A 57,671-nucleotide genomic window follows, 5' to 3' on the forward strand; every position below is an offset into this window, starting at 1 on the left:
GGCGACTTATTCAGCGCCTGCTGTTTGTTTCAGGGGGGCTAAAGGCGCCCCCCTCAGGCGCACGCACATGTCGTGCGCCTTCACCCCCGACCTCGGCGGCTTTCGCCGCCGCCACGCCCCACGGGCTCGGGAACTCTCGAGGACCAAAGATGCGCCGAGTCAAGACTTTTTCAGCAGCCTGCTAGACCGCCGCCGTCAGCACGATGCGCTCCCGGCTCGAAACCACCACGCCGCCAGGCGGCTCGACGGTGATGGCGAACAGGAAGGGCTCGTTGACCTGCAGCTTGGAAGCGATCGGGATCACCACTTCGGAGGCACCGGCGGGGATGTCGAAGACTCCTCCATCCACCGGATAACGCTCGTCTCGGGTCTTGTCGAAGATCCACAGCTGGTACTGAACCTGGCCGGGATCGTTGACCTCGAGGCCGCGAATGCGCATGAACCCTTGCTGCAGCGCCGAGCTCCAGACGACGTCGCCCTCGGCACCGCGAGCGGCGAGGTCCTCGGTAGCGGTCCAGGCGATCTGCTGTGCGTCCGGCGAATCGCGGAGCAGGTTGCTGCGGATCTCCGCCGTGGTGGGCGAGGGGACCACCGGAGCGGTCCGCGGCCACCAGCCGAGGATCGCCAGCAGCAGACCCGCCGCCGCCACCAGCCAAGGTCCCCAGGAGACCCGCGTCGCGGGCGGATCTTCGACGGCCGGCCGTGGCCGCTCGGCGAAGAAGGACTGGGAGTCGTTGCGCACCTTGGCGGCGAGCTGCGCCGGCATCTCTTGGATCGGGCCGGCCATGGCTTCGTCGATCGCCGCCGCCGCCAGCTCGAACTCCTCGGGACGAATCTCGGAGTGGTCCTCGAGGAGCCGGGCCAGCTCGCTGCTCTCGGCGAGGCCCAGTCCTTCGGTGGCTTGGGTCGCCATCAGCTCGAAGAGGCGATCTTGGGCCTGGTGGCTCATGACAGCACCTCCCGATTGGACAGACCACCACTCGATGCCAGCGCCTGTCGCACCAGGGTCAGGCCTCGCGCGATATGCGATTTGACCGTGCCGAGGGGGGTCTCGGTGCGATCGGCGATCTCGCGGTGGGACATGCCGTAGTAGATCGACAGCTCCAGCGCCCGGCGCTGCTCCGGCTTGAGCTGCTCCAGGGCGCGCGCCGCCATCGCCGCTTCGGCACTGTTCTCGATCGCGCGATGCTGGGAGCCGGCGACTTCACCGGCGGCGGGCATCGGCCGCAGGTCCGGCTGACGCTGGGTGCGGCGATTGCGGTCGATCAGGCGGCGGCGGGCGATCATGGTGATGAAAGTCTTTTCGGATGCCTTGCTGGCGTCGAACTTGGCGGCGTTCTTCCACAACGAAAGGAAGATCTCCTGGACTGCGTCTTCGGCATCGCTGGTGGACGGCGAGAGCCGTCGTGCCAAGCTCCAGACCAACCCGCCGTAGTGCTGGATGCACTCGTCGACGGCGTCCTGTTCGCCACGGGCGATGCGGCCGAGGAGGCTCATCGGAGTTCGGGGATCTTGTTCAGCATCTCGCTCATCGTATGCAAACTGCCACGGAGAGGGAAGCCTCTCCGTGACTTCGGCTACTGTCATGGTCAGTTGGGCAGCAGCACCGTGTCGATCACGTGGATGACGCCGTTGCTGGCCGTGACGTCCGCCTGAACCACCGTGGCGCCGCCGATTTTGACCGAGGAGCCATCGACCTCGAAGGAGACCGGCTTACCGCTGAGGGTCTGGGCGCCGCTGCGCGAAATCACCTTGGAGGCGGGCAGGCGACCGGAGACCACATGGTAGGTGAGGATCTCTTTGAGCTGATGGCGGTTCTCGGGCTTGAGGAGGTTTTCCACGGTGCCCTTCGGGAGCTTCGCGAAGGCTTCGTCCGTGGGTGCGAAGACGGTGAACGGTCCGTCACCCTTGAGGGCGTCGACCAGATCGGCGGCGCCGAGGGCGGCGGCGAGGGTGTTGAAGCTGCCGGCGGCGACCGCCGTATCGACGATGTCCGGGCTGCTGGACTTGGTGTGGTGGCCGGCGAAGGCGGGCAGGCTGCAGAGGGCCAGAACGGCAAAGCTCAGGATCAGGGTGGTGGTCTTTTTCATGGTCATTCTCCTCGGGTCTCGGGTCGGGTGTTGTTTTTCTTTGTCGAGACGCCGGGCGGCCGCTCCGGTCTTCGTCAATTGCCTTACAACCCATCTCTTCGACCACCTCTTGGAAACGGATGCGGCAGGGCTGGGGGGAGGTCCTTCAAACAGCGAAGGGGTGCCCCGCTGGGGGCACCCCTGGTGACGAAAACGAGCTGTCGGCGGATCGCGAATCTGGTGAGAAGCGATCCGGTGACGAAGTCGGGTTGACCCGACTTCGGTCGGACTAGGGTTCGTCCTGGCGACGTTGCTCGGCATCGAGCCGCTCGGCTTCCTCGCGGATGCGCTGTCGCTCGAGCTCGAGGGCCTGCTGTCGCTCTTCGAGCCGGCGGCGCCGCTCGTCGAGGACCTTGCGTCGCGCATCGAGGTGCTTCTCACGGCTCAGCTCGCGGTGCTCGTGGCTGCGTTCGAGATGCTCCTCGTGCTGTCGGTGGAGCTCCTCGCGATGGCTGCGGCGAGTCTCTTTCAGGCGAGCCCGCGACTCCTCGACCTGGGCCCGAGATTCGCGCCGCAGTCGCTCGACTTCCTGGCGGTCGGGACGATGGCGTTCGGCGAGCTCGCGGGCCTCTCGGCGCAGTCGCTGGACTGCCTCGCGATCGGGGCGCTGTCGCTCGGCGAGCTCTCGGGCTTGGCGCTGCAGGCGCTCGATGGCTTCGCGGTTGGGGCGCTGCCGTTCCATCAGCTCGCGGGCTTGGCGTTGCAGTTGCTCGATGGCCTCGCGGTCGGGGCGGTTCTGCTCGGCGATCTGCCGGGCCTGCTCTCGGATGCGCGCGAGCTCTTCTTCGCTCGGACGATGCCGCTGCGCCAACTCGCGAGCCTGGCGTTGCAACCGCTGGATCTCTTCGCGATCGGGGCGCTGTCGCTCGGCGATCTCGCGGGCTTGGCGCTGGATTCGCTCGATCGCCTCCGGATCCGGCTGCGCGTGGAGCGCGATCTCGCGGGCCCGGCGCGAGATCTCTTCGATGGCCGCCGAGTCGAAGCGGACGGCTTCGGCGACCAGCTCGTTGAGATGCGCCACCATCTCGTCGTCGATCGCTTCTCCGGCGATCGCTTCGGCCTCGATGGCCCGTGCCACGGCCTCGATCTCTTCACCGAGCTCCGGGAGGTGCTCGAGCTGGAGCGTCAGTTCCTCGGTGAGGTTCTCCAGCTCGGCGAGCTCGAAGGGTTCGAAGTCGAGCTCGATCGCCACCATCTCCCCGAGGGCTTCGAAGGCGGCGAGGTCTTCGATGCCCGCAAAGCTCATCTCCTCGAGTCCTTCGAAGGCCTCGTACTCGCCGAGGATTGCGAGCTCCTGGAGGCCGGCGAGGGCCTCGAACCCTTCCAGCGCTTCCAGCGCCTCGAGTCCTTCGAGGGCTTCGAGTCCTTCCAGGGCCTCGAGGGCTTCCATGCCTTCAAAGTCGCCGATCTCCAGGTGGAAGTCGTGCTCGTGCTCGGCCTCGCGGGCTGCTTGCCGCGCCATCCAGTCGTCGCTCGATGACTCTTCGTCGGGGTTGTCGATCGACCAGCCACCGTTGCGGTCCTGGGACTCTCCGGACGGGCTGGTGGTGGTGACGGTGGCCGTTGGACGATCGCTCTCGGTCGCTTCCGAGCCGGCTTCGAGGCGGACGCTCGGGGCCAGGGTCGCGGTGAGAAGGAGCCCGGCGACCGCGGCCACGACCAGCATTCGGCCGGCCGAAGAATCATCGGTGGAAGGCGACAGCAGACGCTCGACCCGTTGGGCGAGACCGGAGCGCCGGCCGACCATGCCGGGGGCGAGCACCGGCGAAGTCTCGCCGACGGTCCAGCCGGCGACTTCCGTCAAGCAGCGGGCGAGGGCCGATGGGCGACCGGTCTGCTGGCGCGCCCAGTCGTCACAGCGGAACTCGGCAATGGTCTCGAGGCGCCGCCGGGCCACCCGCAGCAAGGGCTGAAAGAAGAACAGCGCTTCGAGGAGCCGCAAAGCGAGCAGCCACCAGGGATCGCGACGCACCAGGTGGGCCATCTCGTGAGCCACCAGGGACTCCTGCTGTGGCGCCGCCAGGCTGGTGGCGCGAGCCGGCAGGCAGATCTCCGGTCGGCCCAGGCCGAGGGCGATGGGCACGCTCAGGCTTTCGGTCGCGGTCAAGCGAGTTCGTCGCGGTGTCTGGCGGCGGCGGGAAAGGCGCGCCAGGGTTTCCGCCGCCGGTCCCCGGGAGAGAGCGTGGCGGAAGCGCAAGCGCCGCGAAAGGCTGATCAGGGCGAGCCCTAAAGGCAGGCTGCAGAGCAGCGCTCCACAGGCCCACAGCCAGACCACCGGAACACTCCAATGGAGGGTTGACGTGCTCCCTTGGCCGGCGCTCTCGTGGCTGGCGCTTTCGCGAGCCGCCATCGCTAGGGCCGGCGGAGTCGCCGGCGGGGTCGCAGTCGCGGTCGCTTCCTCGGTCGACCGGGACGGGGCTTGGCTGAGGAGCGGCAGGGCTTTTTCCAAAGGGCGGTCCTGTCCTGCGATCAGACTGGCAGATCGCTCCGGGGACGCCGGGGATCGCAGGGCGAGCTCGCCGGCGATCGGTTTGATGGCGCTGGTGGTCTGGAGGGTCGCGGTCACCAGGGCACCGACCACGGCGAGTCGCCAAAGCCCTTCTTCGAGAGCGAGCCGCCGGCCGCGCAGGGCTCGCGATGCACCCCAGGCGGCGGCCAGCAGAACAGTGCTGTGCAGGGCGTAGGTCAGCAGCCAGCCGGCGAGGGCGCGGGCCAGCGGAGCGCTCACCAGGTCGTAAAGAAAGAGCTCGCTCCCGGTCATGACGACTCCTCGTTCTCGTAGTCTTCGATCATGCGGCGTAGCTCCGAGAGCTCTCGCGGATCGACTTCGTTCTCGGCCAGCAAGTGGCTGACGACGGCGGTGACATCGCCGGCGAAGAGACGCTCCGTGAGGTCTCCGAGCATCGCCCGGCGGATCTCGCGCTCGCTCACCAGCGGGCGGTAGACGAAGCGCCGGCCTTCGGTTCGGTGATCCACCACGCCCTTGGTTTCCATCTTGGTCAGCATGGTGGCGATGGTGGTCGGGGCCAGCCCTCGCTCCTCGGCGAGGGCGCGGTGAACATCAGAGACGGTGGCTTCCCGGCGGCCCCACAGGACTCGCATGATGGCGAGCTGGAGGTCCCCGAGGCGAAAGGTCTTGGTCATGGTTGAAGTCTCCTCGTGGCGTCCTTGACTACCGAAATAGTACTACCTGGGTAGTTGATGCGTCAAGGCGGGGCTGCGGAGGCTGCCTATAATGACGTGATCAGAGGTCGAGGGTTTCGTCGATGGAGGGAGTCAGGCCGTGAGAGAGATTCTGTGGATCGCCCTGGGAGGCAGCCTGGGAGCGCTTTGTCGTTTCTTTCTCACCGGCTGGGTGCAGCGCTCCGTCGTCTCCGGCTTCCCTTGGGGGACGACGGTGGTCAATCTCCTCGGCTGCTTGGCGATCGGTGGCCTGGTGGGCTGGTCGAGCCTGCGCGGCGACTTCTCCGATTCCGCCCGTCTGTTCGCCCTGATCGGCTTTCTCGGTAGCTTCACCACCTTCTCGACCTTCGCCCTCGAGACCCTTGCCCTGATGCGCGCCGGCTCCCTGGCTCCGGGGCTGAGCAATCTCCTGCTGCAGACCGGCGGAGGACTGCTGGCGGTGATCGTCGGTGATCGTCTCGGCCGCTGGCTGGGATGATCGCGGCCTCCTAGTACAATCGAGGGCCTCTCAACGTCGGGTAAAACCGACGGGCGGGGGCGGTCGAACCAAGGCACGATGGTGAAGAAACGACATCTCTCGACCAGAATCCCGCGCCTGGGGTGGATTCTCGCCTTTGGCCTGATGTTTCCGGGAACCCTCCAAGGGCTCGATCTGCCGTCCGAGCTGTCGACCCTGACCCATAGCGCCGAGCAGGTCTTCCAGGGCACTTGTGTGGCTGTTCGGGAAGCGACCGTCGAGGTCGGCGGGGCGCGATTGGCCGCCACCACCTATGTCTTTGAGGTCCACGACCACCTCAAGGGGACGGCGAGCCGTCGGGTCGAGTTTCGCCAAGTCGGGCGTCCCGAGGGCGGGCCCGGTGACCTCGGCTTCGAGGTCGGCTTGCCGACCTACCGGGTGGGCACCGACTACCTCTTGTTCCTGCTGCCGGCGAGTCGTGTCGGCTTGACTTCGCCGGCCGGCGCCGCGGAAGGGGCCTTCCGGCTGGTCGGCGACCGCGTCCAACCTCTGGCCACCGGCCATGGCCTGCGGCTGCCGCCGACCGAGTCCTTTTCCTATGACGCGCTGCGCGCTGCGGTGCGGCGAGAGATGGCGCCGTGAAGAGGCTGTGCTGGATTGCCGCTGGGGCTTGGATTCTCGCTTCGGCAGCGTGGGCCGGGGAGGCGACCTGGACCGATCGGGACGGTGAGCCGGTGCTTTGGCCCGGTGAGCAACCGGTCTCCTATTTCACCGACCGCAGCGGCCTCGGGGTGCTTTCCGCGGCCGAGGCCCGGCTTCTGATCGCCCGCTTGATGGAGCCCTGGCAGGCGGTCGCCGACTCGTCCTTTCGGTTCGAGCACCGAGGTACCCTCGACCAGGATGTCGACGAGAGCAACTTCGGGCTCTTCCTCGGCGCCGCCGGCGGTCAGAGTGCGCCGCGCGGGCAGAATGTCGTCGCTTTCGATGCCGATGGCCAGATCTTCGACACCCTGTTCGGCCAGGGGACCGGCATCGTCGGATTCGTGGCGACCACCTTCGTCGACGATGGCAGCGGCGCCGTACCGCCCTCGGCGGAGATCGCCGAGGGCTCCCAGATCGTCGAGGCGACGGTGTTTCTGAATGGTCGCTTCATCGATGGCGTCCATGCGCCGGCGGAGGGCAATTTCGAGATTCCCTTTCCCGCCTTCGAGGCCGCGATCGTGCACGAGATCGGCCACTTCGCCGGCCTCGGCCACACCCAGATCCACGGCCTCGGCTTCGCCCCTGAATCCGATCTTCCAGGGCTGACCACGCCGGTCGAGACGATGTTCCCTTTCATCCAGTCGAACGGTGATCAACGGACCCTCGAACGGGACGACCAGGTGACCCTGGCCCGGCTCTATCCCAGCCCCGCCTTCGAGGCCACCCAGGCCTGTGTGGCTGGCCGGGTCGTCGACCTCGATGGCAGCTCCGTGGCCGGTATCAACGTCGTCGCTCGAGCCGTTGGCGATGGCAGCGATGCCCTGTCCGGCGTGACCCGCGGAGGCGGCTACCGCCTCTGCGGCCTGCGTCCGGCCACCGAGTACCGGTTGCGGGTCGAGGAGATCGATGCCTTCCACACGCGGGGGAGTCGGGTCGGGCCCTTCTCGCCGCCGCGCGTGCTGCCGGGTCCGGCGGAGTACTGGAGCGGTGAGCAGGAAGGTCACCGCGAAGCTTCGGACCTCGCGGCGTCCTTCGTCCTTTCCGCCGGCGAGCTGCGAAGCGGCCTCGACATCTATCTCGAAGCGCAGTCCTTCGAAGTGCTCAATCAGCCGTTGCCGGGGCAGATCGGTCCCCTCGATCTGGTGATCGAGGATTTCGACGGCGACAGCCGCCGCGACCTGGTCGGAGCGCGCAGCGGCGCCCTCGGGGGAGAGCCGGGCAACGACCTGGTCTTCTATCGCGGCCTCGGCAGCGGTCTCTTCGCAGCACCGCGCCGGCTCGACCAGGTGCCGGGGATCTCGCAGGTCGAGCGTTTGCAACTCAATCCCGAGGAGGATCCGTTTCCGGATCTCGCCGTGGCCAGCGATGGCCTGACCCAGGTGCTCGGGTATCTGGGCGATGGCCAAGGCGGTTTCTCGGCCCCGCGGGTACTCTTCCAGGCGCCTCTCGGAGCCGGCGAGAACCTGGTTTCCCTCGCCGCCGGCCGCTTCGACGACGACCCCCGCGACGATTTGCTCTTCCTGGTGCAGCGCCTCGACGAGTTCGGCCGGGCGGTCGATGCCACCGCCTACTCGTTGCTTGGCGACGGCCGCGGCAGTGTGTCGGTGGTGACCTCCCCCTTGCCCTTCGGCTGGACCCTCCAGCCGCAGCGCCACCGGCGGTTGGTCTTCGGGGCCTTCGCCGGCGACGCGGCTCTCGATGCCGCCTTCGTGGCGCGCAGCAGTCCCACCCTCGACCGGCCGCCGGCGCTGTGGCTGCTGGTGGGCGATGGGGACGGCGGTTTCGCGCCGCGCGAAGTCTCCTTCGAGGACTACAGCTTCAGCCTTGGCCAGGGCTTGGCGGCGGCGGATTTCGATGGCGATGGTGCCGGCGATCTGGCGGTGGTCAACCTGTCACCGGTCGACGGTAGTCCCAACTACACCCGTAGCTGGATCGAGCTGATGCGCGGCGACGGCCAAGGGGACTTCCAGCCGGTGTCTCGCTACTGGGTCCCGGAGAGCCTGCAGGACGCCCTGGTGAGCGCCGATTTCGATGGCGATGGCGATGCCGATCTGGCGAGCGCCGGGCCCTTCTTCGGCCGGGGCCGTCCCGGGGCTCGCCTGACCATCGCCTACGGTGACGGCCAGGGAGGGATTCGCTCACGGGAGGTGATCAGCGGTCTCGCCGAGTTTCCCGGCGCCACGCCGGCTTCCCTCGCGGTCACCGAGCTCGATGGCGATGGAGCCCTCGATCTGGTGGTCAGCTCCGCGGCCCTGGTGGGATTGAGCGATGACTTCGTGCCTCATCTCTCGGTTCTGATGCGACGTCCGACCGGCTGCCTGCCGTCGGCTCGGCACCTGTGCCTGGCCGGAGGGCGCTTTCGCGCCGAGGTGGTGTGGCGCGATCACGCGGGTCGGAGCGGCTCAGGCCGAGCCATGGCGATGACTCACAACACCGGTGCCTTTTGGTTCTTCGATGCCGCCAATCCGGAGCTGATGGTCAAGGTGCTCGATGGCGCCGAGGCGAATCAGCGGTTCTGGGTCTTCTTCGGCTCTCTGACGGACGTCGCCTTCAGCCTGGTGGTGACCGACCTCGAGACCGGAGAGGTCCGTCGCTACGACAATCCTCGGGGCCGCCTGCAGGGCAGGGGCGATGCGGCGGCGTTCCGTGCCAGCGGCACTTTTCCGCCTCCGGCGCCGGCCGAGGCCGGGCCGGGGCCGAGGCCGGAGCTCTCCCTGCTGGGGGGGCGTTTCGAGGTGACGGCGGAGTTCGACCTGCCGGGTGAGGGATTGCGGCGCGCTTCGGCGAGCCCCTTGACGGACCAAGCCGGCACCTTCTGGGTATTCGACGACAGCAACCTGGAGCTGATGGTCAAGCTGCTCGATGGACGCCCCGTCAATGGACACTTTTGGTTCTTCTATGGCTCCCTTTCGGGTCTCGACTTCAACCTGCGAGTCCGCGACACCCTGACCGGGGAGGTGCGCCTGTACGAAAGCCGGGCCGGCCAGCTGGTCAGCCGAGGGGACACCGTTGCCTTCTGAGCTACCACCCGCCGGCACTGGCCGTCGCGTACGGCCACGGCCGTGCTGCGGCGGCACGGCTCCCGAAAGTGTCGGGAGCCTTTGCCCAATGCGAACCCTCTCGGCGGATTGGTTGCCGGGCGGCGAAGCCCATAGCTGTAGCCTTCGAGTGCTTCTCGGTGACCCTGGAGAGTGAGGCGAAGGGGTTGCCGCCGGTTGTTGCGATTGGTCCTGATCGTCGCCATCGAGCCTGAGAAGTGAGCCTCGGGCGGTGAGCTCCGGGACACCCCTGCGGAGGGGGTGATCCCGCGGCCTGCCGTCCTCTTCCACCGGAGCCCCTTCCGCTACGGTGCGGGCCCTTCGCCCGACCCCCATCTCCAAATCCTTCGAGCAGATTTTTCGCAATCAGCGAATCACTGAGATCCGCTGTACTTTTCGAGTTTTGAACCACGGTTCGGACCGCGGCACCGAGGGGGTGCCGTCGGGGTCGACCTTGATTGGAGGATGAGATGAAGAGAATCGCCCATGGAAGCCTCGCTGCCCTTCTGACTTTGACCGTCGTCACGCCCTGTTTCGCCAGCTCGCCGAGCAGCTTCTCGCAGTCCATCGGTGCCTGGCTCGCGGACTTGTTCGCGCGCTTCGATCGCCCGGCGGCCGGGAAGGTGTTCGAGGAGCGCAGCGAGCACGGCCCGCGCATCGACCCCAATGGCCGCTCAGCGGCCATCGAGCACGGTCCGCGCATCGATCCCAACGGCGAGCACCTGGCCGGAGATCACGGTCCGCGCATCGATCCCAATGGGGTCGCGGCGCATAGTGAGCATGGCCCGCGGGTGGATCCCAATGGCATTTACCGGTTCGATGGTCACGGGCCTCGGGTCGATCCCAACGGTCTCTCGGCGACCAGCGAGCACGGTCCCCGCATCGATCCGAATGGCCGCTTTCTGATCGGAGATCACGGTCCGCGAGTCGATCCCAATGGTCTCTCGGCGGCAAGTGAGCATGGACCTCGGATCGATCCCAACGGCCAGTCTCTGGCCGATGACCACGGTCCGCGGGTCGACCCCAACGGCCGTCAGCGTCGCAAGTAGGTCACCGTCGGCGACTCGAGGCGTCCTTGCTGGGCGCCTCGAGCTCGGCGCGGTCAGGTTCTCCGGTGGTTGAGGAGCTGGGCCCTGGTGATCGCTACGGCGATCTGCCGTCGATCTGGCGTGCCTTCTCGAGAGCCGTCGCCAGCAGGGCCGTGCTCGCGGTGACCTCTTGCAGCTCGGCCTGGGACCACAGCTTGGCGGCCGCCAGGCTTTCGCGCTCGACGCCGAGCTGGGTCAGGAGCTGGGTGGTTTCGGCGGCTTCCCGGCGGAGTTGGGAACGATCACCGAGGGCGGCCCAGCAGACCGCCAGATCGAGCCCGACGAGGGCGACCTCGTAGGGCAGGTCGGCGGCGAGGAACTCCTGCTTGAGATCCTGCAGGGTAGTGGCCGCCGCGCGGTGGTCTTCGACCTCGACCTGGAAGCGCGCCACGGTCCAGATCATGCGCAGGTGATCGAGGGCCGGCGCGCCGAGGCGGTACACCGGCAGGGCGCGCTGAGCGAGGCTCAGGGCTTCCTGGGTCCTGCCCATCTGAGCGGTGTAGTAGATCAAGCCTTCGAGGGCGATGAACTTGAGCCGTCGATCGCCGAGGTCTTCGCTGAGATCGAGGGCGGCGACGCTCGAACGGAAGGCGCGGTCGATATCTCCCTGCTCCGAGTACAGGGCGGCGAGCTGGAGCAGCGCCCGTGCAGTGCCTTCGAGGTTGGCGAAGCGGGCCTGCACCCGCACCGCTCGCTCGAGCAGCTCGATGGCGCGCTCGGGGCGGTCTTCGCAACGCTCGAAGGAGGCCACCAGGGAGTCGATCTCGGCGCCGGTCAAGGGATCGCTGCCTTCGCGGTCGAAGATCCGGCGGGCCTTGCCGAGGGCACGGCGGGCCTCGACGTGGTCGCCGCAGATGCGCCAGAGATTGCCCAGGTCGGCCCAGGCGCGCGCTCGCGTCTCGCCGCAGGTGGCCGGGTCGAGGCGCTCGGCGACCAGCGTGGCGAGCTTGGCCAGACGCAGTGCTTCGTGGGGATCGTCGTGGCGCCGCTCGCGGCTGTGGCTGAGAAGAAGATCGCAGACGGCTCGCTGATGGGCGCGTCGCAGATTCGAAATCTTGAGCTCTTGATGGGCCGAAGGCAGGGCGAGGAGCTGGGCGACGAAGTCGGCGGCCTCGTCCTTCTGCTGACGCCAATGGGTCACCAGGTGGCGACTCTGGCCGATTGCTTTGGCCACCACGTCCTCCATCGACTGGAGGTTGTCTTCGCAGGGCGGCTGAAGCAACTCTTGCAGGCGCTGAGAGCAGGCCGTGCAGCCGTTGATCAGGTGTCGAATGGCGAGCCGGCGGTCGTCACGGCTAGCTTCTCCGGCAGCGAGCCGAGCGAGCTCGGCAAGAGGGTGTTGTGCAGCCAAAAGGGTCAAGTCTCCCCACGCAACGGCGAAAAAATAACAAGCTTTCCCGCAGAGCCCGCCGGACTACGGCGTCCGCACAGCGCTCCTTGCGAAAGCAAAACAGCAATTGCCTTCCGGGGAACTTTCTTAGGGACGTTCGACCGGAACACACTGAAACTATACCGGAAGGCGGTGCCGGTACCCAACCCGTGAGGGCCGAGAGGCAGAAAATTCGCGGTTCGACCGACCTCAGGCGAGCCAGCGGCGGTAGAGCTCCGGTCGCCGGTCGCGCAGGAAGAGACGACGCCCGGGCGACTCGGCACACTGGGAGAGCTCGCAATCGACCATCAAGAGGTCCTCCGCGCCGGCCTTGCCGCGGGCGAGAACCTGGCCCGTCGCGTCGACGGCGAAGGACTCGCCGGCGAAGGTCAGCCGGTCTTCGGCCCCGACGCGGTTGGCGAGGGCGGCGAAGTAGCCATTCTGAAAGGCCGCCGTGCGGACCTCGGCCTCGAACAGCCCTTCCGGCCACTCGCCGGCGGCACCGGCCTGGGGAATGACCACCAGCTCGGCCCCCGCCAGGGCGAGGGCGCGCATGTACTCGGGATAGTGGCGGTCGTAGCAGATCGCCACGCCGATGCGCCCGGCGCGCGTTTCGTAGACCGGCGCATCGCCATCGCCGGGGTGGTAGTAGTCCTGCTCGTGGAAGCCCTCGTAGTCGGTGATGTGGGCCATTCGCGTGGTGCCCAGGTGGCGGCCGTCGGCGTCGAAGACCGGCGAGCTGTCGAAGGTGCGGCCCGCCGAGTCCACTTCGTAGAGGTTGAAGACCGTCACCAGCGAGAGCTCGCCGGCGCGCCGAGCGATCTGCTCCGTCGAGGGCCCGGGAATCGGCTCGGCGAGCTGCCGCGCGCCGGCGTCGCCACGACATTGCGGAAAGAAGCGGTCGAGAACCAGCTCCGGGAACACGATCAGGTCGGCGCCGCCGGCCTTGGCCTCCTCCATGGTGGCGAGAGCCTTGCGGAGGTTGGCGGCACGGTCGGGGCTGGCGGCGAGTTGGGCGAGGGCGAGGCGCATGGTCTCTAGTCTCCGTGGCGGTGGTCCGCGAGGCGGTGAGGTCGCGAGGGGGCGTCGAGGTCGAGGCCTTCGAGGCCGCCGAGAATCGCCCGGACCGGCGCGATCGAAAGGCTGTTCCCGACCAGTTTCCAGGCTTTGCGGATGGCGAGCTCCTCGGGCAGGACGTAATCCGGTGGAAACCCCAGCAGGCTGAGGATCTCGCGCGGGGAGAAGCGTCGAACCCGCTCTCTCCGCCGCAGGTACGAGCCCGAGCGTACCGGGGATCGACCGTAGGCGGCGGTGAAGCAGGCGGTGATGGCCGAGGGATCCTCCTGGTCGACGATGTCGAGGGCCCCGGAGTAGTCCCGCAGCAGGCTCTCGGCGACGGCGAGCTCGGCGGAGTCGCCGTTGGACTGCAGGTGATCGGCGAGAACCGACGGCGTCGGGATGAGCCGAGGAGGATTCAAGTCCTGGCCGCGAGCCGCCACCAAGTAGAACCGGGGGCGCCGATTGGGAACCCCCAGGCGGCTGGGGCAGAGGGTGGTTTGGAAGACTTCGTAGCCCGCCCGTTCGAGGGCGGCGAGGAGCCGCTGGCAGGCCCGAGATTCGGCGAACGGAGTGACGTTTTCGAGACCGATGGCGGGTGGCAGCTCGCGCTCGATGAGCCCGATCAGGTGCAGCAGAGACTGACAGCGAGGGTCGTCGACGTCGCGGCCTCGGCCGCGCCGGGTGAAGGGCTGGCAGGGGGGCGAAAGCCACCACAGATCGGCGCGCCAGCGACGCAGATCGCGGGATCCGAGGGTCTCGAGATTGCGGGCGAGCGTCCGGTGGCGGGGGAAGTTGTGCTGGTAGACGGCGAGGGCCGGGCGGCTGAGGTCGACGGCCGCCACGATCTGGCCCTGCCGTCCCAGGGCGACGGCGGCGCCGCCGATGCCGCAATAGAGCTCGAGAACACGCACAGGAGTTGGCAGTGGTCGGTTCGGAAGTGGTTGGCACTGCGCCCGCCGCCATCGGCGCTGCGCAACGCAAATTCGAGTATATCGAGGCTTCCCTGGCGGTCGGCGGCGGGATACCCTTACCTGCGTTGAGGTTTCGACGATGATTTGGGCAATGCGACAGATCCGCGACCTGCGCCCCAAGGCTCGACTGGGGCTGCTCGTGCTGCTGGCGGCACTGGCCTTGCCGGTGGCTGCTCTCGATTCCGCTTCCCTCGAGCGGGCGGTGCGTTCCGGACGCCAGCTCAGTCCCCAGCTTGGCGTTCACGTGGTGGATCTCGAGAGCGGCCGGACGGTCTACGACTACCGCGCCGACGATCTCCATATCGTGGCCTCGAATACCAAGCTGGTGACCACCGCTGCGGCCCTCGACCGGTTGGGGCCGGGCTACCTCTTCGAGACCCGCTTCCTGATGCGCGGCGCGGTCCGTGAAGGCGCCCTCGAAGGTGATTTGGCGGTGATCGGCGGCGGCGACCCCAATATCTCCGGGCGCCACTTCGGGGGTGATTCCTACGCCGTCTTCCGGAGCTGGGCTGCGGCTCTGCGGGAGCGCGGAGTGCGCCGGGTGAGTGGCGACATTTTCCTCGACCATGGCTTGTTCGTCGGCCCCGAGGTGCATCCGGACTGGCCCGACCGGGGACGTGACAAGTGGTACCAGGCGCCGGTCTCGGCCCTGTCCTTCAGCGACAACTGCGTCTTGGTGAAGGTCACGCCGTCGCGTCGAGTCGGGGCGCCGGCGAAGGTCGATCTGGTTCCCGACCTCGATCTCTTCGACGTCGAGAACCGAGCGCGAACCTCGGCCAAACGTTCCCGTCACCAGGCCCGCGTGCGGCGTCGCGCCGGCGGTGACGAGCTGACCGTGCAGGGCACCTTGGCGCCCGGCGCCGGTCGCCTCGATACCTGGATTTCGGTCGCCGATCCGGTGGAGTACTTCGGCTCCGCGCTGCGCGACGCCCTCGCCGAGGAGGGCATCGCCGTCGCCGGTGAGCTTCACCCGGTGGCCCACCTGCCGGGTCTCCTGTGGGAGGGGCTGGCGGTCTATCGCAGCGACTTGCTGACCAGCGTTCACGTCACCAACAAGCGAAGCCAGAACTTCTACGCCGAGAGCATTCTCAAGACCCTGGGGGCGGTGGGCTGTGGCCGCGGCTCCTGGTCCGCCGGCATCCGGGTGGCGCGGGAGTTTCTCGCCGAGATGGGGGTGTCCGGTGACTACTCGATGGCCGATGGCTCGGGCATGTCGCGGCGCAACCGCTTCACCCCCCGCCAGCTCACCACCCTGCTGCGCTCGATGTATTTCCATCGCTGGGGGCGGGAGTTCTTGCGCTCGCTGCCCTTCAGTGGCGAAGAGGAGCTGAGCTGGAATGAGCGCCTGGCCGATGAGCCCTACCGCGGCAACGTCTTCGCCAAGACCGGAACCCTCTCCGGCGTTTCCACCCTGTCCGGCTACGTCAAAGCGCGTTCCGGCAAGATCTACGCCTTCTCCGTTTTGTGCAACGGGGTGCGCGGCAGCGTCGACGGTCGGCGGATCCAGGACCGCATCGTGCGCGCCCTGGTGGATGCCGGCTAGGAGGTGAAGCGATGAGCTCCCTCGATGCGACCCGAGTCGACTATCGGCGCTTGATGAAAAAGGTCGAGCAGGTGGCCGGCGCCATCGACCGCCTCGACGACAGCTGCGCCACGGTGCATACCCTGACCGACAAGGTGCTGCACGGTTTCCACGCCGAGCTCGGGTTGCGCGGCGGCCGCCTCTACCGCCGCGACGGCGATCGCTACGTCCTCGACTCGACCTTCGGGGATGCGCCGAAGGTGGTGGAGACGGTCGAGGTGCCGCTCTCCTATGCTCCGCTGGCGAAGGTCTTGAGTGAGCACACGGTGGCGATGAAGCCGCAGGACCCAAGCATCGATCCGGCCCTCGAGGGGCGTCTCGGAGCCGGAGAGTTCGTCGCCCTCGAGGTCGGCGACGGCGAGTACGTCCTGGCCTTCGACATCGAGCCCGGTGCCGACCATGGGGACATCCTGTTCTCCCTCGGCATCCTGCGTCACGCCATCAATCAGAAGCTGCGCCAGGAGCGCATGGCCGGCATTCTTCTCGAGGCGAGCAAGATCCAGCGCTCGATCCTCCCCAAACGCTCGCCGAGCTATGGCGAGTTCGATATCTGTGGCCTTTCGGAGCCCCTCGAGACGGTTGGCGGCGACTATTTCGACTACATCCCGATCTCGAACAAGATCCTCGGCCTCGCCATCGCCGATGTCTCGGGCCACGGTCTTCCGGCGGCGCTGCAGGTGCGGGACATCTACATGGGGCTGCGCATGGGGTTGGCGCGCGACTACAAGATCGTGCGCACCGTCGAGCGCCTCAACGGCATCATCCATCAGAGCACCCTGACCAGCCGGTTCGTCTCGATGTTCTACGGTGAGCTCGAGCTCGGCGGGACCTTCATCTATGTCAATGCCGGTCATCCGCGGCCGTTCCATCTCGCGGCGTCCGGAGCGGTGCGCTTTCTGAGTGAAGGCGGGCCGGTCCTGGGGCCGCTCCCCGAGACCCGCTACGAGCGCGGCTTCGTGGTGCTCGAGCCGGGAGATCTGCTGGTCTTCTTCACCGACGGCATCACCGAGACGGTGTGTGCCGATGGCGACTGCGTCGACGACGGCGAGGACGAAGAGTTCGGCAGCGATCGGCTGGTCGAGCTCTGCCGCTCATTGCGCCAGTCTTCGGCCCAAGAGATCGCCGAGGCGGTGCTGCGCGAGGTCAAGCAGTTCAGCGGCCGGCGGCCGGTCAATGACGACCGCACCGTGGTGGTGGTGCGGCGGCCGCCGCTGTCAGCGAGCTGACGGATCTTCGGCTGCCACCATCTCCAGTTGCTGCCGAAGCTTGATGCGATGGTCGGCCGGATAGACCCCTGAGCGTAGCTGGACCCCGGGATAGAGTTGGGTACCTCGGCCCACCACGGTGCCGGGATGCAGAACGCAATTGCAGCCGGTCAGCACGCCGTCTCCGAGCACCGCCCCGAGCTTGCGTCTTGCGCTGACGATGCGGCGGTCTTGGTCGGGAATGGCGATCTCCAGGCCATCGTGGCGAAAGTTCGATAGCACCGTGCCGGCGCCCAGATTGACCCCCGACCCCAGGATCGAGTCGCCGACGTAGTTGAGGTGTGGTGCCTTGGCGCCCGGCAGAAAAATGCCGCGCTTGACCTCGCTGTTGGCGCCGACGATGGCGCCATCGCCGATCCAGCAGCCGCCCCGGATGTAGGCGCCGGGTCGGATCAGGACCTGGCGGCCGATGAACACCGGACCTTCGATCACCGCGCCGGAGAGGATGCGGGTGCCCTGGCCGATGACCAGACGATCGCCGTAGAGATGAGCCCCCGGGGCCGGTCGACACTCCAGGCGTTCGCTGGGTAGGGCGCCGAGGAGGTCGTCCAGGGGCTTTCCCAGGAGAGCCCACGGCGCCGCCTCGGAGAAGGCGGCGCGGAAGGGCTCCGGTAGCTCGGCGAAGAGCGGTGGTAGGCTCACGGCTCGCCAGTATAACGACCCGAGGTGCCCTCTCCGGGGCGTTGCCATGTCCCCTTCCTCGAGACCTTCGCAACCCGCCGTCCGGCCATCGCCGGCGACCGCCGCCAGGATCGATCGGCGCCGGTTCGAGCCGCTGCCGGTGGACTTCTACCGCCGCTCGACGGCGGACGTCGCGAGAGATCTCCTGGGGCGCTACCTGGTGCGCCGCCAGGGGAGCCGCCGGCTGGTCGCTCGGCTGGTCGAGACGGAGGCCTACCTCGGCACGCCGGATCGCGCCAGCCACGCCTGGAACGAGCGTCGCACGGCCCGCACCGCAAGCCTCTATCGGCGCGGTGGCTACGCCTATGTCTACTTCATCTACGGCATGTACTTCTGCCTCAACGCCGTCACCGAAGGGGCCGACAACGGCTGCGCCGTCCTGATCCGCGCCGCCGAGCCGGTGAGCGGGGAGAGCGAGATGACGGCGCGGCGCGGCCTGTCGCGACCGCCTCGACCGGGTGACTTGCTGGGCGGTCCCGGCAAGCTCTGCCAGGCCCTCGACATCGACCGCCGCCACGATGGCGTCGCTCTTTACCGCGGTGAGCTCCTGCTGACCGCCGGCGAGCCGGTGGGTGACGAAGAGATCGCCCGCGGCCCGCGGGTCGGCATCGACTACGCCGGCGAGGCCGTCGACTGGCCGCTGCGTTTTGCGCTGCGCGGCAATCGCCACATGTCGCGGCCGCGCTGGTGACTCAAGAGTCCTCCACGAAGGCTCGGAGACGTCCCAAGGCCTCATCCCACTGGCGGGAGACGCGGTCGAGGTAGGCGCGGGCTTCGTCGATCGGCTCCGGTAGGAAGGTGTAGCGACTTTCGCGGCCGATGCGCTCGCTCTTCACCAGGCCGGCCCTCTCGAGCACCCGCAGGTGCTTGGTGACGCCCTGGCGGGTGAGGTCGAGGCCGTCGGTGAGCTGGGCGATCGAGTGACTCGAGCCATCGCCCAGCCGCGCGATCAGCTCGAGGCGCGTGAAGTCGCCGAGGGCGGCGAAGGTCGGAACCGGCGCGGCGGCGGCAGAGGTCGTCGTCGGCACGAGCTCAAGCCGCGACATGGGCGGCGATGTTGTGAACCTGCTCGTTCCAACCGCGGGTGTTCGAGCGCAGGGCCTCGTTGCGCGGTCCGGCGGGCAAGGCGCCGAAGCCCGACTCGCAGATCTCGAGGCGGGTGCCCTCTTGCGTCGCCGTCAAGGTGAACTCGACCAGGGTCGTCGGGCCTTTGTCGAAGTCGGCATCTTGCGCCAGGGGACACCATGAGAAGGCGAAGTAGCGCTCTGGCTCGATGGCGCGCACCAGCGCTGCCCATTGCAGATGGTCGCACTCCGGGTGGGTGACCCGACCCGCGGTGACCTCGCCGATGGTGAAAGGATTCTCCAGGTCGACCCGGAACCAGGCTCCGAACTCGCGGTGGTCGGTCAGCGCCCGCCAGACGCGGGGGACGGGGGCCTTCAGGTCGACGCTTTTTTCGATCTTGTCTTGCATGGGGATGATCTCCGTTTAGGTTATGCAACCTTTGGGTTGCTCATATCGTTCCACGGCTGACGACGGAATGCAACCTTTGGGTTGCTATTCTTGGCCGGCGGCGAAACACCCGGGGTACCGTCGGCGTAGGGACCAGCGCCGTTCGATTCAACTTTCAAGACGAGGATTTGTCATGTCGATATCCCAGAACAGAGAGCTTCCGCCCCTGCGGTTGTGGCCCGGAGTCCTCTTGGTGGCAGTGCAGTGGGTGGCGCGCTACGTCGTGCCGCGGCTGATCCCGGAGGCCATGCCCTTCGCCGTTCTCGGCAGCCTGGCCCTCGGCCTGGCGGTCGTCGTCTGGTGGCTGTTCTTCAGTCGTGCCTCGCGCTGGGAACGCTGGGGTGGCCTGGCCTCGCTGGTTTTGGCCTTCGGGATCACCCAGCAGTTCCTGCACGAATCCATCGCCAGCACCATGATGGGCCTGATGTTCCCGATCTACGCCATACCGTCGGTCTGCCTGGTGTTGGTGCTGTGGGCGATCGCCGCCGAGCGCTGGCCGCGCGCCCGCCGATGGGGCGTGCTGGCGGTCGCCCTACTGGTCACTTGCTTCGGGTGGCTGCTGGTGCGGACCAACGGCATGACCGGCGCCGCCCAGCAGGACTTCGCCTGGCGCTGGACCGAGACGGCCGAGGAGCGGTTGCTGGCGCAGGACGAGGCACCGCTGCGCGCCTCCGCTTCCGTCCTGGCGTCGGGTAGCGTTGCCGAATGGCCCGGATTCCGGGGCGCCGGGCGCGACAGTGTCGTGACCGGACTGGCGATTGCGACCGATTGGAATCGGACGCCGCCGATGGAAGTCTGGCGCCAGAACATCGGTCCCGCGGTGTCTTCCTTCGCGGTGCAGGGCGAGCGGATCTTCACCCAGGAGCAGCGCGGTGAGGAAGAGCTCGTCTCCTGCTATCACCGGCGCACCGGGGAGCCGCTGTGGAAACATCGCGACGCGGTGCGCTTCTGGGATTCCCATGCCGGGGCCGGCCCGCGGGCGACGCCGACGCTCTATGGGGGCCGCGTCTACAGCCTCGGTGGCACCGGGTTGCTCAACGCCCTCGACGCCACCAGTGGGGACCTCCTGTGGTCGCGGGACGCGGCCGGCGACCTCGACCGCAAGGCACCCGGTTGGGGATTCGCCGGCTCGCCTCTGGTCACCGATGAGCTGGTTTTCGTCGCCCTGGCGGGCGAGCTCGGGGCCTACGAGCGGGAGTCCGGCGAGCTGCGCTGGCGTGGTCCCGCGGGTCGCTACGGCTACAGCTCGCCGCACCTGCTGGAGCGGTCGGAGGGAGCCCAGGTGGTTCTGATGAGCAGCTTCGGCGCCACCGCCTTTGGGCCGGACGATGGCGAAGTGCTCTGGGAGGTGGAGATGGAGGGCACCTCGCGCATCGTTCAGCCGGGCCTGACCGCCGACGGCGATCTCCTGCTCAGCGATGGTGAAGGACGTGGCCTGCGCCGCCACGCCCTCACCGCCGACGCCAGCGGCTGGAAAGCGGAGGAGCGCTGGTCGACGAACCGCTTCAAGCCCTACTTCAACGACTTCGTGGTCCACGGCGGTCATGCCTACGGTTTCGATGGCCCGATTCTGGCGAGCGTCGACCTGGCCGATGGTCAGCGCAACTGGAAGGGCGGGCGCTACGGCAACGGCCAGCTACTATTGCTGGCGGATCAGGATCTCTTGCTGGTGCTGAGCGAGCAGGGCGACCTCGCCCTGGTTTCGGCGCGGCCCGATGGCTTCGAGGAGGTGGCACGCTTCGACGGCGCCCTCGACGGCAAGACTTGGAACCATCCAGCGCTGGTCGACGACCTCCTGCTGGTGCGCAACGGTGTCGAGATGGCGGCCTTCCGCTTGCCGCGGGCGGCGGGCTGAGGCGGCCCCGCTTGGACCTCCGTCCGTCGCGACTCGTACAGGTAGCTCGAGGGCAGCGGTCGAGCCCGAGCTCTACGAAATGCGGGAACGGAAGGGGGAGGCGATGAAGACACTCGCGAGGTCGATCATTGGTTTCGGCGTGGTACTCGTCATGGCTCTGCCGCTGGCCGGTGAGGCTGGGGGGCCGTTGGCTACGACACCTCAGTTCGCCTTCTACAGCGACTTCGAGACCAATCTCCACGACGCTCTGCTGGTGGCGGGAGCCTCCCGTCAGCGAGAGCGACGGGAGCTGTTTCAGGACGACAGCGACGCGGCGAGCTGCTTTGGCCGATTGGCGCCTTCGGCGCGGACCGCTTGGAACCTGGCGGTGGACTACTACGCCAAGGTGGTTTCGCCGAAGAGCTGGATGTCGCGGCAGCAGGTGCTGCCGCGCTTTGCCCTGATCGGCCATGATGACGACTTCGACGACGGGGACCGGCGCTTCGTCTCAATCGCCGTCGGTCTGCGTCAGGCCGCTGGGCCAGCTTACGAAGCTTGCTACTGGCCGCGGCAAGACGCCGAGAATCGGCGCTGGCTCGAGAAGCTTTCGCCACAGCTTCAGGCCCATCAGGTGGCGCTCATGGAGCGCCTCGAAGAGCTGTATCAGAATCCCTTGCCGGAGGAGCCGGTGAGGATCGACCTGGTTGGCCATGCGCCGCCGGTCGGAGCCAATACGCTGGTATCCCCGGCCCATGTCTTGATCGCCAGTCGCACCGCCGATCGTGACGCCTTCGAAATCACCGTTCACGAAGCCTCCCATATCCTGATGGAGCGCTCCGATCCGATGCAGGTCGCCTTGAAGAAGGCGGCCGAGGAAGCCGATGTCGAGCTGCCACGGGACCTATGGCATGTGGTGCAGTTCTTCACCACCGGTGAGGCGGTAAAGGAGGTGCTCGCCGCCGCCGGTGAGCCGGGCTATGTCCCCTACATGGAGCACCACGGCATGTGGAACCGCTTCTGGGGGAAGTTTCGCGAGGCGGTCGAAGGGACCTGGCCGGCCTACCTGAGGGGCGAGCGCAGCCTCGACCAGGCCTCGGCCGACTTGATCGCGGCCTTGCCGCCAGCCGCCGACGACTGATCTGCCGGCTCGGCCGTTCCGAGGCGAGCCTGCCTCAGCCCATCCAGAAGCCCTTGCGATGGGAGACCCCGACGATCCCTCGGCACTCGGGACAGAAGTAGGCGTATCGCCTTCCCAGCACGCTCCTCATCTCCTGGAACCAGAGGGTGGTCAGGTCGGTCTTGCAGTGGGGACAGCAAGGACGGACGTCGGTCTTTTCTTGGCATTCGATCATCGCTACTCCGAGTTGCTTTCGCCGGGCCTCGCAGGGGTGTCGAGACTCGGCTTCTGCGCTCTCTACGTTCGACTCCTGCGGTTTCTTCGCTCGCCGCGGTCTCGGTTGGCTCTCTTTCGGCGCTCGCGGAGGGCCGACGGCGAGGAGGGCGGCTAAACCAGCCCGGGAATGGGAGTCACTGGCTGGTCGTAGAATGAGCGAGTGCTCGACCCGCCAGTCGAAGTCGAGCGCTTGCACGCTGAACTCCGTTGGAAAGCGATGTTCATTCACCGGTCCCGTCGACCGGTTTTGGGAATCGAGGTGACGACCATGGATTGGTGGCTTTGGATCCTGATCGGGTTGGGTCTGTTGGTAGCCGAAGTGGCGCTGGTTCCGGGGGCCGTGGTGCTGGTCTTTTTTGGTGCCGCGGCGATTCTGGTGGGAATGCTGGAAGCGATCGGTATCGTCGGACCCCTGTGGATGCAACTGGTGCTGTTCTCGGTCCTTTCGATGGTCTCGCTGTTCAGCCTGCGGGGACCGATTCTGCGACGCATGAACGCCTCCGGACAGGGCGGTGTGGCGGACGTCGATCGCATCGTGGGGAGCACCGCCCTGGTTCTCGAGGACATCGCCCCAGGAGGTATCGGACAAGCTGAGCTCCGCGGCTCGACATGGAAAGCCAAGAACCTCGGCGACCGCACCTTGGCGGTTGGTGAGCGCGGCATGATCGAGCAGGTCGAGGGGCTGACGATCTTCATTCGATGAGGGAGGTACCAAGATGACAACCGCCATTGTGTCGGCAGTTCTCGCCCTGTTGGCGATCACCGTGATCATCAAGACCGCGGTGATCGTGCCGCAGCAGAACAGCTACGTGGTCGAGCGCCTGGGGCGCTACCAGAAAACCCTTCATGCCGGCTTTCACATTCTGCTGCCGTTCTTCGATGCGGTGCGCTACAAGCACTCGCTGAAGGAGCGCGCGGTGGATATCGCCGAGCAGATCTGCATTACTCGGGACAACGTCCAGGTGGGGGTGGACGGCGTTCTCTACCTCAAGGTGATGGACCCCAAGCGGGCCTCCTACGGGGTCGCCGATTACCTGTTCGCCATCTCTCAGCTCGCCCAGACGACGCTGCGCAGCGAGATCGGCAAGATCGATCTCGATCGCACCTTCGAAGAGCGCACCACCATCAACGTGCAGGTGGTCACCGAGCTCGACAAGGCCTCCGATCCCTGGGGCATCAAGGTGCTGCGCTACGAGATCAAGAACATCACGCCGCCCCACGACGTGCTGGCGGCAATGGAGAAGCAGATGCGCGCCGAGCGCGAGAAGCGCGCCGTGGTGTTGACCTCCGAGGGTGATCGGGATGCCGCCATCAACGTCGCCGAGGGTGACAAGCAGCAGGTCATCAAGGCTTCCGAGGCGGCCAAGGAAAAGCAGATCAATGAGGCTCAGGGCGAAGCGGCGGCGATTCTGGCGGTGGCCAAGGCGACCGCCGAGGGCGTTGTCGAGGTGGCGGCGGCGACTCAGGCGCCGGGCGGCTACGAAGCCATCCAGCTAAGGGTGGCGGAGGACTACATCGCCCGCTTCGGCGAGCTGGCGAAGGAGGCCAACAGCTTGGTGCTACCGGCCAGTGTCGCCGATGTCGGGTCGATGATGTCGCTGGCGATGAACATCATCGAGCGCGACAAGAAGTCGTAACACTCGATCCCGTTCCCATCGCGTTCTCTGGTGGCCCGGCGCTCAGGCGTCGGGCCTCGTCGTTTGTACGATCGCCCGTCAGACCAGCCGGCGAAGGATGGCGAGGCAGCCCTCGCGATAGCTCCCACCGAACAGGTTGAGGTGATTGAGCAGGTGGTAGAGCTGGAAGAGGTCGTTGCGCTCGGCGGCGCCCGGCTGCAGGGGCCAAGCTTCTTCGTAGGCGGCGAAGAAACGCGGCGAAAAGCCGCCGAAGAGGCGCGCCATGGCGAGGTCCGCCTCGCGATGGGCCCAGTGGGCCGCCGGGTCGATCCACACCGGCTGGTTCCCGGCGGCGACCAGGAAGTTGCCGCTCCACAGGTCGCCGTGAATCAGGCATGGCGGCTCGTCCGGCAATTCCAGCCAGTCGTCGAGGCGAGCGAGCAAGCGATCCCCGAGGGTCGAGAGCTCGCCATCGGCGAGGCCTCGGCGCCGCGCCAAGGCGAGCTGGAAGCCGAGGCGATGGTCGCAGAAGAACTGACAGCCGTCATCGCACCAGCCGTTGGGTTGGGGGGTGGCGCCGAGGTAGTTGTCGTGGTCGAAGCCGAAGCGGTCGCCGGTGGATTGGCGGTGATGCTGCGCCAGGGCGCGGCCGAAGGTCTCGAAGAACCCATGGCCGGGAGAGGTCGCCGAGATCTGTTCGAGGATCAAGAAAGTGAGCTCGCCGCATCGCCCCGGAGCGACCAGCCGCGGTCCGCGGATGGCGCCCACGGCGGCGAGGGCCGCGAGGCCGGCGGCTTCTTTCTCGCAGCGATCGTAGGGCGGCCCCTCGAGGCCCTTGAAGAACAGACTGCGGCCATCGGCGAGCTCGAGGCGATGGCCCGCGAGACGGGCCGGCTCACCGGTCGAGCCGGCATCGGTGAGGGCCTGGGAGAGGGCGAGGCGAAGGCTGGCTTCCATCGTTTCCGCGAGGCTTTGCCTCGCTGCGCCTCAGGAAGCTGCGGTGAGGTAATCGAGCAGCGCGGGGCTGGCGCTCTCGATCAGGTCGAGAACCTCCTCGAATCCGTGATCACCGCCATAGTAGGGATCGGGGACGTCTTTGGGCGAGCCGTTGGGCAGGAAATCCGACAGCAGCTTGAGCTCGGCGCGGCCCTCGACTTCGAGCTCGTGGAGATCTTCGAGATTGTCGCGGTCCATGGCGACGATCAAATCGAAGCGCTCGAAATCCTCGGCCGCCACCTGTCGAGCCCGGCTCTCGAGGGGGTAGCCACGGCGCTCCGCGGCCTGTCGCATTCGTGGGTCGGCGGCCTCGCCGCTGTGGTAGCCGATGGTGCCGGCGGAATCGACCTCGACCCGCTCTTCGAGGCCGCGGTCGCGAATCAGGTGGCGCAGAACGCCCTCGGCGGTGGGCGAACGGCAAATATTGCCCATGCAGACGAAGAGCACTCGGGACGGAGTGGAGCTGGCGAGATTCATGGCTTCTCGGACCCTGAATTGTTCGATGGGAAAGTTCGATGGCCGGGGAACCGGCGAAAACCGTCAGGTGGCGCCTTCGCAGGTGGCACAGACTCCGTAGAGGATGAGCTCGTGGTCTTCCGTTCGAAAACCGGGAGGGGCGAGTTCGGCCAGCCGACCGGGGCAGTCTTCGACTTCGTAGACACGGTCGCAGGCGCGGCAGTGAAAGTGATGATGATGACCCTTGCCGGTCAGCTCATAGCGGCTGGCGGCGCCGGGTAGCTCGACCTCCCGCAACCAGCCCTTCTCGAGCAGCTTCTTGAGATTGCGGTAAACGGTGGCGATGCCGAGGCCCGGCGCGCTGTCCTGCGCCAGCTCGAGGATTTCCTGCGGGCTCAAGGGGCGGCCGGCGTGTTCGAGAGCGGTCCGAATGGCCGATCTTTGGAGAGTCTGTCGCTGCATAGTCGGTCCCCTGATCTCCATCATAACGGAGATGACGATCACCGGTGGTTCTGTTTCCGTTGTGGGTCGCGTCTAAACTAATCACTATGGCATGGAATGCTCTCAACCCTTGTCTTTGGTTGCTCATCGCAGCTCTTCTGGGGAGTGGTCTCGGTTGCGGCACCACTCCGACGACCCTCGCCGTCGAGGATGCGCCGACGGACGACTCCCCAACGCCGACGGAGAACGCCACCGTGAACGCCGACTCTTGGCAACAGCTCGAGATCTTGATCGCGGAGCAGAAGTTTCGGCAGGCGCGGGAGCTTGCCGCGACGATGCTCGGCCAGGCGCGCCAGACCGGCGATCAGGACGCCTGGGCGCTGCTGCTGATTCGCCGTGCTTCCCTCACCATCGCCGTCGGTGGCTTCGAGGCGGCGCTCGAGGAGCTGCGCGACGAAGACCGGCCTGCCGGGGCCGCGGGCGGTTGGGTGGTCGATCTGGTCTACGGTCACGCCATCGCTCAGTACGTTCAGGCCTACGGCTGGGACGTGCGCCAGCGCGAACGGCAGGGCAGTCGGCGGGATCTGCCCTTCTCGGCCTGGACTCTGGGGCAGTTCGTCGCCGATGCCGGCGACGCCTACGGTCGAGCCTGGGCCAGCCGCGACGAGCTCGGTGCGCGATCGACGGGCTCCTTGCCCGACTTGTTCCATGAAGCGTCCTTTCCGGAATCGATCCGTGGCACCTTGCGAGATTCGCTGAGCTACCTGTGGGCGGAGTTCCTGGCCAATTCTTCGCTGTGGACTCCGGCGCAGTCGAACGATCTCGACCTGCTCGATCTCGAAGCCATCCTCGATGGCTCCGGAGAGGTCGCCGAGGGCCATCCGCTGCTCCGCCTGGGAGCGGTGCTGACGGACCTCGAGCGCTGGCATCGTACGGCTGGCCGCCAGGAAGCCGCTTTCGAAGCCCGGCGCCAGCTCGTCGAGCTGCTGGGCCGGGTCGGCTTCACCAAGGACGGATTGCAGGAACGGATCACCGCCGAGCTGCGCCGCGCCCTCGAAGAGCTCGGCCACGACCGGCCCTGGTGGTCGATGGGCATGGCGACGCTGGCGCGTCGCGTGCTGCAGGAAGAGGATCCCCAGGCGCGGGTGCGCGCCCGCGCTCTGGCCCGTCGCGGCGCCGAGCTGCATGCGGACGGCCCCGGCGCCGTCGAGTGCCGAGCCATCATCGCCGAGATCGAAGCGCCGACCTTCCGCCTCGCGGGCATGGTGAGCGACGGTCTCGCTGAGCGCTCCCTGCGGTTGACGTACCAGAATCTCGAGACGGTCTACTTTCGCGCCTATCGCTTCGACCTCGACCAGCGCCTGAAGCGCAGCCTGCGCAGTGGACTGTTGCCGCGGCACCAGGAAGTCGCCGACATGATCGCCGGTGACGAGCCGGCGGTGGCGTGGACCGAAGAGCTCGAGGAGACGGTAGATTTTCGTCTCCATGCGGCGGACATCGTGCCACCGCTCGAGGCGCCGGGTGTCTACATGATCGTCGCGTCGGCGGCGGAGGACTTCGGCGAGGAGGGCAACCTGCGCTCGGCGGTTTATCTCACCGTCGGTGAGCCGGTGCTGGTGTCGCGCCTGGTCGAGGGCCAGCTCGAGGTCGAAGTGCGGTCGGGCCACGACGGTCGCTCCCTCTCGGGAGTGCGGGTCGATCTCTACCGCCACGATTGGCGCTCGACGCCGCGCCGGGTGAGCCAGAAGATCAGCGACGCCCGGGGCCGGCTGCGCTTCCGGACATCCGCGGATCACCACCAGTTCTTGGTGGCGCGGCGCGGCGACGAGGTCGCCTTCGATGCCAATGCGCTGGTCTACTACGGGGGCGAAGAAAACGAAGTCCGTCCGGCGACCCTGGTCACCACCGATCGGGCCATCTATCGACCCGGTCAGCGGCTGCAGTTCAAGGTGGTGGCCTACGAGGGAAAGCGGCTCGAGGGTCGCTTCCAGACGTTGCCGGGGCGAGCCGTGACGGTAACCTTGACGGATGCCAACGGCGACCGCGTCGGCAGCGTCGAGGTGACGACCAATGGCTTCGGATCGGCTTCCGGGGAGCTGACGATTCCGCCGGGACGCCTGCTCGGCTCGTGGTATCTCAGCGCGTCTCCTTCGGGGGGAGCGTCGGTGCAGGTCGAGGAGTACAAGCGACCGACCTTCGAGGTCACCTTCGACGATCCGGAGGTGGCGCCGCGCCTGCGCCAGCCGGTGACCTTCACCGGCCGAGGGCGCTACTACTTCGGCCTGCCGGTCACCTTGGGCGAGGTGCGCTGGTCGGTGACCCGTAGGCCGCTTTGGCCGCTCGACTGGCGCGGTTGGCTGCGCGGACCCCAAACCCCGGCTCAGGTGGTGGCGGGGGGCGTGACGGAGGTCGGGAGCGACGGCACCTTCTCGGTCCGCTTCACTCCCCAGGCGGACGACTCCGATCCCCGAGTCACCTACCGCTACGAGCTCGCTGCCAGCCTCACGGACGAGTCCGGTGAGACCCGCGACGCCCGCCGCGGATTCCGTCTCGGGGCTCTGGCGGTGGAGGGGATCATCGATTTCGATCGTGCCTTCCAGGTCGCCGACGAGCCCTTCGCGGTCGCCGTTCAGCGTCAGGATCTCGACGGCACGCCGCGGGCCGGCGCCGGCGAATGGAGTCTTCATCGGCTGGACCAGCCGGCGGTTCCGCAGCTTCCTGGGGAGCGGCCCGTGGAGGTCCCTGAGGACGCCTTCCGCACCGCTGCCGACCAGCGCAGTCCACGCCACACCCCCTTCTCCCCCTCGCTCGATGAGATGAGTTCCTGGCGGGCCGCGGAAACGGTCGGCGAAGGGGGCGCCAACCACGGCGAGGATGGCCGTGCCGAGATCGCGCTCCCGGCCCTCCCGGCCGGTGCCTACCGCCTGATCTATCGCACCGAAGATCCCTATGGGGGTGTTTTCGAGGACCAGCGGGAGCTGATCGTGGCCGGCGCCGGCAGCACGCCTCTGGCGGTGCCCTTGGTGCTCGAAACGGAGCACGAGAAGCCGCGAGCTGGCGAGTCGCTGCAGGTTTTCGCCCATTCCGGATTTGCCGGCCAGGAGATGGTGTTCGAGGTCTACCGGGGGCACCAGCGGGTGGTCCGGCGGGTGCTCGAGGCCGGACGCGATGCATCACGCTTCGCCCTGCCCATCGGCCTCGAGGACCGTGGCGGATTGAGTTTGCGCCTGACGGCGGTGCGTGACCATCAGCTCCTCAGCCGAAACGTCAATCTGTTCGTTCCGTGGGACGACCGGCGCGTCGACATCGAGCTCGAGACCTTCCGGGAAGAGCTGCTGCCGGGATCCCGCGAGACCTGGAAGGTACGCCTCGCCGGGGCTGATGGGGAGGTGCTCGAGCGCGGCGCGGCCGAGCTGCTGGCCTTCATGTACGACCGCAGTCTCGACCTCTTCCGGCCCCACCAGCCGGTCGACGTGCTCGACGTCTACCCGGTTCGCTTCGGTCCCTCGGAGGCGCAGGCGAGTGTCGGTCAGGGTTACGAGATCTATCGTCGAGAGAAGGGGTTCTCTCGGCGTTTGGCCGGAGCCGGCCTGCGAGCGGCGCGGCTCAAAGTCTTCGATGGCTTTGTCCGCACGGTGCTCGGCCGGGGGGCCCGAGGGAACTATCGATCCATCGGAGCGGGGGCCGTGATGGCCGAGGCGGTGCGGGCTCCCGAGGCCCTGGCCGACGAGCTCACCGCCAGCGACTCGACCCTCGCCACCGCCAAAGTCGCGGCGCCGGCGGCGCCGGCCGAACAGGCGACCGAGGAGGCCGTCACGGCGGACCAACCGCTGCGCAGCGACTTCCGCGAGACCGCCTTCTGGTATCCCCACCTCGAGATCGGAGACGACGGGGTGGTCGAGATCGAGGTGGTGATGCCCGAGGCTCTCACCGAGTGGCGGCTGTGGCTGTCGGCGATCACCCGCGATCTGCGCGGCGGCACCGTGTCGCGCGACCTGCGCACGGCGCAGGACCTGATGGTGCGGCCGGCGGTGCCGCGCTTCCTGCGCGAAGGCGACCGGGCGGTGCTCGAAGTGTTGGTCAACAACGGCGGCGACAGCCGGCTGGAGGGCGAGCTGGAGCTCGAGCTCCTCGACCCGGTGAGTGGCGAAAGCGTTGCCGATGCCTTTGGCCTTTCCAACGCCAAGGCAGCCTTCGCGGCGCCCGCCGGAGGCAGCGACCGCCACGCTTTCTCGCTGCAGGTCCCGCCGGGACTGGGCGAGGTGCAGGTTCGCGTCCGCGGCCGGGCGGCGGGCCTGTCCGACGGTGAGCTGAGGCCGGTGCCGGTATTGCCGGGTCGGCTCTACCTGTCGCAGTCGCGCTTCACGGCGCTGCGTGACGCCGATCGCCAGGTGCTGCGGTTCGCTGAGCTGGCGGCCGATGACGATCCCAGTCGGCGCGACGATTCACTCTCCGTGACCGTCGATGGTCAGCTCTTCTACGGTGCCCTGGCGGCGTTGCCCTACCTCATCGACTATCCCTACGAATGCACCGAGCAGACCCTCAACCGGTTCGTTTCGACGGGCATCCTGTCGAGCCTCTTCGAGGCTCATCCGGCGATCTCGCGGGCGGCCGCCGCCATGGCCGAGCGCGATACTCGTCTCGAGCCCTGGGAGGCGGACGATCCGAATCGTCGTCTCGGCCTCGAGGAGACGCCGTGGCTGGTGCAGTCGCGCGGCGGTCCCGAGAGTCCCGACCACCTGATCAAGGTGCTCGACCCGCGGGTGGCCCGCGAGCAGCGCGAAACGGCTTTGGCTCGGCTGACCGCCTCGCGCACCGCCGGCGGCGCCTTCCCCTGGTGGCCCGGTGGTCCGCCGTCGCCCTACATGACCCTCTATGTGCTGCAGGGTCTGGCCCGGGCCCTCGAGTTCGGCATCGAGGTGCCGAAGGATCTGGTGACCCAAGGCTGGCGATATCTGCGCACCGATTACGATCGCAACATCGATCAGCGGTTGCTCGAGGACTGCTGCTGGGATCGCGTCACCTTCCTGGCCTATGTCCTGTCGTCCTATCCGGATGAGTCCTGGACCGGCGGCGTGTTCAGCGCCGACGACCGCGCTCTGCTGCTCGATCGCATCGCTGAGCACTGGCAGCAGCTCGGACCGAGGGCTCGCCTCTACGGCGCCCTGGCGCTGCACCGGGGCGGTCGCCCGGAGGTCGCCGAGAAGCTGCTCGAGAGCGTCTTCGACAGCGCCCAGACGACGCCGGACGAGGGCACCTTCTGGTCGCCCGAAGAGCGCTCTTGGTTGTGGCATCGAGACACCATCGAGACCCACGCTTTCGCTCTGCGCACTCTGCTCGAGCTGGCCCCGGAGGACGATCGGCGCCACGGCCTGGTGCAGTGGTTGTTCCTCAACCGTCAGCTTTCCCACTGGAAGTCGACGCGGGCGACGGCGGAGGTGCTCTATGCCCTGACCCACTACCTGCGGGCGGAAGGTCAGCTCGCCGCCGAGGAGGCGGTGACGGTGACCGTCGGACCACGGCGCGAGACCTTCGAGTTCGATCCCGCGGTCTTCACCGGTACGACCCGGCGGCTCGCGATCGCGGCCGAAGCCATCGATCCCGCCACCATGGCCGAGATCGCGGTCGAAAAGACCACGCCGGGCCTGGCCTTCGCCTCCGCCACCTGGCATTTCTCCACCGAGAAGATGCCCAGCGAGGGGCAGGGGGACCTCTTCCACGTCGAGCGTCGCTTCTTCCGGCGGCTGCTGGAAGGTGACGAGTGGACCCTGCAGCCGTTGGCGGTAGGCGACGCGCTGGCGGTGGGTGATTCGCTCGAGGTCCATCTCGCCATCGCCAGCCGGGCGGAGGCCGAGTACGTCCATCTGCGGGATCCCCGCGGCGCCGGCTTCGAGCCCGAGCGCTTGACCTCCGGCTACCGTTGGGACCTCGGCCTGGCGCGCTATGAAGAGGTGCGCGACAGCGGCACCAACTTCTTCTTCGAGCGCTTGCCGCGTGGCGAATACGTGCTCAAACATCGCCTGCGGGTCGCCATGGCGGGCGAGTTCAAGATCGCCCCGGCCACCCTGCAGTCGATGTACGCGCCGGAGTTCACCGCCTACTCGGCGGGCGCGGTCCTGCCCGTCGAGTAGAAGGAGGTCAGGAGGCTGCCGGCTTGGCGTCGCCGACGGTGCGCAGCGCCGGGTCCGGTCGCAGCGCTTCCGGCGCCACCGTGTCGAAGGCGGTGCTCTCGACCTCGATGCGGTGAAAGTAGTTCTTGTCGAGCGGGTACTCGGTGTCTTTCGGCGAGCCGATGATCACCGTCTGGACGAACGGAAACCAGACCCCCTGAACCTCGCGGTAGTCGGTGAAGTGGATCGTTCCCACAGCGCTCTTCATGCCGTCGCGGACGGTGTAGAAGGCCATCTCCAGCAGACCCGAGTCGCGGCCGATCCAGAGCTCGTACTGGTCGTGAGTCTCGTTGGCGGCGAAGCTTCCCCAGGTGGCGTACACCAGGTCGTAGGTCTTGCCGTTGTGCTCGTCCTCGCCGGCATAGGCGACGATCTCGGCATGGCGCAGGCGGTAGGGCAGCTCGTTGAAGTACTGCAGCGTTGGCAAGTAGAACAGGATGTGGTCGTCGTCGGCGAACTCCGGCTCCCCGTCGCCCTGCTGCTTGTAGGTCGCCCAGGACTGGATGCCCCAGGTCTCGCCGGCTTTCTCGCCATCGAGGAGCTCGGCGCGGGAGGTGAAGGTGCCGAGAATCGTCTGGGTGCGAAAGCGCTGCACCTCGCCCGGCCAGTGGCCCATGAAGCGTTTCCAGCCCGGCCAGGTGTCGACCGCCGTCACTTCTTGGGTGCGAAAGGTCGACCAGGCGGCCAGGCCATGACGCTCGGCGGTGGCTTCGAGGAGGGCACGGCCGCGCTCGACGGCCTCCGCTGTCGGGGCTTCGACCTGAAGCGCGGAATTGCGAATATCGGCGAGGCCGCAACCCACCGTCGAGACGGCGAGCAGGCCGAGCAGAAAAATAGTGGCAAGGGACTTCGAGGTCATGGTGGCTTCCCCGTGGCTCCAGCGATCAAAGCGGTGATCGAATCGACGATATCGAAGTATCGCATCAAAGCTATCTCCCGAGAACGGGAAAGACAAGGGGCCGCGGAGATCGTTCCGGGCCATGGTTGGTCGCGCAGCGCGGCTGGCCGATCGGCTACGCCGTCAGTTGATCCGAAGCGGCTCGGGCTCGATCAGGGGTGGGTCCAGATGAAACGCCGCCGCCGCGTCATGCTCTCGGACGATTCGATCGTTTCGCTGCCTTGTTGGAGGGTGCGCTTGGCCTCGAGATGATCGATCGTCGAGTAGGGGAGGAGGGTCGCGGGGTCCGCGACCACCGTGACCTCGCGGGTCAGCTCGAGCCCTTGGAGGGAGCGCCTCTCCAGAGCTTCGACCGCCTCCTTCGCATCCTCGCCCTGGGGGGCGGCGGACCAATGCAGCTCGACACAACTCGACTCCCCGGACGCTCGCTCGTCCTCGTCACAGGGCACCCAGCCCGCGAACCGGCCCGAGGCGGGCACTTCCACGGTCTTCGACACACTGGGCGTTTCGGCATCGCTGCGGTCGCTGAAGGGGAAGCCCTGCGCCAGGTCTCGATCCAGCCAAGCCGTGACCAACGCGGCCCAAGCCTGCTTCGAGAGCTGGAAGAGGGACTCGTCGGTGGTCAAAGATTCGATTTGCAAACGGGTCCCGGCGTCGGCCTCGCTGTCGGCGAGGGCGTTCGCGATCCGAGTTTCGAGGTCCTTCCCGCCATCGACCGACAGGAGCCGTCCGTCGGCCGCAATTTCGAGCCGCTCGACGAGCTCGGGAAGGTCGTCGACCAGGGCCTGAACCGCCGAGTTCGTCGGGCGAGGCAGGGAACCGAAGAAGGACTTCTGCTGGCCAGAAGTTGGTCGCCGCGGTGCTGGCACGGTCGGCCAGAGCCTCTCGACCACCATGCCGGGCTCGCCGTTTCGGGCCGAGACCCGCAGGCGGTACTTCATCTGCCGCTGGAGAGTGGTTCTCGAAGTGCCACTCTGCCGCCAGCCCTCGACCGAGTAGGAGACCTCGGCGGTGGCGCCGGCTGGCCACGCGAAGGTGAGGTGGGTGGGTTGCTCGGCAAGGCCGGGCTGTGGCGAAAGGACGACTACCAGCAACCCGCAAAGGAGGATGGGTGGCAAGGCGAGGAGCTTCTTCGGCTGAGCGGCCATGGGCAAAGTCTAGCAACCTCGAGTCCTGAGGGTCGCGGCTCTCCTCGAGCCCTGAGGGGTGCCGTTGGCCGCGACTCGAGGTCAGAGCAGGTGGGCGAGCCTCTCCGCGACTCGGCGAGTGTTCTCATGCTCGGGACCGAACCAGTCGAGAGATTGGCTCGATGCTCGAGAGGCCAGCGCGGCGGCTGCCTCATCGCTGCCGAGGGTGGCGAGAAGCTTGGCGAGGGACACCTGGCACTGCAGCCAGACCCAGTGCTCGGCAGCGGGGTCCTCGGGGATCAGGGCGACCCCCTGCCGGGCCCAGGCGAGGGCGGTGGCGTGCTCGCCGCGGGCGATCGACAGGTGGGAGAGGTTGATCAGCAAGGGAACCTCTTGTGCCGGATCTCGCTCCTCGGCGCGCTGGAGGGAGAGCGCCGTCTGGAGCTCCTCGTCGGCCGCCGACCACACTTGGCGTGCCGCCAGCAGCAGCCCGAAGTCGCGTCGGGCGCTGATCTCGGCGGCCGGGTTGGGAGGTTGGCTAGCGGCGAGGATGCGGACCGACTCGCGGAGCAGCTCGTCGGCGGTGGCGAGCTCGCCGGCGCGCCAATGGGTGAGGCCGGCGCTGTGAAGTGCGGCAGCGTAGTGGCTCGAATCGGTGCCGAACAGCCGTCGCCGAAGCTCGAGTGAGCGTTGATACCAGGGCAGGGCCTCGGCGGCTCCCTCCAGCTCGCGCACCAGGATCGACTTGAGATGCAGGAGATCACTTCCCAGCAGGCTGTCGAGACCGCCGGCCGACTGCAGGTGGTCATAGGCCTGGTCGACATAGGTTTCGGCTCGGCCCGGAGCGCCGCCGTCCACCAGAATCGCCGCCAGGACATACCAGCCCTCGGCCCAGTCGGTCTTCTCGCCGGTGCCGGTGGCGAGGTTGGTGAGGGCCGCCTCGGCGAGGCCTTCGGCCTGATCGTGGCGGCCTTCGTAGAGCAGGGCCATGGCGAGGTCCCGTTGAGCCTGGGCGATCACCGAGGGCGGAGCCTGGTCGAGCAGCTCGAGGGCCTCTTCGAGATATTGCCGGGCCTGGCCGTAGCGACCCGCACGACGCTCGACGGCGGCGAGGGCACTGAGGGTTTCCGCGGCCTTGGCCGGGTTGCCGTGCTGACGCTGTCGCAGGGCCCTCTGCAGCAACGGGGCCGCGGTCTCGGAGGCGTCGAGATGGGCGAGGGCGGAGCCCACCGTGTGCGAGACATCGGCGGCGGCTTCGGGGTGATCGGCGAGCTCCCGGTCGATGCGCGCGGCGGCGGTCTCGAGCAGGTCGCGTACCGATCGCGCTCCGGAGGGACGGTGACGCAGGTCGCCTTCGGCGAATGAGTCGACGACGAACTGCAGCACCTGCTGGGCCCGATCCCTCTCCTTCTCGGCCGTTTGGCGTGCCTGGTTGATGCGCAGGTGGTGCCGCAAAAGACTCGCGGCCAGGACTAGCGCCAGCGCCGTGGACAGCCCGAGAGCGAAGGCGGCGAGAGGATTCCGCTGGGCCCACTTGCGAATTCTCTGAGGCGGGTTCAGGCGGCGGGCACTTACCGGCCTGCGCTGCAGAAATCGTTTCAGATCGCGGGCGAAAGCCTCGATGGAGTCGTACCGCTCGTCGACATCGGCGTCGGTGGCTCGGCGCAGGATGCTGTCGAGGTCTCCGCTCAAGGCTCGGCCGAGTTTCTTGGCAGTGGTGCCGGCCTCGCGGGCAAGCCGTTGCTGAACGGCGGCATCGAAGCCGGCGTAGGCCGCGTGGAGCGAAGCGGCCGGCGTTGCTTCACCGGGTTTCGTGGTCGTCTCTAGGTCCCGTGGACGAGCGCCGCAGAGCAGCTCGAAGAGCACCACTCCCAAAGAATAAACATCTGAGGCGGTGGTCACCGCCTCGCCGCGAAGCTGCTCGGGGCTGGCATAGGTCGGCGTCAGAGCCTGGTCGGCGGCGGATTCTTGGTTGCCGCTGGCTCCGAGGATGGTGGCGATTCCAAAGTCGACGACCTTTGGCTCGCGGTCGGCCGTGACCAGCAGGTTGGCAGGCTTCAGATCGCGGTGGATGATGCCATGGCGATGGGCGTGGGCCAGGGCCTCGCAGACCTCGAGGACGAGCGCGATTCGAGCCTCCAGGGACAGTTTCCGGTGGCGACTGAAGTCCCCGATCGACTCCCCTTGGACGAGCTCCATCACCAGGTAGGGCCGGCCATCGGTGAGCTCTCCGGCGTCGTAGAGACGAGCGATGGCGCGGTGCTCGAGGCTGCCGAGAATTCGCCGCTCCAGCGCAAAGCGGCGCTGCAGGTCGGAGCCCGCGAACTGTTGGGGCAGGACCTTGATCGCCACCAGACGGTCGAAGGCCTGGTCGGCGCGGGATGCGAGGTAGACCTCGCCCATGCCGCCGCGGGCGAGCAGCTCGAGGAGCCGGTAGGGACCGGCTTGTTGCAGCACACGGCCAGCGGGCGGCTCGGCCCTCGGTTCGGTGGTGACTCGTCCCAGGGGTTGCGACAGGAAGCTCTGCGCTTCCCGGTCGGCCGCGACGAGGGACTCGACCGCCAGGCGCAGCTCGGGGCGGTGGCGGCAAGCGACCTCGAGGACTCCTTGGCGAGCCGCCGGATCGAGATCGAGGACGCGGTCGAAAAGGGCGTCGACCTCCATCCACCAACGAGGATCGGTGGTCGGGTCCCGATCGCTCATGCCGGGTCTTGCGGAGGATTGGGAAGGAGCTGTGAGTAGAGCCAGGCGCGCGCCCGCCGCATCTGCCGTCCGACGGTCGCCCGCGAGACTCCCTCGAGGTGCGCGATCTCGTCGTAGTCGAGGCCGCCGAAGAAGTGCAGCTCGAGCATGCTGGCCTTCTGCGGGTCCCAGGTCGCCAGGCGTTCGAGAGCCTGATGCAGCTCGATCAGAGCCTGCGGCGTCGGGCAGGCCACGTCGCCGATCAATGCCAAGGGGACGTTGACGCACCCCGCGCCGCGTTTCTGTCGGGAGTAGAGGCGCGAGTGATCGATCAGGACCTGGCGCATGATGCGCGCCGCGAAGGACAGGAAGTGGCGGCGATCGGTCCACTGGATCGGGCCCTGCTGGGCGAGTCGGAGAAAGGCCTCGTTGACCAGGGCCGTCGGCTGCAGCGTGTGGTTGCTGCGTTCGCCGCTGAAGTAGGCCACGGCGGTACGGCGCAGCTCGCTGTAGAGCTGCTGGAAGACCCGCTCGCCGCCTCCGGCGTCGCCCCGACTCCAGCGGCGCAAGGCCAGGGTCAGATCGCGGGGTGCATCGGCGAGGCCGAGCTCGGTCGTCGAGCGTTCTTCCGTGGCAGGCATCGTTGTCGACTTACGCAGGATCTTCCGCGACGTTGCGGGCGGGAGGGGCTGACGACGAGTCGCTGAGCCTGAGCGGCGACGATTGACGCATGTCCTCCCATGCAAGCCGCTACTCCAAGATCTACTCCTCGTCCGTCTCGCATGCCCATGGAAGTTTGTGGTCGACCCCGGCATGGAAGGTCTCCCGTTCTTGCCTCCGTCCCTCCGGCAGCGGTGACCGAGCGTCACCGAGCGGCCCTGATCGCGCTTCTGGGCCTTCTGCTGATCCTGGGGCTGGCGACGCCGGCAACCGCCGGAGACCAGATCGGCCACGCCGACTGGCGGTCTCGACTGCTCGGTGAGACCTTGCCGCGGTCGCTGCAGTGCGGATCGACGGCGACCGCGTCGGTGACTTTGATCAACGTCGGCGCCTCGCCGTGGCGGGCTGCCGACGGCGACCATCTGCGGGCGGTCGGAGGTCTCGATCCTTTTCGAGGTACCAAGGTTCGCCTGCCGGCAGGAGCCGAAGTGCCTTACGGCAGCAGCCACACCTTCGATTTCGAGATGACGGCGCCGGCGGCGCCCGGCGACTATCTCTCGGATTGGCGTATGGCCACCGGCGAGCGCCAGTTCTTCGGTGCCGTGGCCGAGGAGAGCATCCATGTGGTGTGTACTCCGGTGGTCGCCTGGCTCGCCGAGCCGATCGCCGCCTGGGCCGACGATGGTGCCACCATCTCCCTCGGTTCGATCCACGAGTACTCGCCAGCGTTGGCTCCCGTCATGGTGATCGTGCCGAGCTCCCAGCAGAGCGGCGACAGCCACCGGATCTCAGGCCTGCGAGCGGAGACCGTCTCGGGACCGGTGCGGGTCTCGTTGCCGGTCCTGGCGCCCCAAGAGATCCCGCCTGCCGGGTCCCTGACCGTGCAGCCCTTGATCGCGCCGATTCCCGGCAGATCGCGCAGCGCCCTCGAGCCCTTCGAGGTCTTGGTGGCCTTTGAAGTCGACTCGGTGCCGTATTCCTTCCGCCTCGAGGGCGAGGTCCAGCGAGCCAGCTTCGGCCAGGTGGACTGTTGGGACCTGACCATCGACGACTACGGCGGGCACACCGTCTACGAAGTCGATCGCACCACCTTGCCGCAGGACTTCACCTTCGACGTGCGGGTCCGCAACTGCAGTGCCTCCGAAACGCTCAAGGTGCCGAGCGGCGGGTTCGTCTGGGATTCCTCGCAACTGCCCACGGGCTTCACCGCCACCTTCACAGTGGGGTGTGCTTCCGTCGATCCCTCGGACTTCTCGTGCCTCTTCGGGCCGGGGGAGTCGGAATCGGTGGCGACCATCAATCTCACGGCCACTCCCGACGCCGAGAGCGGTGAGCTGGTCAGCCGGGTTTCGGTGTTTCCGGACAATGCCGGCAGCCAGTCCGTTCCCCTCGACGGGCGGTTCGAAATCGAGAGCTTCGGTTTGGGCCTCGACAACGTCCTGGTCGACGTGCAGTTCGATGGCGGTGCGCCGCTCTCCAACCGAGTGGGCGATGGCGGGACCGTCGACGTCGGCAGCGTGCGAGACCAAGATCTACAGTTCGATTTCTCGGTGCTGAACTTCAACTCCCAGTCGATTCATGTCGACGTCTTCGGCACTTTCCTTTCCGGGGCCGGAGCCGGCGGTTTGGACTTCGAGCACACCTGGCGTCCGGGCGATATTCCGGCCCAGGGACAGCTCGACTTCGAGGGTGTCCTGCGGGTGGCAGGGGGGCAGTCCGGCCCCTTCCTGCTGCGCCTCGACTTCACCGTCTTTGATCGGCCGATCAACCCCTTCTTCAGTGAAGACTTCACCTTCTATATTCGCGGCGATCGCATCATTTGCGGTGGCAGTCCGCCATGCGGTGCGATTCTGGAGGTGGTCGATGAGGCCGGCCTGCCGGTGCGCGCTCTCTGGCGCGCGGAGGCCAACGTCGGTTTCGAGCAGGAGTTCGAGTTCACCGTTCGCAACGAGGGCGATCAGCTCCTCGAGCTCGACCTGCCGATCACGAGCACCGGCGATTCCCGATTCACCCTTTCCAATCCTTCTGATGCGGCCGTGGCGGTGGGCGCCGAGCGCACTTTCTCGGTTTCCTTCGATGCTCGGGGCGCCAGCCCGAGTGCGACCTATGAAACCACCCTGGTGATCGCCAGCAACTCGGCGATTCGGGACCCCTTCGATTTCACCATCCGAGTTGCACCACTGCCGCTACCCCCCTTTGAAATCGAGGTCATCGGCTACGATGTGCAGAACTTCAGGGCCGACCTCGGCACTCACTCGGAGCTACCCCTCGAGCTGATCTTCAAGCTCACCGGCAACTCGGACGACCGCATCTACTTCGGACGCTTCCGAGGTTTGCTCTCGCAGGGCGGTCCGCTGCAATGGACCTGGGCCGATCCGGCGCCCCCCCTCGGTCTCGACGTCGGCGACCATGTCGCCTTGACCCGCAACGAAACCTATTTCTTCAAGGGGTATCTGAATCGGCGATCGATCGCGGGTAACCTCAACCAGCCTTTCTCCCTCGAGATCCAGTTCGTCAGTGCCGAGAGCCGTACCGGCGCCAACCCGACGACTCATCAACTCGACCTGGTGGGGAGCTTCGAGGGACTCTACAATCCCGTCGCCGACGGGCCGAATCCCGACTGCTCGGCGCCCAGTCATCCTTGCGACGTGGCCTTCTGCGCCCAGCGAGACAACTTCCTGGCTGCGCTCCCCGGTGAGGTGGCGGCCTGCCTCGCCAACTCGGTCGTGGCGGCCTATAGCTGCAAGAGCTGCGGAATCGTGCCGTTTGTGTCGGCGCCGCCGTTGGTCGCTCAATGCGTCGGTCTATGCTTCGCCTCGACCGCTTTGGCTTATCTCGGCTGTGACCAGGTGACCCAAGACACCTGGGTTCTCTGGGGGCAGATCCTCACTCAGCATCTCCAGTGCTACTGCGATCGCGACGGCCGTTACTGCGAACGCGAGTACTTCGTGGGCTACGAGGTCGAAGGCCTGGGACCCTTCGAGCAGGTCGCCCTCGAAGCGCAGTGCCGGACCCCGGGAGGGTTCGAGATCTTCAGCGGTGGCACGGCGACCCATGGCGCGCCCGTCGATTACGGCATCATCCGGTGCCCGGAAGGGGCGACGGTCACCCTCGGAACCCTCGAGGTGGACGGTGTCGGAGACCATCGCCGAAGCTGCCGCCTGCTCGATCCGCAGCCCGGCGATCTGCCCGCTATTCCGCTCTATGAGCGCTTTCTTTCGGGCCACTTCTCCGGGGCCTTCGACTGCTCCTGCCAGGAGCCCCTGGGCTGCGGCACCTTCCATCAGGTCACCGGCACGGCGCAGGGCCTGCGCGAGTTCGGGGATGAGATCGAGGTCGCCCTCAATCCCGCCGATGAACCGGGAGCGATCATCGCGACGGTGACCGAGAACGGCGTGTTCAGCTTCCCCGGGGAGGTCCCGACGTCGAGCTTCTACTCGGTGGCGATCGTCAACAAGGACGACTATCCCCATTGCTGGGTCGAGCCGACCCGCGGCAACATTGCCGGCGGTCCGGTGGTCGACGTCGTCGACCTGTTCTGCGACACGACCGTCCCCAACGTCACCTTGACCGCACCGCGGGACGGCTTCCGTTACACCCCGGATCCGGGGACTGGAACGATTCCCCTGCGCGCCATCGCTGGCGATGTCGAGCGCGCTCCGCTGGTGCAGCTCTACGTCGATGACGAGCCGGTGAGTGGTTGGCTGGTGGCCGATCCGGTCGACGCGATCCCTTTCTACGAGGTGCTCTGGCTGTCCTCGGGGCCGGGTACCTACGAGGCGCGGGCCTTGGCTCGGAACCTCGCCGGAGCCACCGCCTGGTCGCGCACCAGCACCTTCGAGGTCGATTCCGCCGTCGGCTGCGATGTCGATGGCGAAGGGCCCGAGGTGATTCGCCTGACGCCGGCGGACGGCGCCGCGGTGGTGCTGGATCTGCTGCGCACGGTACTGCTCGATGCCCAGGTCTTCGACCTCAGCGGAGTCCAGCAGGTCGAGTTCTTGATCGACGATCAGCCGGTCGGGGTGGCTGGAGGGGATGGTCCCTGGAGCTTCGGTTGGAGGGCGCCGGGCACCGGTAGCTTCCGCTTGCGCATTCGATCGACGGACAACTGCGGCAACGTCAGCGAGTCCCAGGAGCATCGCTTCACGGTGGTCGAGGCGAATCCGGAGTTGCCCTACGGGTTCTTCGAGCCGGCGACCTGCCAAGCCCTCACCGGTTGGTCGACGGATCCGAACTTCGTCGGTGCGGTCAAGGTGCAGTTCTTTCGCGGCGCGCCGCGACCGGATGGCGAGCTGGTGGCCGAGGGCTTTGCCGATCGCGCTTGCGGCTCCGGTGGAGGTTTGGCGCAGAACAACTGCTTCGCCGTCGCGACGCCGGCGGTCCTCAGGACCGGAGGGGCGGAGTCGGTTTATGCCTATGCTCGCGATGTCGACCCGCTGGGCGTGGCGACCGGTCAGTGGCGTCCGCTCTTCGGATCACCCCAAGTGCTGACCTGCGGCGGCGGCAGTGGTGGCGGCGGTGCGGCGCCGCCCACGCCCCTCGGCTTGGCGGCCAGCGACGGCGCCTTCGGGGATCGCGTTCGGGTGACCTGGACGCCCTCCGCCGGGGCGACCGCCTACGAAGTCCTTCGCGGCACGACCTCCGATGTCGCGGCCGCCGCCGTCATCGCCGTGCCGGTGGGGGCGACGGTGGACGATCAAGACGTGGTGGTCGGCCAGACCTATCACTACTGGGCGCGCGCCACCAATGGTCACGGCAGCAGTGTGGTTTCGCAGCCCAACACGGGTTTCGCTGCCGCCGGCACTGGCAGCACCGATCCGCCGACCGGTGAGTTCGAAGAGGCGAGCTGCACTCGTCTCGTCGGCTGGGCTCACGATCCCGACTCGGCAGCGCCGATCCGCGTTCGGATCTACCGTGACGGACCACTCGGTATCGGCGTCTTGTTCGCCGATGTGCTCGCCAACCGCGAGCGGTCCGGCCTGCCGACTCCCGGGTCTCGCCATGGATTCGAAGTCGCCGTGCCGACGGGTACCTCCGACGGCACCTTGTTCTATGCCTACGGAGTCGGGGTGAACGCCTCGGGCCAGCCCGATGGCCTCGATGCACCGCTTCCGCCGTTGCCCCGAGCCGTCGACTGCCCGCAGAACTCACGGCCGTCTGCTCCCACCGAGCTGAGCGCTTCCGACGGTGCCTTTGGCGATCGGGTTCGGCTGCAGTGGTCCCCGGCTTCGAACGCTCAGAGCTACAGTGTCCACCGCAGCTCGACGTCGTCACCGCTCGATGGCTCGGTGGTCGCCGCCGGGCTGGCCGGGACCTCCTGGAACGACACCACGGCGGTGCCCTGGCAGACCTACCACTACTGGGTCTTCGCCTCGAACGGTCACGGCAACAGCGCCTTCTCGAATGTCGATACCGGCTATGCCGGTGGCGGCGGTGGTGCATCGCCGCAGGGGACCTTCGACGAGGCGACCTGCGAGTGGCTGGCCGGTTGGGCTTGGGATCCGGATTTCGCCGGTCCGATCAGGGTGCGCGTTTTTCGCGATGGTCCCCTGGGCATCGGCAGTTTGTTCGCCGAGGTGGTCGCGGATCGGCCGCGCGCCAGCTTGCCGGCCCCGGACCCGAATCACGGTTTCCGGGTGGCGATTCCGGCTGGCACCTCCCATGGCACGCTCTTCTATGCCTATGCGGTGGGCGTCGATGGCAGCGGTCAGGGGGATGGGGAGATCTTCCACCTGGTGGCCTCGCCGCAAGCCGTACAGTGCAGCCAGACGACGCGACCGGATGCACCGACGGGGGTGACAGCGAGCGACGGCGCCTTCGCCGATCGTGTGCGGGTCACCTGGCAGGCCTCGCCTACGGCGACCTCCTACAGCGTTTGGCGCCACACCTCCCATCAGCCGATGAGTGGCAACGTGGTCGCTTCCGGGGTGGAGGGGACCTCCTGGGATGACCTGTCAGCCCCTCCGGGGCAGGCCTACTACTACTGGGTCTTCGCCACCAACGAACACGGCTCGAGCGCCTTCTCGAGCCCGGATCTGGGATTCGTGTCGCCGTGAGCTGAGTGGATTCGGCCTCTCGTGATGGCTCCCGGGGGTGAGGACCGGCGGGTTCTCACCCCCTCTTTTTGCTTCCGGCGCCGACTCAGGGGGCCGGGACGGTGATGAAGGGAGTGAGATCGAAGTTGCCTTCGACGAAGGAGTTGAGCTGGGTCATCAGGTCGACGCCGGCGCCGAAGCGGGCGCCGCAGGCGCCCCAGTTCTGGTAGTCCGGATGCCAGGTCACCACCAGGCCGGTGATGCGCTCACCGGTGAAGTCGGTGGCCGGATCCGGGAAGGGGTTGTGGGCCTTGAAAGTACCGCGGCCGCGACCCCACTCGTTGGTGACGATGACGTTGGGGATCGCCAACGGATCGCCCTGGGGGAAGAAGTCGAAGCCCGGAATGCGCCGGTTGCGCACCGCCTGCACGGTGTAGATCGAGTTGGGCAGCATGTTGCGCAGGTTGAAGCGGAAAGTCGCCGCGGTGTAGGCCCCGGCTTCGGCGTTGAAGTCGTCCAGCCGGATGGTCACCTTGCCGGAGGCGTTGAGCCACTGGCCGAGGGTGATGGGGTCGCGGCGCGGGCGCTGATCGAGGTTGTTCTCACCGGCACAACCGACACAGCCTTCGCGGAAGTCGACCCGCTGGTTCGGCACCTCGACGGCGCCGGAGTCCCGGCCGTAGCGGATACCGTCGCCCTGGAATCCCCAGATCGGAACCTCGTGGAGCGGGAAGCGCGGGCGCTCGTAGGTCGCCGCCTGCAGGTCCGTCGGGAAGAGCTCCTGACAGGGGTGCGGATCGGTGGTCAGGTTGAAGGCCGAATCGCCGCTCGCCGGGATGCGCGCCACGCCGCTCTCGTCCACCGGACCGAAGGAGAGGTTGTAGAGCACCATGTCGAGATCCGGGCTGCCGGGATTGAGGTCCAGCGGGCGCACGAAGTCGTAGGAGCCGGCGAACCAGTTGTTGAGGATGCGGTTGCCGCTGGCGTCGAGGGGCGGCACCGTGTCCTTCGAGATCATGAACGGTTGTCCGAGCAGGGGAATGCCGGGAGTTCCGTTGACCTCGATGAGGTGGATGCCCACCACCGGGAAGTCGCCGTTGGCGTCGGTCACGATTCCCGGCGGCCACAGGGGTCCCTGGGTGGCGGCGGGGAGCTTGACGCGAACGAACGGCGCCTCGTCGGCCACCAGCGTCGGCACCGCGGCGGCCAAGAGCAGCAGGCTGACGATCAAGGCATAGTTGGAGCGCATAGAGACACCTCTTCCTGGAAAACAATGGAGATCAAAGGGTTCGAAGCCGAATTTCGCCGATCGGATCGGCAGGAGGCCCGGTCGCGGTCCCGAGGGACCGCAACCGGGATATAGAGACCGGTGAGGTCGGCGCCGACCTCACCGGAAAACTTCTGGCGCTAGCCGCCGCTCGGCGGGACGGTGATGAACGGCGCCAGCGAGGTGTTGCCCTCGACGAAGGTGTTGAACACCGTGTGGAGGTCGACTCCGGCGCCCAGCAGGCCACCGCAGGCGCCCCAGTTCTGGTAGTCCGGATGCCAGGCCACCACCAGGCCGTCGAGGCGCTCGCCACCGAAGTCCGTCGCCGGATCCGGGAACGGGTGGATCACCTTGAGGGTGCCGCGGGCCTTGCCGCGATCATCGGTGACGAAGATGTTCGGAATCGACAGCGGGTCGGCCTGCGGCATGAAGTCGAGGCCCGGGATGCGGCGCGGACGGATGGTCCACACGGTGTAGACCGAGTTCGGCACCAGGTTGCGCATGTTGAACTTGAAGAAGGCTGCGGTGTAGCCACCGGCCTCCTCGTCCCAGTCGGTCAGGGTGATGCGCAGGCGGCCGCGGGCGTCGGTCCAGTCGCCGAGGGTGATGGGCTCGGTGTTGGGCCGGAAGTCGAGGGTGTTCTCGCCGGAGCAGCCGAAGCAGTTCTCGGCGAAGTTGAGGCGCGCGTTGGGGTCATAGGGCTGACCGGTGACCACGTCGTAGCCGATCTGGTCGCCCTGGAAACCCCAAACCGGGAACTCGTGGAGCGGCGTGCGCGGGCGCGAGTAGTTGGCCTTCTGCTCGGGCGTCGGGAAGATGTCCTGGCAGGGATAGCCGTCGGTGTAGAGGTTGTAGGCCGAGTCGCCCTCGGCCGGAATGCGCGGAATGCCGAGCTCGTCCGCCGGACCGATCGACAGGTTGTAGAGCACGATGTCGCGGTCCGGGCTGCCCTCGCGCAGGTCGAGGGGGCGGATGATGTCGTGAGAGGCGGCGAACCAGTTGTTGATGATGCGATTGCCGTTCTCGTCGAGGGGAGGCACCGTGTCCTTCGAGATGATCAGCTTCTGGCCGAAGAACGGGAAGCCGGGGAAGCCGTTGGCCTCGGAGAGGGTGATGCCGACGGTGATGAAATCGCCGGCCTCGTTGGTCATCTCCGACGGTGGCCAGAGAGGGCCTTGGGTCGAGTTGGGCAGGCGCAGGGAGAGGCTCGGGGGAGCCCCGTTGTCGTTGTCATCGTCGTCGGCGATGATCGGCGGCGCCAGCAACAGCAACAAGGCGGCAAACAGGACGAGAGCAGTCTTACCCTTCAGAATCGGACTCATGAGAATCAGTCACTCCTAGCTCAGTAGTTGGAAAGGGACGGCCCCGAAGGGGCAGTGCGGGACCGGCTCGAATGCCGCGGTCCGCAAAGGAATGTCTATGTATATTTTACACTTATGCATATTTGTATTTTTAAAGTCTGACGGTAGTTATGTGCCTCGGTCTTGGGAAATCGGGACAGTCGAACGTTCCGGTGTCGGGATTCACTGACGAGCGCGGCGGGCGCCCACCTGCGGGGCCCCCTGGACGGCCCGACCGGCGTCGAATTGCTCCAGCAGATCGGCCGCTTCCCGCGGTGCGTCGTGACGATCGAAGTCCGCCTTGAGGCGCCGGGAATCTTCGCGATAGCGAGGGTTGCCGAGGATCTGGCGCACCGCTTCGCGAATCTGACGCGGGCTCGGCGACTCCGTCGGCAAGGTCAGGCCGACACCGGCCCACTCGAGACGGGCGCAGATCTCCTTCTTGTCTTCGGTGCGACCGGCGGCGACCAGAGGAACGCCATGGGCGAGGGCGAACTGCACTCCGCCATAGCCGGCATTGGTGATCATCACGTCCACTTTGGGCAGCAGGCTGTGGTACGGCACGAAGGGCTCGAGGCGGACGTTGGCGGGCAGCGGCGAGAGCGGAAACTCGGCCGCCGTCTTGCCGCCGGTGGTGGCGATCACCAGGACGTCTTCGTCGGCCAGGGCCTGGATGGCCGGCACCATGAGCTGCTCGTGGGCGGTGGCGATGGTCCCTTGGGTGACGTGCACCACCGGTCGGCCGGCGTCGAGCTCAGCCCACCAGGTGGGTGGCTCGAAGGGTTCCGATGGCCGGTGGATCAAGGGGCCGATGAAGTGCACCTTGGCCGGTAGGTCGCTGCGCGGATACTCGAATGCCGCGGCGGTCGCCTGGAGGTAGAGGTCCGAGAGCAGTGGCGCGGTGTCGATGAACGCAAAGTCCGTCGGCGGTAGGCCGATGCTGCGGCGTACCCGATCGGCGTAGCGGTTGACGTCGGCGAACATCACCCGCCCGACCAGGGCGTTGAGGAGCTGATTGCGCAGCCGGCCGAAGAAGCCCGAGCTGGGTTGCCAGCCGAGACCGTAGGGCGCCGTGTCGCGACTGAGCTGCGGATAGGCGGTGGCGCCGAGGACGGCACAGGGCGGACCGCCGAGCTCCGCCAGGTAGAGCGAGCCGAGAAAGGTGATGTCCGAGAACAGCGCATCGACGGGCCAGCGCTCGACGTAGGCGGCGAGGTCTTGCACCTGCCCCGGAGCGCTGTCGAGGAGCATGTGCTGGAGGTAGAACTTGAGCTGCGCGATGCCCTTGAGGCCGTGGCGCTCGGGCATCACCGTCGGATCCGTCAGGTCGAAGTCCGGCGCCGCGTTCATCGGCAGGTAGCGGGCGCCGCTCTTTTCGACCGCCGGCCGGAAGAGCTCGCCGGTGTACCAGAGGACGTCGTGACCGCGGGCGACGAGCTCGCGGGCGATCGGCACCATCGGGTTGATGTGCCCTGGAATCGGCTGGGTGGTGAGCAGGAAACGCGCCATCGTTTGATTCCTTGCTAGCTGGCCGAGCGCACCGGCTCGGCGAGCTCCGGCTGCGGGACCTGGGAGGCGGTGAAACAGAGAAGCTCGACCAGGTGTCGAACCTCGTCGGCGGACAGGCGGTCGAGGCGTTCGAGGTCGGTGAGGGCGCGGTCCGCCCTCGCCCCGAGGTCTTCGCGGGTGGCGTCGAGGAACTTCTGGCGCATCAGGCGCCGGATCTCCGCCGGCCCGTCGCCGCCGGCGAAGCCGCGCGGCGTGTCGACGGTCTGACGCAGCCGCCGGCCGTCGCCGGTGATCACCGTCACTTCGGCACCCAGGGGTTTGGTCGAGCGGCTCAGGTCGAGGGGCTCGCGGCGGCCCGCGGCGCGTCCCAGGGCGAGGGCCAGGCGGGTAGTCAGCCAGGGGCGTCGCCAGCGCCCGAAGCGACCCCAGGCCTTGCCCGCGAGGGCGAGGCCGAAGCCCGCGGCCTGCCACGGCTTGACCCGCCGCAGGGCGGCCCCGATCGGAATATCGGCCACCAGGGCCGCCAGGGTGCGGTCGAAATCGTGCTCCACCTGGACCTTGCCGGCGAGCTCCCAGACTTGCGGATCCTCGGTCCAGGGCGGGGCGAGATGCTCCGGCCGGAGACCACCATCGAGGAGTGCGCAGGCGACGGTGTAGGGGGTCGAGAAGGTGAGCGCCACCAGCGGCGAGCGTCCACCGTCGAGGTAAGGCTCGGAATGGGCGTCCATGCCGACCGTGAAGATCGAGGCCTTGACCCGCACCCGAGAGATCTCGTCGGGATTCTTCGGGCTCTGCCGGGAGAGCGCTTCGGCGGCTTCGAGGACGGCCTCGAGATAGCCGCAGGCAGGGTAGGCCTTGAAGCTGTTGGTGAGGGTGTGCCAGCGCTCGCCGAGACCGCCGAGGAACTCTCGCACCGGCACCGTGGCGCGGCTGGCGAAGAAGCCGCGCGGATCGTCGAGGGGATCCGTCGCCGCGCGCAGCCCTTGACCGACGGCGGCCACCGCGTCGAGCCCCATGCGGATCGGCCAGGCGGCGCACAGCGCCTTGGCGTCGGAGCCGAGAAAGGCCGGGAAGAGGGCTTCCGCCGGGTAAGAGAGGGCGAAGGACAGAGCTTCGGCGTAGGACTCCGCCGACAGGCCGACCAGACGGGCGCGGGCGGCGGCGGCGGCGATCAGATGTAGATGGGTCGCCATCTGGCCGCGGGTGGAGCCGACGGCGCAGACCATGTTGATGCGGGCGGCGATCTCGTTGGCGACGATCTGGGCCAACAGCAGGTCGCGGCCGCTGTGCTCGCGGGCGTGGGCCCAGGGCACCAGCACCGACGAATGGCCGGTGTGACCGCCGAGCATGACGTCGTCGTAGTCGAGGACCATCGACCACGCGGCCATCAGGAAGGCGGCCTGTGGCGGCTGCGCCGGGGCCCCCGTCGGCAGCACCCGGGCGTTGCCCGGCGCCGGCGGCGCGAAGGCGCGCGCGATCGGCTGGCCGAGGGGACTGCGGTAGCCGTAATGAACCGCCGCCAGGGTGGAGAGCACCTGGTCCTTGGCGGCCTCCCGGACGGCCCCTGGGACATCGTCCCAGCGCAGGCCGACGGCCCAGTCGGCGAGGTCTCGGAGGACCGGCGGAGGACTCATCCCAGGGAGGTCGAAGTTGGAGCCCCCTCGAGGGATTTCACCTCGTTCCGCACCAAACGATGGCGCGGCGTCACTCGCGGTGACTCGGGGGCGTGATCGGGTGGCTTCCGGACACCGGGTCCGGGGCTTGGATTGGAGCCCCCTCGAGGGATTTCACCTCGTTCCGCACCAAACGATGGCGCGGCGTCACTCGCGGTGACTCGGGGGCGTAGATTGGGCGACCGCCGGCGGGCCGGCGTCGCCTGAGATGCGAGGTGGAGAGGGCTCACGAAGCGGCTCCCACCGTCTGTCCGGACCCGGACGGCACCAGGTCGTCGGGGTCGAGGTAGACCTCGAAGCCGTGGAGCTTGGCCAGGTGCTCGAGCTCGATCACCTTCTCGATGCAAAGGTTGAAGCCCAGGCTCATGTCCTCGTAGCGCTGCTCGAGGGCCAGCATCATGGTCTCGGCCATGCAGGCGTAGGCCTGACCCTTCTTGAGGGAGGCATTGAAGCCGAGGCGGGAATCGCCGGGCAGACGCACGATGCCGCCGTCGACCACCATCACGTCCGGCCGCTGCTCCTTGACCTCGGGCCCGACGTTCGAAGGGGTCGAGATATCGCAGACGATGGCGTCGGTCTTGAGGAGCTCGGCCTTGACCAGCTTCTCGACGGTGCTGGTGGCGGTCACCACGACGTCGGCCTCGGCGACCCAGCGATCGGCATCGACCGACAGAACCAAGGCGTCGCACTGGGCGACGAAGGCCTCGCCGGCCTTGGCGAGGGCGGAGCGCTCGTCACTGCTGGGCATGCTGATGCCGAGCTCGAACACCTGGTCGGCGAGGCTGCCCGGAGGGAAAGTTCGCCCCTCCTTGGCCAGGCGATCGAGGCTGCCGAGGAGACGACCGGCGACTTCGTACAGCCGGCCGAGGCTGGCTTCCGGATGGGCCGGGTTGCCGACCAGGAAGAGGCGCTGGGCTTCTTCGGCGACCAGCAGCGAAACCGCCTGGCCGATGGCGCCGCCGGCACCGAGCACCGCCACGGAGCTGCTCTCGAGGCGCCGACCGCGGCTGTCGAGGGACATCTTGATCAGGCGACGGGCGGCTGCCGAAGTGAACGAGTTGCCGGTGGTCAGGGCCGGAATGCCGGCGCCCTGGAGGGTCAGGCCGCTGTGCGTGACCACCGAGGTGTAGGCCCCCAGGCCGACGATCTTGGCGCCCCGCTGACGCGCCACGTCCACCGCCAAACGAACCTCCTCGAGGGCCTCGTCCGGGGGCATCTCGCGCAAGTCCTCGGCGCTTCGCGGCACGATGATGAACTCACCGTAGGCGGTGCGGCCACTGTCCGCGAGGATGGAAGTTTCGCCGATGACGAAGGGATCGAAGTTGTCGCCGATGCAGGTGGAGAGGTGCTCGAGCTGCTCCTTCGACAGGATGCCGAGGCTGCTGTCGAGATCGCTGTAGTCGGAGATGTCCAGCGGATGAACAATGAAGGCGAACCGACCCCCTGGGCGGTGCCCGGAGCGCTCCGCCGGGAGCTGACGAACCGCTTCGTCGTTCGCCGGCTGGCCCATGCCGAGGCGTTCCGCCTCGCCGATGTCGACGCCCGTGATGTGGGCCGTCATGGCCGCCAGGTTCTGGCGGTCGAGACGCTTGAGGACATTCTCGAAGCCGGTGAGGAAGCGCTCGCACTCTTCCCATCCGGCGGTCAGCGGCGGCTCGATGCGCAGGACCTCGCCCTTGTTGAGGGAGTAGCCGACCCGCAGGCGTTCGAAGTTCAGCAGATGGCTCACCACCAGCGCCGTCAGCACATCGCGCTCGCCGATGTAGCCGAGCAGGCCGCCGCTCGCCGAGTAGCGATTGAGGCCGAACTTGATGCCCAGCAGATAGCCGCGCCCGCGCACCTCCGAGATCAGGTGGGGGAAGCGCCGCTGCAGGGCCACCAGGCCGCGCTTCAAGCGCTCGCCGGTTTCGGCGACGTTGCGCACCAGGGCGAGATCGTCCGCCTCCAGCAGGTCGAGGGTGGCGAGGGCCGCCCGGCAGGCCATGGCGTTGCCGGCGAAGGTCGACGAATGGTTGAGGCCGAACTCGGTGTCGTAGACCTCGGCGGTGGAGAGGCAGGCTCCGATCGGCATCAGGCCGCCGCCGAGGGCCTTGGCGAGGGTCATGATGTCGGGCGTGATGCCTTCCCGTTGGCAGGCGAAGAGGGTGCCGGTGCGGCCGAGGCCGGTCTGGACCTCGTCGGCGATCAGCAGGGTCCCGACCTCGCGACAGAGGGCTTGGGCCTCGCGCAGATAGCCGGCGGGCGGCTCGATGATGCCGCCTTCGCCCTGCACCGGCTCCACCAGGAAGGCCGCGAAGCGGCCGCCGGCGAGAGCTTGCCGGAGCGCCTCGAGGTCACCATAGGGCACCGTTTCGAAGCCCGCGATGGGAGCGCCGAAGGGGCGCTGATACTTGAGCTTGTCGGTCGCCGACAGGGAGCCCAGGGTCTTGCCGTGGAAGGCGTTGCTGGTCGACAGGACGCCGAGCCGGCCAGTCGAGGAGCGGGCCAGCTTGATCGCCGCTTCGACGGCTTCGGTGCCGCTGTTCGAGAAGGTGACGTACTGCAGGCCCGGCGGCGCTGCCTCGACCAGCCGGCGTGCCAGCTCGCCCGCCGCCTCGAGATTCGACGGCTGCACGAAGTTGGGCTCGGCGCGCTCCTTCACCCCTTCGAGGGCGGCCCAGATCTGCGGCGGGTTGAAGCCGAAGGGGAGGGCACCGTACTGCGCCAGGAAGTCGAGGTAGCGGTGGCCGTCCTGGTCCCACAGGTAGCAGCCCTCGCCGCGCACATAGACCTTGTCCATGGCGAGCTGGGCGATCAGGCGGCCGATCTCGGGATTGACGTGGGATCGAAACGGGTGCCAGTCCTCGTCGCCTGCGGGAGGGGTCGGCCGTGCCGCGGCGGTGCTCGTCGGCGGTGGCGCGATGGTCGGGCCCTGGGGCGGAGAATCGACCGCGAACAGGCGGATGATGCCGGTGTCTTCGGGGGACGCATCGCCCAACAGACGCCACATCTGGTGCACCAGATCACTCAATCGCGGCTCGCCCAGAAAGAGCTCATCGACCGGAAACTCGATGCTCAGGGTCTCCTCGATGTCGCTGCTCAGGGAGGCCGCCACCACCGACTCGAGGCCGTAGGAGGCGAGCGGCTGGCCGCGATCGATGCGTGCCGGGTCGAGCTTGAGCCGTTCGGCGACACGCTGCAGAAACCAGCCCTCGAGCTTGTCGATGGACCACTCCCGGGGCGGCTGCTCGGCCTCTTCTTCGGCGCTGGTGAAGACCGCGCCGTCGCGCCATTCGCCGAGGGTCGGCAGGTTGCCGGCGGCGAGCTCGAGGCGGGCGCGGCTGCGCTGGGTCTTGCCGCTCGAGGTCTTGGGCAGGGAGCCGGGGCGCAGCAGGGCGATGGTCGAAACCTGCACCGCGTGTTCGGCGGCCACCGCTCGTCGGATCGCTTCGAAGACTTCTTCGACGTCGAGATGGTGGCGCTTCTCGCGCTTGACCTCGGCGACCACCGCCAGGTGCTCGGTGCCCGCGACGGTGACCGGGAAGGCGGCGGCGAAACCCGGCTTGAGGGCTGCGTGACTGGCCTCGACGCTGACCTCGATGTCCTGCGGGTGCAGGTTGCGGCCGCGAATGATGATCAGGTCCTTGCTGCGGCCGGTAACGTAGAGCTCGCCGCCGTACAGGAAGCCGAGATCGCCGGTGCGCAGGAACGGGCCGTCGCCACCGGGGTCGACGTCGTCCGGCTCGGTGAAGGCGCGGAAGGTCTCTTCGGTGGCCCGCTCGCGCTTCCAGTAGCCCTGGGCGACGCTGTCGCTGGCCAGCCAGATCTCGCCCGTTTCGCCTTCCGAGCAGCGCCGTTTGGTCTGCGGATCGACGATCGCGATGCGGCCGCCGGTGGGCGAGACCCCGCAGCTCACCAGGGTGCGGGAGTGCTCCCCGGTGCGCGCCGGCCGGGCACGGTTGTTCTCCAGCTCGTCGCGGGCGAAGGCCACCGAGCGCTCGGTCTTGAATCGGCCGCTGGCGAACAGCGTGTACTCCGCCAGGCCATAGCAGGGGTAGAGACACTTGCGCTGAAAGCCGACCGGCTCGAAGGCTTCCGAGAAGCGGTGCAGAGTCTCCGCCTGCACCGGCTCGGAACCGTTGAAGGCCGATTGCCAGGAGGACAGGTCGAGGCCCTCGCGCTCCTGCGGTGAGATCTTCTCGACGCACAGGGCATAGCCGAAGTCGGGGGCGCCGGAGAAGGTGCCGCCGTAGCGGGTGATGGCTTCGAGCCAGCGACGCGGCTTCTTGAGGAAGTCGACGGGCGCCATCAGGTAGCAGGGCACGCCGTTGTAGATCGACGCCAGGACGTTCCCGATCAGCCCCATGTCGTGGTAGAGCGGTAGCCAGGAAACCACCACCGTGTCGCGATGGTGGCGCAACCCTTCGGCCATCAGCGCCTGGTTGTGGAGCAGGTTGCCGTGGCTCACCATCACGCCTTTGGGCTTCGCCGTCGAGCCGGAGGTGTACTGCAGGAAGGCGAGGTCGTCGCGCTGTGCGGCCACCTCCCGCCAATCCTCGGCGTGCCCGAGATCGAGAACATCGGTGGTCTCCCAGCCCATGGTCTTGAGCTCCGGGGCTTCCTGGAACCAGTTGCGAAGCTGGGAGTAGATACCGCCGGTGGTGAGCGCCACCGTCGGCTCGGCGTCCTCGATGATCGACTGCAGCCGCGGCAGATTGCGGTTCATTCGCGGCGGGTAGGCGGGCACCGCCACGACGCCGGCGTAAAGGCAACCGAAGAAGGCGGCGACGTAGTCGAGGCCGGGCGGGTAGAGCAGAAGCGCCCGGTCGCCCGGCGAGTGCTGTTCCTGGAGGCGAGCGGCGATCGCCCGAGCCCGCTGATCGAGGTCTCCGAAGGTCAGACGGTCGGATTCCTCACCGGCCTGCAGGAAGGTGTATGCGAGGTCCTGAGCCTGCTCTGCTGCCCGCACTCGGGCTAGCGCCAGGTAGGACGAAAGTCCGGTCATATTCATATTAGTCTTTTATATATAATTCTGACTACCGAATCTATTATACGGCGTATGTCCGAATTTGTGCAGGCTCAGATACAGGATTCGTAGCCTCTACTACGTCGAACCAGGGGGGGCGGTTTTAGGCTGAGGCGAGAAAAGTCCCGCCAGATCGAGCTTAAACGCTTTATTGATTTTAATTATTAATTTCATTAAAAATATGTGATCGTCAGAACTTCATTTCATTCAAGTAAATCCATGTTACGGTGTTTTGGAGTAATTGGGTCGGAAAAGGGGAAAGGAGGCAGGAAATCGGTTCGCGGGCGTGGTCGTCCGTCGAGCCTCCTTTCCGCCGGCCGTCGGCGGTCGAACGCCGGCGCTTCTCGAGTGGAGACATCGACCAGTCATGGCTAGCACGCTGTCAGTTGCTTCGAAGGACTCTCTCCCGGCGGGTCGAGTCGCGCCGGGTCCTGCCGCGCGCGGTTTCGCCGGCAGCCTGCCCGATTTTCGGGACGACAAGATCGGCTTCCTGATGGGAGCCTTGCGGGACTACGGGGAGATCGTGCGCTTCCGCTTCGGCCCCAAGGTGATTCACCTGTTGCAGCACCCGGACCACGTCAAGCTGGTGCTGGGGCGCAACCACCTCAACTTCGCCAAAGCCTCGCGCGGCTTCAACAAGCTGAAGTCCCTCCTCGGCAACGGCCTGGTCACCAGTGACGGCTCCTTCTGGCAGCGCCAGCGGCGTATCGCCCAGCCGGCCTTCCACCGCAAGCGCATCGCCGCCTTCGCCGAAACCATGACCGCCGTCGCCGAAGAGTTCGCCGACCGCTGGGAGCCCTATGCCGAGAGCGGCGAGCCCCTCGACCTCTATCCCGAGATGAACCGGTTGACCTTCAACGTGGTGATGCGAACCCTCCTCGGCGCCGACCTGCCACCGGCCGATTTCGACGCCGTCAGCCACGGCCTCGAGGTTTCCCTCAACCACATGAACCGCAACATCTACCGCCTTTTCGACGTGCCCTCGTCGTTGCCGACGCGCCGCAACCGCGAGTTCCGTGCCGGTGTCCAGGCGATGGACGACGTGGTCTACAAGGTCATCGCCGAGCGCCGCAAGGACTCCTCCGACCGCATCGACCTGCTGTCGATGATGATGCAGGCACGGGACGAGGAAACCGGCGAGCAGATGCTCGACGAGCATCTCCGGGACGAGGTCATGACCATCATGCTGGCGGGGCACGAGACCACTGCCATCGCGCTCACCTGGACCTGGTATCTGCTGTCGACCCATCCGCGCGAGGCCCGCCGCCTGCGCGCCGAGCTCGCCGAAGTGTTGGGTGGTCGGACCCCCACCATCGAAGATGTGCCGCGGCTGCCTTACACCACCCAGGTGGCGCACGAAGCGCTGCGCCTCTATCCGCCGCTGTGGGCCTTCTCTCGGCTGGTCAAAGAGGAGTTCGAGCTCGGGGGCTATCAGATCCCGGCCAACTCGACCCTCTTTCTGTCCCCCTACGTCACCCACCGCCATCCGGAGTTCTGGGAGAATCCCGAGGGCTTCGATCCCGAGCGCTTCGCCGTCGATCGCAAAGCAGGGCGCCACCCTTATGCCTTCTTGCCCTTCGGCGGCGGTCCGCGCAACTGCATCGGCTCGAACTTCGCGATTCTCGAGATGCAGATGGCCTTGGCCACCCTGGCGCAGCGATTTCGTCCCGACCTGCTGCCCGGGCATCACGTAGAGGTGGCACCGATTCTGACGCTGCGGCCCAATGCCGGCATGCCGATGGTGCTGCAAAGGGTGAATGGCGCGGCGTAAATTATTAGTTTTTATTATTTATGAAAACGTTTTCCAGTGAGCCCGTTGCGGGGGCTCGCCGACTCGATGAAGCGGAGCCTCGCTCGGGGGAGGGCGGAGCCGCCGCCGAGGCGCGGACCTCCGAGGAGGTCGCCTCGCGGCGCTACTCGCACTATGTGCTGGTGGTGCTTTTCTTGGTCTACGTGCTCAACTTCATCGACCGGCAGATCCTGTCGATCCTGGTCGAGCCGATCAAGCGCGACCTCGGCATCTCCGATACTCAGATCGGCTTTCTGACCGGCGTCGCCTTTGCGCTCTTCTACACCTTCGCCGGCATCCCCATCGCGCGCTGGGCGGACCGCGGCAAGCGCATCAACGTGATCACCTTCGGGCTCACCGTGTGGAGCGCCATGACCGCCCTTTGCGGCCTGGCCCGCGGCTTCGTCCATCTCGCCCTGGCGCGTATCGGGGTGGGCATCGGCGAGGCCGCCTTCGTGGCACCGGCCCATTCCCTGATCTCGGACTACTACCCGCCGGAGCGGCGGGCCACCGCCTTCGCCGTCTTTTCGATGGGCATCTACGTCGGCATCGCCTTCGGCTTCGCCCTTGGTGGCTGGATCGCCCAGCAGTTCGGCTGGCGGGTGGCGTTGATGGCGGTGGGACTGCCGGGGCTGCTGATGGCGGTGCTGCTGCGGCTGACCATCCGCGAGCCGGCGCGCGGTGCCTCCGAGACCCAGCGCCTCGACGATCGCGTCGAATCCCTCGCCGAGGTGCGGGCCTTTCTGCGCCGCATTCCGTCCTTCAAGCACATCGCCCTTGGTGCCGCCCTCCACGCTCTCGGCGGATATGCCTTCGCCGCCTGGGCACCGGCCTTCTATATCCGCGTCTACCAGGCGGAGCTCGCCAAGGTCGGTCTCTGGCTGGGGTTGATCATCGGCCTCGGCGGCGCCCTCGGCGCCGTCGGTGGCGGCATGTTGGCGGACCGGCTCGGTGCCCGCGATCTGCGCTGGCAGGTCTACCTGCCGGCCCTCGCCTCGCTGCTCTCGATCCCCTTCCTGTTCGGCATCCTGTTCGCTCCGGGGGAGACTGCCTCGCTGCTCTGGCTGATTCCCTTCGCGGCCCTCGCCGGGGTCTGGTCGGGACCGGTCTTCGCGGTCGTCCAGGGGCTCGTCAAGCTGCGCATGCGCGCTCTCGCGGCGGCGATTCTGGCCTTCGTCGTCAGCCTCATCGGGCTCGGTCTGGGGCCGCTGTCGGTCGGCGTGCTGAACGACTCGCTGGCGGCGGGGCAGGGCAATCAGGCGGTGCGCTGGTCGTTGCTGATCATCGTCGTCACGGATTTGTGGGCGGCGGGACACTTTTTCCTTGCCGGCCGTACCTTGAAGCGCGACTGGGAGGTCAAGAACGAGACCGAAGGACGGTCCTGAGTGTGGCGGAACGGAAACCCTTCGGGCCTTTGAGGCGGAAAATTATGCATGAATGTCTCTGTGTAAATAACCGATGAGCTTTACGGAAGCTCTGATGAACATTCTCCAATGAATAGGAGTTCCCCGTGAATTTCTTGAAGAGCGAGCGCGAGCACCTCGAGCGCTTCTTGCCGGGCCTCGACGCCGAGCTGGCGGAACAGCCACTGCAGGAGCTCGAAAAGCGCGGCAATCCCTGCCTCGGGATGCTCATCGCTGCGCGTGGCGCCGGCCTGTTGATCCCGACCGAGTACGGCGGTCTGGGGGCGACGCCGGTGGAAGCGGTGCGGGTCCACCGGGCGGTGGCGACGCGGTCGCCGTCG

Annotated in this window: 40 protein-coding genes (1 of these 40 running past the window's edge); 16 read left to right on the plus strand and 24 right to left on the minus strand. The window is 67.3% G+C overall.

Annotated features, from left to right (window positions below; translation table 11 throughout):
* Positions 1-181: 181 nt before the first annotated feature.
* The 5 genes from AAF604_14560 to AAF604_14580 form a co-directional block, all read right to left on the minus strand.
* The gene (locus AAF604_14560; protein ID MEM7050887.1) at positions 182-949 is read right to left on the minus strand and encodes an anti-sigma factor; all 768 of its coding nucleotides are present in this window, start codon (positions 947-949) and stop codon (positions 182-184) included.
* The gene (locus tag AAF604_14565) at positions 946-1,497 is read right to left on the minus strand and encodes a sigma-70 family RNA polymerase sigma factor (protein MEM7050888.1); all 552 of its coding nucleotides are present in this window, start codon (positions 1,495-1,497) and stop codon (positions 946-948) included. Before AAF604_14565 ends, AAF604_14560 begins: the two co-directional genes overlap by 4 nt.
* 92 nt (positions 1,498-1,589) lie before the next feature.
* Positions 1,590-2,090 (minus strand): fasciclin domain-containing protein, encoded by a 501-nt coding sequence (locus tag AAF604_14570; GenBank protein ID MEM7050889.1) that lies wholly within the window; start codon positions 2,088-2,090, stop codon positions 1,590-1,592.
* A 268-nt stretch (positions 2,091-2,358) separates the two neighbouring features.
* Positions 2,359-4,890, minus strand: a complete 2,532-nt coding sequence (locus tag AAF604_14575) for a M56 family metallopeptidase (GenBank protein MEM7050890.1) — start codon at positions 4,888-4,890, stop codon at positions 2,359-2,361.
* Positions 4,887-5,273 carry a BlaI/MecI/CopY family transcriptional regulator gene (locus AAF604_14580; GenBank protein ID MEM7050891.1) on the minus strand — a complete coding sequence of 129 codons (387 nt, stop codon included), beginning with the start codon at positions 5,271-5,273 and terminating at the stop codon, positions 4,887-4,889. Before AAF604_14580 ends, AAF604_14575 begins: the two co-directional genes overlap by 4 nt.
* A 139-nt stretch (positions 5,274-5,412) precedes the next feature.
* Between AAF604_14580 and crcB the strand changes: the two genes are divergently transcribed.
* The 4 genes from crcB to AAF604_14600 all read left to right on the plus strand — a co-directional run bounded on the left by crcB (position 5,413) and on the right by AAF604_14600 (position 10,558).
* Positions 5,413-5,790 (plus strand): fluoride efflux transporter CrcB, encoded by a 378-nt coding sequence (gene crcB, locus AAF604_14585; protein ID MEM7050892.1) that lies wholly within the window; start codon positions 5,413-5,415, stop codon positions 5,788-5,790.
* Between the two features lie 78 nt (positions 5,791-5,868).
* A complete protein-coding gene (locus tag AAF604_14590; GenBank protein MEM7050893.1) occupies positions 5,869-6,411 on the plus strand; it encodes a hypothetical protein in 543 nt (180 codons plus the stop codon).
* The gene (locus tag AAF604_14595; protein MEM7050894.1) at positions 6,408-9,491 is read left to right on the plus strand and encodes an FG-GAP-like repeat-containing protein; all 3,084 of its coding nucleotides are present in this window, start codon (positions 6,408-6,410) and stop codon (positions 9,489-9,491) included. Before AAF604_14590 ends, AAF604_14595 begins: the two co-directional genes overlap by 4 nt.
* 488 nt (positions 9,492-9,979) lie before the next feature.
* Positions 9,980-10,558 carry a hypothetical protein gene (locus tag AAF604_14600; protein MEM7050895.1) on the plus strand — a complete coding sequence of 193 codons (579 nt, stop codon included), beginning with the start codon at positions 9,980-9,982 and terminating at the stop codon, positions 10,556-10,558.
* Positions 10,559-10,652: 94 nt separating this feature from the next.
* Here the strand turns inward: AAF604_14600 and AAF604_14605 are convergent, their stop codons facing one another.
* From AAF604_14605 to AAF604_14615, 3 genes are all read right to left on the minus strand, one after another.
* Positions 10,653-11,957 (minus strand): tetratricopeptide repeat protein, encoded by a 1,305-nt coding sequence (locus AAF604_14605; protein ID MEM7050896.1) that lies wholly within the window; start codon positions 11,955-11,957, stop codon positions 10,653-10,655.
* Positions 11,958-12,176: 219 nt separating this feature from the next.
* Positions 12,177-12,998: a nitrilase-related carbon-nitrogen hydrolase gene (locus tag AAF604_14610; protein MEM7050897.1), complete on the minus strand. Its 822-nt coding sequence runs from the start codon at positions 12,996-12,998 to the stop codon at positions 12,177-12,179.
* 5 nt (positions 12,999-13,003) lie between these two features.
* Positions 13,004-13,936 (minus strand): DNA cytosine methyltransferase, encoded by a 933-nt coding sequence (locus tag AAF604_14615; protein ID MEM7050898.1) that lies wholly within the window; start codon positions 13,934-13,936, stop codon positions 13,004-13,006.
* Positions 13,937-14,087: 151 nt separating this feature from the next.
* On the opposite strand from AAF604_14615, the gene dacB reads away from it, so the two are divergent.
* Positions 14,088-15,539 (plus strand): D-alanyl-D-alanine carboxypeptidase/D-alanyl-D-alanine-endopeptidase, encoded by a 1,452-nt coding sequence (dacB, locus tag AAF604_14620; GenBank protein ID MEM7050899.1) that lies wholly within the window; start codon positions 14,088-14,090, stop codon positions 15,537-15,539.
* A gap of 11 nt (positions 15,540-15,550) precedes the next feature.
* Complete coding sequence (locus AAF604_14625) at positions 15,551-16,804, plus strand: PP2C family protein-serine/threonine phosphatase (GenBank protein MEM7050900.1); 1,254 nt, start codon at positions 15,551-15,553, stop codon at positions 16,802-16,804.
* Here AAF604_14625 and AAF604_14630 read toward each other — a convergent pair.
* Positions 16,793-17,485, minus strand: coding sequence for a hypothetical protein (locus AAF604_14630; protein MEM7050901.1), 693 nt, complete (start codon positions 17,483-17,485; stop codon positions 16,793-16,795). The two genes, AAF604_14625 and AAF604_14630, sit on opposite strands and share 12 nt — an antisense overlap.
* 46 nt (positions 17,486-17,531) lie before the next feature.
* Between AAF604_14630 and AAF604_14635 the strand changes: the two genes are divergently transcribed.
* Positions 17,532-18,215, plus strand: coding sequence for a DNA-3-methyladenine glycosylase (locus tag AAF604_14635; GenBank protein MEM7050902.1), 684 nt, complete (start codon positions 17,532-17,534; stop codon positions 18,213-18,215).
* 1 nt (position 18,216) lies between these two features.
* Here AAF604_14635 and AAF604_14640 read toward each other — a convergent pair whose 3' ends face one another.
* Together AAF604_14640 and AAF604_14645 are read right to left on the minus strand one after the other, a co-directional pair.
* Positions 18,217-18,570 (minus strand): metalloregulator ArsR/SmtB family transcription factor, encoded by a 354-nt coding sequence (locus AAF604_14640; GenBank protein ID MEM7050903.1) that lies wholly within the window; start codon positions 18,568-18,570, stop codon positions 18,217-18,219.
* Positions 18,557-18,997, minus strand: a complete 441-nt coding sequence (locus AAF604_14645; GenBank protein MEM7050904.1) for an SRPBCC family protein — start codon at positions 18,995-18,997, stop codon at positions 18,557-18,559. The genes AAF604_14640 and AAF604_14645 overlap by 14 nt, the downstream gene beginning before the upstream one ends.
* Before the next feature lie 172 nt (positions 18,998-19,169).
* On the opposite strand from AAF604_14645, the gene AAF604_14650 reads away from it, so the two are divergent.
* Both AAF604_14650 and AAF604_14655 read left to right on the plus strand, forming a co-directional pair.
* Positions 19,170-20,891: a PQQ-binding-like beta-propeller repeat protein gene (locus AAF604_14650; protein MEM7050905.1), complete on the plus strand. Its 1,722-nt coding sequence runs from the start codon at positions 19,170-19,172 to the stop codon at positions 20,889-20,891.
* A gap of 103 nt (positions 20,892-20,994) precedes the next feature.
* Complete coding sequence (locus AAF604_14655) at positions 20,995-22,008, plus strand: hypothetical protein (GenBank protein ID MEM7050906.1); 1,014 nt, start codon at positions 20,995-20,997, stop codon at positions 22,006-22,008.
* Between the two features lie 34 nt (positions 22,009-22,042).
* Here AAF604_14655 and AAF604_14660 read toward each other — a convergent pair whose 3' ends face one another.
* Positions 22,043-22,222, minus strand: a complete 180-nt coding sequence (locus AAF604_14660) for a hypothetical protein (GenBank protein MEM7050907.1) — start codon at positions 22,220-22,222, stop codon at positions 22,043-22,045.
* Positions 22,223-22,531: 309 nt separating this feature from the next.
* On the opposite strand from AAF604_14660, the gene AAF604_14665 reads away from it, so the two are divergent.
* Positions 22,532-22,966: an NfeD family protein gene (locus AAF604_14665; GenBank protein ID MEM7050908.1), complete on the plus strand. Its 435-nt coding sequence runs from the start codon at positions 22,532-22,534 to the stop codon at positions 22,964-22,966.
* Positions 22,967-22,979: 13 nt separating this feature from the next.
* The gene (locus AAF604_14670) at positions 22,980-23,900 is read left to right on the plus strand and encodes a stomatin-like protein (protein MEM7050909.1); all 921 of its coding nucleotides are present in this window, start codon (positions 22,980-22,982) and stop codon (positions 23,898-23,900) included.
* 78 nt (positions 23,901-23,978) lie between these two features.
* Here the strand turns inward: AAF604_14670 and AAF604_14675 are convergent, their stop codons facing one another.
* From AAF604_14675 to AAF604_14685, 3 genes are all read right to left on the minus strand, one after another.
* Positions 23,979-24,836, minus strand: a complete 858-nt coding sequence (locus AAF604_14675; protein ID MEM7050910.1) for a fructosamine kinase family protein — start codon at positions 24,834-24,836, stop codon at positions 23,979-23,981.
* Between the two features lie 30 nt (positions 24,837-24,866).
* Positions 24,867-25,352 (minus strand): low molecular weight protein-tyrosine-phosphatase, encoded by a 486-nt coding sequence (locus tag AAF604_14680; protein ID MEM7050911.1) that lies wholly within the window; start codon positions 25,350-25,352, stop codon positions 24,867-24,869.
* A gap of 63 nt (positions 25,353-25,415) precedes the next feature.
* Entirely contained in the window at positions 25,416-25,793 is a 378-nt protein-coding gene (locus AAF604_14685; GenBank protein MEM7050912.1) for a transcriptional repressor, read from the minus strand.
* 86 nt (positions 25,794-25,879) lie between these two features.
* On the opposite strand from AAF604_14685, the gene AAF604_14690 reads away from it, so the two are divergent.
* Positions 25,880-31,903, plus strand: coding sequence for an MG2 domain-containing protein (locus AAF604_14690; GenBank protein ID MEM7050913.1), 6,024 nt, complete (start codon positions 25,880-25,882; stop codon positions 31,901-31,903).
* Positions 31,904-31,910: 7 nt separating this feature from the next.
* Here AAF604_14690 and AAF604_14695 read toward each other — a convergent pair whose 3' ends face one another.
* The 4 genes from AAF604_14695 to AAF604_14710 all read right to left on the minus strand — a co-directional run bounded on the left by AAF604_14695 (position 31,911) and on the right by AAF604_14710 (position 37,290).
* Positions 31,911-32,801, minus strand: a complete 891-nt coding sequence (locus AAF604_14695) for a hypothetical protein (GenBank protein ID MEM7050914.1) — start codon at positions 32,799-32,801, stop codon at positions 31,911-31,913.
* A gap of 191 nt (positions 32,802-32,992) precedes the next feature.
* On the minus strand, positions 32,993-33,988 hold the full coding sequence (locus AAF604_14700) for a hypothetical protein (GenBank protein ID MEM7050915.1): 996 nt from the start codon (positions 33,986-33,988) through the stop codon (positions 32,993-32,995).
* Positions 33,989-34,069: 81 nt separating this feature from the next.
* Positions 34,070-36,670, minus strand: coding sequence for a serine/threonine-protein kinase (locus tag AAF604_14705; GenBank protein MEM7050916.1), 2,601 nt, complete (start codon positions 36,668-36,670; stop codon positions 34,070-34,072).
* On the minus strand, positions 36,667-37,290 hold the full coding sequence (locus AAF604_14710; GenBank protein MEM7050917.1) for an ECF-type sigma factor: 624 nt from the start codon (positions 37,288-37,290) through the stop codon (positions 36,667-36,669). Before AAF604_14710 ends, AAF604_14705 begins: the two co-directional genes overlap by 4 nt.
* Positions 37,291-37,503: 213 nt before the next feature.
* Between AAF604_14710 and AAF604_14715 the strand changes: the two genes are divergently transcribed.
* On the plus strand, positions 37,504-43,365 hold the full coding sequence (locus AAF604_14715) for an Ig-like domain-containing protein (GenBank protein ID MEM7050918.1): 5,862 nt from the start codon (positions 37,504-37,506) through the stop codon (positions 43,363-43,365).
* An 85-nt stretch (positions 43,366-43,450) separates the two neighbouring features.
* Here AAF604_14715 and AAF604_14720 read toward each other — a convergent pair whose 3' ends face one another.
* The 5 genes from AAF604_14720 to AAF604_14740 all read right to left on the minus strand — a co-directional run bounded on the left by AAF604_14720 (position 43,451) and on the right by AAF604_14740 (position 54,123).
* Entirely contained in the window at positions 43,451-44,593 is a 1,143-nt protein-coding gene (locus AAF604_14720) for a hypothetical protein (protein MEM7050919.1), read from the minus strand.
* A 158-nt stretch (positions 44,594-44,751) separates the two neighbouring features.
* Positions 44,752-45,933 carry a hypothetical protein gene (locus tag AAF604_14725; protein ID MEM7050920.1) on the minus strand — a complete coding sequence of 394 codons (1,182 nt, stop codon included), beginning with the start codon at positions 45,931-45,933 and terminating at the stop codon, positions 44,752-44,754.
* A 201-nt stretch (positions 45,934-46,134) separates the two neighbouring features.
* Complete coding sequence (locus AAF604_14730; protein MEM7050921.1) at positions 46,135-47,460, minus strand: glycosyltransferase; 1,326 nt, start codon at positions 47,458-47,460, stop codon at positions 46,135-46,137.
* Between the two features lie 14 nt (positions 47,461-47,474).
* Positions 47,475-49,094, minus strand: coding sequence for an MmgE/PrpD family protein (locus AAF604_14735; GenBank protein ID MEM7050922.1), 1,620 nt, complete (start codon positions 49,092-49,094; stop codon positions 47,475-47,477).
* A gap of 265 nt (positions 49,095-49,359) precedes the next feature.
* Positions 49,360-54,123, minus strand: a complete 4,764-nt coding sequence (locus tag AAF604_14740; GenBank protein ID MEM7050923.1) for an aminotransferase class III-fold pyridoxal phosphate-dependent enzyme — start codon at positions 54,121-54,123, stop codon at positions 49,360-49,362.
* Between the two features lie 382 nt (positions 54,124-54,505).
* Here AAF604_14740 and AAF604_14745 point away from each other — a divergent pair, with 382 nt between their 5' ends.
* From AAF604_14745 to AAF604_14755, 3 genes are all read left to right on the plus strand, one after another.
* On the plus strand, positions 54,506-55,909 hold the full coding sequence (locus AAF604_14745) for a cytochrome P450 (protein MEM7050924.1): 1,404 nt from the start codon (positions 54,506-54,508) through the stop codon (positions 55,907-55,909).
* A gap of 20 nt (positions 55,910-55,929) precedes the next feature.
* Positions 55,930-57,312, plus strand: a complete 1,383-nt coding sequence (locus AAF604_14750; protein MEM7050925.1) for an MFS transporter — start codon at positions 55,930-55,932, stop codon at positions 57,310-57,312.
* A gap of 125 nt (positions 57,313-57,437) precedes the next feature.
* Positions 57,438-57,671, plus strand: partial view of an acyl-CoA dehydrogenase family protein gene (locus AAF604_14755; GenBank protein MEM7050926.1) — the 5' end (the start) only. Its footprint extends 891 nt past the window's final position; only the first 234 of its 1,125 coding nucleotides appear in the window; the start codon lies at positions 57,438-57,440; its stop codon lies beyond the right edge, outside the window.

It is taken from the genome of Acidobacteriota bacterium, assembly GCA_039028635.1.
In the GTDB taxonomy this organism is placed as follows: Bacteria; Acidobacteriota; Thermoanaerobaculia; order Multivoradales; family JBCCEF01; genus JBCCEF01.

Bases quoted from the DNA above. Each gene is read 5' to 3' on its own strand.
- AAF604_14560 (MEM7050887.1), bottom strand. From the start codon at position 949: ATGAGCCACCAGGCCCAAGATCGCCTCTTCGAGCTGATGGCGACCCAA.
- AAF604_14565 (MEM7050888.1), bottom strand. From the start codon at position 1,497: ATGAGCCTCCTCGGCCGCATCGCCCGTGGCGAACAGGACGCCGTCGAC.
- AAF604_14570 (MEM7050889.1), bottom strand. From the start codon at position 2,090: ATGAAAAAGACCACCACCCTGATCCTGAGCTTTGCCGTTCTGGCCCTC.
- AAF604_14575 (MEM7050890.1), bottom strand. From the start codon at position 4,890: ATGACCGGGAGCGAGCTCTTTCTTTACGACCTGGTGAGCGCTCCGCTG.
- AAF604_14580 (MEM7050891.1), bottom strand. From the start codon at position 5,273: ATGACCAAGACCTTTCGCCTCGGGGACCTCCAGCTCGCCATCATGCGA.
- AAF604_14590 (MEM7050893.1), top strand. From the start codon at position 5,869: ATGGTGAAGAAACGACATCTCTCGACCAGAATCCCGCGCCTGGGGTGG.
- AAF604_14600 (MEM7050895.1), top strand. From the start codon at position 9,980: ATGAAGAGAATCGCCCATGGAAGCCTCGCTGCCCTTCTGACTTTGACC.
- AAF604_14610 (MEM7050897.1), bottom strand. From the start codon at position 12,998: ATGCGCCTCGCCCTCGCCCAACTCGCCGCCAGCCCCGACCGTGCCGCC.
- dacB (MEM7050899.1), top strand. From the start codon at position 14,088: ATGCGACAGATCCGCGACCTGCGCCCCAAGGCTCGACTGGGGCTGCTC.
- AAF604_14625 (MEM7050900.1), top strand. From the start codon at position 15,551: ATGAGCTCCCTCGATGCGACCCGAGTCGACTATCGGCGCTTGATGAAA.
- AAF604_14635 (MEM7050902.1), top strand. From the start codon at position 17,532: ATGTCCCCTTCCTCGAGACCTTCGCAACCCGCCGTCCGGCCATCGCCG.
- AAF604_14640 (MEM7050903.1), bottom strand. From the start codon at position 18,570: ATGTCGCGGCTTGAGCTCGTGCCGACGACGACCTCTGCCGCCGCCGCG.
- AAF604_14645 (MEM7050904.1), bottom strand. From the start codon at position 18,997: ATGCAAGACAAGATCGAAAAAAGCGTCGACCTGAAGGCCCCCGTCCCC.
- AAF604_14650 (MEM7050905.1), top strand. From the start codon at position 19,170: ATGTCGATATCCCAGAACAGAGAGCTTCCGCCCCTGCGGTTGTGGCCC.
- AAF604_14655 (MEM7050906.1), top strand. From the start codon at position 20,995: ATGAAGACACTCGCGAGGTCGATCATTGGTTTCGGCGTGGTACTCGTC.
- AAF604_14660 (MEM7050907.1), bottom strand. From the start codon at position 22,222: ATGATCGAATGCCAAGAAAAGACCGACGTCCGTCCTTGCTGTCCCCAC.
- AAF604_14665 (MEM7050908.1), top strand. From the start codon at position 22,532: ATGGATTGGTGGCTTTGGATCCTGATCGGGTTGGGTCTGTTGGTAGCC.
- AAF604_14670 (MEM7050909.1), top strand. From the start codon at position 22,980: ATGACAACCGCCATTGTGTCGGCAGTTCTCGCCCTGTTGGCGATCACC.
- AAF604_14675 (MEM7050910.1), bottom strand. From the start codon at position 24,836: ATGGAAGCCAGCCTTCGCCTCGCCCTCTCCCAGGCCCTCACCGATGCC.
- AAF604_14680 (MEM7050911.1), bottom strand. From the start codon at position 25,352: ATGAATCTCGCCAGCTCCACTCCGTCCCGAGTGCTCTTCGTCTGCATG.
- AAF604_14685 (MEM7050912.1), bottom strand. From the start codon at position 25,793: ATGCAGCGACAGACTCTCCAAAGATCGGCCATTCGGACCGCTCTCGAA.
- AAF604_14690 (MEM7050913.1), top strand. From the start codon at position 25,880: ATGGCATGGAATGCTCTCAACCCTTGTCTTTGGTTGCTCATCGCAGCT.
- AAF604_14695 (MEM7050914.1), bottom strand. From the start codon at position 32,801: ATGACCTCGAAGTCCCTTGCCACTATTTTTCTGCTCGGCCTGCTCGCC.
- AAF604_14700 (MEM7050915.1), bottom strand. From the start codon at position 33,988: ATGGCCGCTCAGCCGAAGAAGCTCCTCGCCTTGCCACCCATCCTCCTT.
- AAF604_14705 (MEM7050916.1), bottom strand. From the start codon at position 36,670: ATGAGCGATCGGGACCCGACCACCGATCCTCGTTGGTGGATGGAGGTC.
- AAF604_14710 (MEM7050917.1), bottom strand. From the start codon at position 37,290: ATGCCTGCCACGGAAGAACGCTCGACGACCGAGCTCGGCCTCGCCGAT.
- AAF604_14720 (MEM7050919.1), bottom strand. From the start codon at position 44,593: ATGCGCTCCAACTATGCCTTGATCGTCAGCCTGCTGCTCTTGGCCGCC.
- AAF604_14725 (MEM7050920.1), bottom strand. From the start codon at position 45,933: ATGAGTCCGATTCTGAAGGGTAAGACTGCTCTCGTCCTGTTTGCCGCC.
- AAF604_14730 (MEM7050921.1), bottom strand. From the start codon at position 47,460: ATGGCGCGTTTCCTGCTCACCACCCAGCCGATTCCAGGGCACATCAAC.
- AAF604_14735 (MEM7050922.1), bottom strand. From the start codon at position 49,094: ATGAGTCCTCCGCCGGTCCTCCGAGACCTCGCCGACTGGGCCGTCGGC.
- AAF604_14740 (MEM7050923.1), bottom strand. From the start codon at position 54,123: ATGAATATGACCGGACTTTCGTCCTACCTGGCGCTAGCCCGAGTGCGG.
- AAF604_14745 (MEM7050924.1), top strand. From the start codon at position 54,506: ATGGCTAGCACGCTGTCAGTTGCTTCGAAGGACTCTCTCCCGGCGGGT.
- AAF604_14750 (MEM7050925.1), top strand. From the start codon at position 55,930: ATGAAAACGTTTTCCAGTGAGCCCGTTGCGGGGGCTCGCCGACTCGAT.